Raw genomic sequence first — 57,671 nt, 5'->3', positions numbered from 1 at the left:
CACTCCAGACAGACAGGGAACTGTTCGCGAACGGCTGGCTGCGGTCACGAACCTTCAGTCACAGCGGTTCAAGACACAGATTCGCGACCTGTTCGATCTCGAACGGTTGTACGACCAGCCGCTCGGCTCGCTCTCGGGCGGTGAATTACAACGAGTCAGTATTGCACTCTGTCTCTCACGTGACGCAGACATGTACCTCCTCGACGAACCGTCCGCATTCCTCGACGTCGATCGTCGCGTCTCGATAGCCGACCACATTCGCCGATACAGCGACCGAACCGATCGGCCAGTCCTTGTCGTTGATCACGATCTCTTTGTCGTCGACCGCATCGCCGACCGCCTGATCGTTTACGAAGGCGTTCCCGGTGAACGCGGGCATGCAAACTCACCGCAGTCGATGCAGGAAGGAATGAATGCGTTTCTGTCGGCAATTGGCATTACGTTCCGTCGTGACCAGCAAACCGGTCGCCCGAGAGTCAATAATCCAGGAAGTCAACTTGATCGGGAGCAGAAGGCCAGCGGAGAATACTACTATCCCAAACGCTAAGCAGATACAACCCGGGGCAGATTCTCGGCTGGGTTCACAGTCAGCTACGGTTCAACGAATATTTCCAGTACTACTATTTTCGAAGAGTCGGTAGACAGTGCCTCCCACGGGTACCAACAGTACGTTTGCAACTGGTTACACATCAAATCGCACGACTGCGTGCGATTGAGTGAGCATTGACTTGCAAACGCTACTATAGCGGTTATTCGACCTTCTCAACCGAGAATGGTCCTCCATCGGAAGGTACTTCGAGGATACGCTGGACGCGGTCGTGCCATTGGTCGCGGAACGCGTCCGTTTCCGCGTCATCGGCAACACCGGAAACGACTTTCGAGAGTATTTGCATCGGTTTGCCACCGTTGGTGTCAGGGTCGACGCCGGTCGCAGACGGGTCGAACGAAATAACGACGGCAGCGCCGGTATCGCTCCGCTCGAACCGAAACGTTCGACCCGGTCCATCTACATTTCCAAATGTGAGGAGGTTCTCTCTCCCACCGAACCCACCGAAGCCGGCGAAGCCGGTCTCGTCAGCCGCGCCGGTGACATGTCGGATCACGTTCGCCATCAGACCGAGGCCGGGTTCACCCGGGTCACCGCCAACTGTCACTTCGACGTCCGACCGAACCGGGTATTCGTTCGGATAGATTCGGTCGAGTGCGAGTTGCGTACTTCGATATGCACCGGCGACTGCCGGACAGGCGTGCCCAGCCGCTTTGGCTACGTCGGCGAAGGTCACGACTAGCGGGTCGCCCTCCGGTACCATTCCGAGGACTTCCGCGATCGGATCACGGATCCGGATGGGATGGGTTCGACACTGGCAAGACGCTGCCAGGGGGTTTCGTGGTGTTTTCGTTCGATACTATCGGTCGGTCGAGATTCGTTATCACTCATGGTGAATCTCCAAATAGGTCGTGTACTCTTTACGGAGGAGACGCCCGCGCTTACTCTCGATAGCGAGTAGTTCGTGCGGTGTCTGTTCCGCCAGTTGCGGATACTCCTGTTTTGCTCGTCTGTCGGTACTCTTGATTACCAACACAGCACCATCTCGCAGGTCTTCGAGCGCACGCTGGACCTGGGCAATCCCACTCGCACAGCCACGGCCGCGGTTGTCGACGGTCATGTCCGGTTCGACGTCGGGAGCCGTGTCGGAGACTGTGGACTCAGTCATCACTCGTCACTCGTGGGCTCACCGGTTGGTTCGCTATCTATCGAACCGCTCTCTTGAGTACTGTCTCCGCCGATATCATCGAGTTCGCAGACGCCCTCGATTGGAGAACAGGCCCGCCACATCGGGCAGAGTTTGAAGATGACCACCAGCAGACCGATGAACCCGACCTTTGCGAGGACAGCTAACCCGACAGTGGACCCGAGATACGACGTGGCGTTCGTTCCGAGACCGTCTACAGCCTGATAGATGCCAGTCAGGAACAGTGTGGGGATGATGAAACGAACTGCCCACCGAAACCGTTCGAGTTGCTCACCTGCCGCTCGAACGACACCGAGCGTCGGTCGCTTCTGTCCCGTCGGAACGGCGACGAAGATGTTCCACACCGCGCCACCGACCCATACGGCGAACGAGAGGAGATGGAGTATACGGACGCCTGTGGCAACGAGGTCTGGGCCGCGCATCGCGACGTCAGCGACAGCCGTCGCGACGACGACTGCAAGCGCGAGTATCAATACGGCCAGCCCGACTGTACTCCGGAATTGGCGTTCGACGGCAGCGCTCCGACGCGTCGTCACGATGACGAGCGAGAGCCATACCGCCATCAACGCGGCGTATCCGAGAACCCACGTCGTTCGCCCGAACACAACCGAGTACTCCCAGAGGACAGCCGTGCCGCCGACTACGAGTACGGCGATTGCAGTGGTGGCGATACGGTCGAACCGGTCGTACATCTCGGCACAGTAGTCGGCGGCTTCGTCCCCGAGGTCAGCCGGACGAACGAAGAGGTGTTTCCAAACGAATCCACCCGTGAGGACGCCCAGCGCAACGAGATAGACCCACTTAGCCGCGACGAACAGGAGGTCTGCGGTTCCGCTGAGAGTCGTGGTGACCCACGTACCGACCAGCGAAGCAGCCAGAATAACCGCTAGCGCTATCTTTGGAAGCGTGTATCTGTCGAAGAGCGCGTCCGCCTGGTCCATAGTGACTTGGGTCTGAGATTCTGCCATGGCGACTGTGGTCTCCTCAACGAGAAATTAGGGTACCCAAAAGTAAGTTTCGTGCCGGAGATATTCGGCCGAACGTACTCGGTGGTTCGTCGGGAAAACCTCCGATATGGGCACGACATCTACCGACCGAGAGTACGACGGGGGTGTCAACTCGTCGTCAGTAGGGGGCTACCCCACCACGGAGAGGACACTCGACCCGCCATTCGATGAATTCGGGTCGCATCTCAACCAGAGCAAAGAGATGACAGCGTCCCAGACGGACCAAGAGGGTCCGGTAGGTGACTGATGAGTACACGAATCGCAGGACATCGACAGAAATGACAGAATCGACAGACAGTACTCGAACGACAGTCGAGTGGCGACGGATATCTCCCACCGATATCACCCCACCGATCGTTCGGCGGATTTCGCATCTCGAACTCAAACTCGAACACCCCGCCCTCGAGCCGAGCGGCCACAGCGACCGTTTCTTCCCTGATGCAATTCCGTACGAATCCGAGGGCACCTCGCGAGTGTTCTACTGGCGGCCGGCGTTGGCACCGTCAACCACCGACCCGATGGATTGGGAACTAGCCTGTGGGACGACTCACGAACTCGTCGGTTTCAACTCGCTTCCAGCCAGTGGGCCACCGCTCGTTACCGAAGGTGCGAGCGGAACGATACTCGTCGTCGAAGGGACGGTTGCCGGCGACGCGACGACGAGTCACGTGAGTTCGTACTCTACTCCCGACCTCTCCATCGATAGTCGGTCCGATACGGTGGTCGAACTGTCAGTAAACGGAACATCCCACACCGTCTCAGTCGGAGCGAGGCGTCGCATACGTCTCTCCGAGCAATGCATCCAACCGGTGGGGAGTGACAGTGAACCGACGACAGTTACACCGGAACTCGTCGTCCGCTATCCCGGACGTCGCGAACTGCATCATCCGGCCCGCAATGAAACGTATCGACTGTTTCCGTCTTTCGGCCTCGACCTCGACGAGATTCCGAATCCGCTCCCGGTTCCGACCACGGCTGGGGAACTCGACGATAGAGCCTTGGCGACGAAACTGGGCGTCGACCTCTCAAAACATGCCTATCCCGAACGAGTTCTCTGGCAGGCTTTCGCTCACACAGCATTCAATCTTCACACCGATGTGACCCCAGCGTTGACAACGCTAAATACGGGTCACATTGTGCTTCGGACGAGGGAGACCAGGTGACGCCGACGCTCGGGGTGTGAAAAGGTTCCGTCGGTCGGTGTGAACTCGAAGGATTCGGCTTTTTAACCGGTAAACGGGCCGTTAGACGACCCGATTGACGAGTTCTTCTCCAGCATCGATCTGGGTAAGGTTCTTTTGGACGAGATCGGTGACGTTCCGGTAGTAATCTTCGGTGAACCCCGCACAGTGCGGAGTGACGAGAACGTCCTCGGACTCCCAAAGTGGAGACTTCTCGGGGAGCGGTTCTGCCTCGAAGACGTCGAGTGCGGCCCCACCGAGCACCCCTGCATCGAGAGCATCAACGAGTGCCTCTTGGTCGACCACCGGTCCGCGAGCGACGTTGATCAAAATCGCATCGTCTCGCATTGCGGCGAACTCTTCGGTCGATATCAGGTGGTGAGTCTCGTCGACGAGCGGAACCGCGAGGACGACGAACTTCGAGTCCCGGATTGCTGTCTGGAGATCATCAGGAGTGTAGACTGTTTGGACCCCGTCGAGAGGCTCACCGGAGCGACGAACGCCGACGATGTCGAGTCCAAGCGCGGAAGCCCGGTCGGCGACACCTCGGCCGAGTGTCCCTAACCCGACGATACAACAGCGTTCTCCCGCCAGCGTATACGCCTCGTCCCATTCCGGTGGTGACCACTCTCGCTTAGTCTGCGATTTCACTCCTGGGAGCAGTCGACGAGCGAACGAGAGCATGTATCCCACGACTGTCTCGCCGACCGCAGGTCCGTGGATACCACTGCTGTTTGTGAGAACCACTCCGTGCTCGCGTAACTCGTCGAACGGAAAGCGGTCCACACCGGCCTGAATCGAGTGTATCCAGTTGACATCATCGAGATAGCTCTCGTGGTAGGCCATCGTAACGACCGCATCGTACGCTTCGAGTGAGTCGATACCGGCGTCGACGACAGCGGTATCGACCGTCTCTGCGAGAGCATCTCGCAACACCTCGGGGGGAAAGACGGTTGAGACGGATTCGTCAACCGCAATGCTAGAAACCTCCATACTCGCTTCGTTCGGTAGAGGGGGTATTCAAGACTACGGTGGACTAGGTCTTGACAACGCCTCATTCGAGATTAAATGACGTTTGTATTTGATTCTCTGTTTGACAGCTCACCGGTCTCAAGCGAACTTTCTCCGGAAACAGTGGGGTGTGAAGTTCGGATAGCAGCGGTAATTCTGAGCTCTGCTATTGGCTCAGTGGAAATTCTCAATCATGAACTTATCTTGCTTATTGTGCGGTCAATAAAGCGAGTACTCATACGGATTCTAATTATATGAATATTGATTGTTCTAACAAAGTAATTGAAATATGATAATAGAAGTCTTCCCTCTACTCAAGTAAGTCTACTCGTATTCGACTCTAATCGCGCACGGAACAGTAGAACAGTATTCTGAGATGTGCTAGGGGAGGCGATGAGGACACAGCCTATATAATTTCATGGCTGTAAACGGGACCATTGCCAAGCGTCCCGATAGAGCTTGATGTAGACTTCCTTGTCCATGTAGGCGGACATCTGAAATTAACAATCTGCTAGATAGAGTGGCAATGACAAAAATTTGACTATCAAATTCTATTAGAGTAATTTAATTTCTATGATATTCGTCTTCTCTGCGAGTATCTCCGGGAGCTCTGTTTCGTAGTACTCTCCAGAGATCCGGCTCGTCGGACCGGAAATACTTATAGCTCCAAGAACTCGGTTATCTACGTCCATAATTGGAGCACCGAGAGCGCGTATATTTGGTTGGGCCTCTTCGTCGTTAACTGCAAACCCATCCGCACGTATTTGTTCTAACTCGTCTCGGAGCGTCTCCCGGCTGGCGATAGTATGTTCGGTCAGTTTATCGAATTCAGCCGATTCAATGATTTTGTTTCTTTTATCCTGAGAGAGATTTGCGAGAATTGCCTTACCTGCTGCGCTACGGTACAGTTCTGCACGTTTACCTTCATAGAAGTAACCAGGCTCTAGTGCATCTTTACCCGAAACATTACACACCATCACGCCAGTCCCCTGCTCTTCAATCATCAGCCAGCAGTTCTCGCCAGTCTCTTGGGCTAACTCTTCAAGTGCAGTTCGTGCAGGTTCGTACACATCAAGCCATTGCCTGTTAATCTCGGAGCCAATCTCAAAGAACCGAAGGCTCGGCCGGTATAGGTGGTCGTCTTTCACAACGTACCCTCGGTCTTCGAGCGTCGCGAGATGCTTATATACCGAACTGACAGAGTAACCCAGGTGGGTTGCGACCTCGGAAACAGTTGGTTCTCGAAGTTCTCGCAACGACTCGATGATATCAATCGACTTAGCCACTGAACTCACGAGAACACCCTCAGGTCGACCCTCCCCACCGGGAGAACCCCCATCGTCTTTATCTGTTGGTTGGTTCGAGCCCATTTCGTAATAGGAAATGTCCTTTTTGTATATCAATGTGGCCATTATAGGTAACTCGGCCTGTGCCTCCTGTGAGAAACACCACACCCGCTCTTTCTACCTGGGTTACTCATTAACTATTACAATCGTACTACTGTAATTCTATATTCGTGATTTGCTCCAACTGATTTCGGTGGATGGTGATTCTAACATGATGTGGCTAGGCCTCGATCTCTGGCCGGATTCTATACCGTTCGGATTGAGAACTAGACTCCCCTTCAGCTTTCAGAACAATTCTCCAGCAAGTACGGTTGAAACGCAAGCAGGTTCGCGTTCAATAATAATTCGTATTGGGAACACACCGAAGTGCTTTGCACAACAGACACGGAAGAGCGAATGCGAGTGGAAAGTGCAAAAACGGGCAACATTATTCTGTAATTTCGAAATGGACGTACCTTTTTTCTAGCTTATCTCGGGACCACGATATGCTCTGATTGGTCCTGGGTCTTTGAACCAATTGTTTTTAGGATGACTACATTTCGTGACGATAAGAATCAAAACTTCGCCATTTTATATCTCGATTTATTAACGATTGGATACAGCAGCTCCAACAAAGAAACCGGACGTGGTCCGCTCTCTGAACCAACCTACAGTACCAAAAAGTGACAAGAGCGAGGACGGGTTCTCTTCGTGCTTCGTAGAGGCTCCAGACGATATTACGGAATCTGGACCTTGACGCTGACCTTGTGACGGATTGAGGGTTTTGTTGCTAACGCTAAGTTGCGACCACCCTAGAGAGATTGCTGGAAGATGTGTTCAACATCAACCTGTTCGACACGTCTCGGATTGCCGACGAGGAGACGTTGGATCTCCATGGTGTCTTCGGCGAAAGCAGCGATCTCGTCTTCTGTCACGCCGAGTTCGGTGAGATTCTCGGGAATCCCCACATCAGAAGCGAGTTTTGCGACTGCAGTTGCCGCTTTCTCAGCGGCCGCATCTCTACTCAACCCTTCGACGTCTTCGCCCATCAGGCGAGCAATTTCATCGTATCGGTCGAAGGCACCGGTGGCGTTAAACCGCATGACAGCCGGGAGAAGCGTTGCAATCGTCACTCCGTGAGGGGTGTGATGTTCGCCAGCGACCGGGTACGCCATCGCATGTGTCGCACCTAGCCCAGCATTGGTAAAGGCGATTCCAGCCATCAGGCTCGCTAATGACATGTTCCGTCGAGCTTCAAGATCTGAACCGTTGTTGACTGCACGACGAAGGTTGTCTGCGATTAGCTCGATTGCTTTCCGTGCGAGTTGGTCGGTTAGAATCGTGCGACCATTGTAATCAGGGCGATCTGCCGGGTCTTCAGGGCGTGGCTTTGTGTCGAATCGCCGTGTCGTGTACGATTCAATAGCGTGAGACAATGCGTCCATACCTGAGGAAGCTGTTGGCCCCGGTGGGAGTGACACGGTCAGTGACGGATCGACGAGTGCCAGATCGGGATATTGGTGTTTACTTGAGATACCAACTTTCAGCTTCCGATCAGGGAGCGAGATGACCGACACAGGTGATGTCTCAGATCCTGTGCCAGCGGTAGTCGGAATTGCAATGACTGGTAGCGTCGGCCCAGGAACGGGTTTTCCATCCCCAGTTGGTGGAGCAACGTAGTCTAAGATTTCACCACCGTATTTATAGACAACACCGGTCGTCTTTGCGACGTCGATTGAACTCCCACCGCCAACGCCGATTACCACGTCGGGCTCGATCTCGCGGGCGACTGAGATTGCGGCCTCGAAAATTTTGAGCGAGGGGTCTGGTTCGACACCGGCGAATACTTCCACGTCAATGTCTTCTTGCTGGCGCAGTGGGGCAGTGACCTGGTCGATAACACCCGCCTCCTTGACACCCTCGTCAGTAACGATAAGGGCAGTATCACCGTCTCGGCTCCGTATTTCAGTGGGCAGTTCCGAGACCGAACCTGTCCCGAATTTCACTCGATTCGCCATGCTAAACTCCCAGACTGTGTCTGGCTCGAACATACCATATCGGATTAACTTAGATACTTAAACTATTTGTTACCGGCATTAATTAGAGAATCTAGTTGGCAATTCCTGATCATGGAAAGGCAGATTATCGAACATACAGAGCCTGTCTAGCTGAATTGTGACCCTCGTGATAAATGAGGTACTATTCTTCACGGGAAGAATCGAGGGTGATTTATGAGGCAACAATTTCCATGAATGTCAAGATTTATTATGTAGCACTTATGTCTCTCTTGGTATGTCGAACAATGACATTGTTTCGCGGAGGACACTACTTCGTGGTATGGGTGCAGCAGGACTTTCCACTTCCCTGTCAGGATGTGCGCTACTCGGAAACTCAGACGATGCTTCGAAAGATGTCGGCAGTGGCGACAACAAGGGGCAGTCTGAGGCAGATACATCAGAACCAGTGAAAATTGCGTTCATCACCTTCACCTCCGGTGCGGCGTCAATCTTCGGTAAACCATCGGTGAACGCTGCCAAACTGTTGGTTGAGGACATTAACAAGAACGGCGGTATCCTTGGTCAACGTAAGATCGACGCGCAGTACATCGACGAGGCCGCCGGAACAGACCAGATGGTGAGTACTGTTCGCCGTCTCAAGACCAAAGATGACGTCGATGCTATCATCGGATTCGTCTCCAGCGGTGACGCCCTCGCTGTCGCTCCCGTCGTCGACGAACTTGAACAACTCACACTCATTTACGACGCAGGAACCCACCAACTCTTCGAAGAAGAGAGCTACGAGTACGTGTTCCGGACGTCAGCTCACCTCTCTGTCGGCGCAATTGGTGCTGCGCGTTACATCGACCAGTATATGCCTGACGTCGAGCGCGTTGCTGGAATTAACCAGGATTACTCGTGGGGTCACGACAACATGAATATTTTCAAAGCGGCTCTCAAGAAGCTCCGCCCTGACATCGAAATTGTGGCGGAACGGTTCCCTAAGCTGCTCGCAAAAGACCACACAACACACATCAGCAAGCTGAAAGACGCCGAACCTGATGTGATATTCTCGAGCTTCTGGGGTGGTGACACAGTCACGTTCACGAAACAGGCACAGTCGCAAGGGCTCCTCGACCAGACGCAGATGATCTTCGGCGGCGCAGAACACGAACTGCAGGACATGGGGAAGGACATGCCCGAAGACATCATCACAGGTGCTCGAGGGCCCCACGCATTCAATTACGCGAGTGCCAACCCAGTCCAACGGAAGTTTGTCGACGCGTACCACAACGAATACGACTCTTACCCAATCTACCCGTCGTATCACATGTGGCAAGCAATCAAGTTCTACGTCGGTGCCGTCGAAAAAGCGTACAACATCACGGGCTCGTACCCCACGCAGGACCAAATTGTTGCCGCGCTCGAAGGATCGTCCATTCAGGGCCCGACGGGAAGTGTTGCAATGCCGAACCACCAAGCGAAAGAACCTGCACTCTTCGGCCGCACAACGCACAAAGACGGCTATGATTTCGCAGTCATGGAGAACTTCAAGATGATTCCTGCCGGACTCGTCAACCCGCCGGACGGCGTGAAGACGATGGACTGGATCGAGCAGATGCCCTAATACGAAGCCCACATCACACTATCTAACCATGGCAGCTGGAGATATCCTCCTATACGTGTTCAATGGCCTCTACTATGCGGCGATCCTGTATCTCGTGTCGCTGGGCCTGAGCCTCACGTTTGGAGTCATGAACCTGATGAATATGTCCCACGCCGCGTTCCTCGGGCTTGGGGCCTACGTAGCGGCATCGCTCTCGAAAATGGCAGTCGGCATTGTCGACTCACCCGTCGTGCCGTTCCTCGTGATGTTGGTTGCTGCACCGGCCATCATCATCGTACTCGCGGCGGTGTTAGAGCGGACAGTGTTCTCACCGCTGTTCGAAATTGACGAAACTTACCAGCTACTCGGGACGTTCGGCGTCGTACTCATGTTAGAGGACGCTATGCAATTCGTTTGGGGCTCATCGCCGCTGAGCATCTCGGGACCGCTCGAACTTTTGGGAAGGGTCCCGATGTTCGGCAATACGTACCCGGTTTACAACTTACTTGTAATCGGTATCTTCGGGCTCGCAGCGGTTATCCCGTTTTTGCTGTTCAAACGGACAAAACTCGGGAAAATCGCGCAGGCGATTGCCGAAGACGAAGAGATGGTCGAAGCATTGGGCGTCGATGTGAGTCGTGTTAGACTCGTCGTGTTCTCGGTCGCCACCGGCTTTGCAGGGCTCGGCGGTGCGCTACTCATGCCACTTGCCTCCGCGACGCCGGGTCTATCGGTCGAGTATATCCTCCTCGCGTTCGCCGTCGTTGTCATCGGCGGTCTGGGGAGTCTTCGTGGCGCGATTGTTGGGTCGATCCTTATCGGACTCATTCGGAGTTTCGGCATCGCGTACATCCCAGAGCTCGAACTCGCCATTGTCTTCCTGATTATGGCTGGCATTATTCTCGTCAAGCCCGAAGGACTCTACGGTGGAAAAGGGGTGCTTGAGTGATGAGTGGAGAAGGCTTGTCAGCGATCACAGAGCGATTCAACGGCTCGACGATGTTCCTTTGGTACGGGGTGGCACTCGTTGCGTTCATCGTACTGTACGCACTCCCGTTCCTCGTCGACTCGCCGTACTATCTGAACCTCATCGCGTGGATTCAAATCCTCGGTATCGCCGTTCTCGGCTACAACATCATCTTTGGGTACGCTGGGTCGCTCTCGTTCGGTCACGCAGCGTTCTTCGGAACCGGTGCGTACACTGTTGCCCTCTTGATGAAATACACCGGGATCCGAGAGTTGTTCATCCTCGTCATCCTCGGTGCCGTGGCAGCGGTCGCAGTAGCAGCAGTTATCGGTGCAGTGACTCTCAACACGTCCGACATCTACTATTCACTGCTAACACTAGCACTCGCACAGATTCTGTACGTGCTTGCGGCAAAACTGTACAACATTACGAACGGGACCGACGGCATCGGTGTTGGACAACCGCACGTCTTCGGACAGGCGTTCGAGAGTCTGACCGTGATTACGTTCTTGACCGAGTTGTACTACTACATCGTCGTACTTGCATTCGGGCTTTCAATTGTGTTCGCGTGGCTCATCGTGAAATCGCCCTTCGGTTTAACGCTAAAGACGCTCCGAGAGAATCCCGAGCGCGCACGCGCAATGGGTATCCCAGTCAAGCGTTACCGGTGGTATGCAACGCTTCTTTCGGGACTCTTCGTTGGCTTCAGCGGGGCGCTGTACAGTGTCCTTTCTGGACACATAACGCCCGAAATCCTCGACTGGACGTACTCGGGCCAAATTGTCTTCATGACCCTCATTGGTGGCGCAAGCACGTTTGGAGGCCCACTCGTCGGGGCGACAATTTATGTGTTGCTCCGTGAGTACGCAGTCGCACTGGTGTCCAATTACTGGCAGTTCACAATGGGGTTCATCATGTTCGTGATCGTGGTGATTCTCCGGAGTGACGGGCTCTGGGGAGGAGCCAAACGATTAGTCCGACATTACGGAGGATCCGATAATGAGTAATCGCGCACCACTGTTAGAGACGAACGACCTTCGGAAAACATTCGACTCCGTCGTCGCGGCGGACGACGTCGACATCGAGTTCTACTCAGACGAGATTGTGGGTGTCATCGGTCCAAACGGGGCCGGAAAGACGACGTTCATCAATCTCGTTTCCGGGGCACTTTCGCCGACGAGTGGACAGATAACGTTTAAAGGAGAAGATATCTCAGAGCTCGCCGATTACAAGCGGGTGAAAGAAGGTATCGCACGTTCGTTCCAGCTTCCGCATCTTTACGATGACCTCACCATTATCGAGAACGTCAAAGCCGCGCTAGTCTCACGTGACGGTAAGACCTCAGACTTTGTTCGTCCACTCTCGAGGGACGAAGCGGTTCACGAAGAAGCGCTTGATGTGCTTGAGACGTTCGGGCTAACGAATATGCGGGAGATGAAAGCAGAGAACCTCCCGCACGGTAAGCGGAAGATTCTGGACATCGCGATGTCATTCGCGCTCGAACCGGACCTGCTGTTACTCGACGAACCAACGAGCGGTGTCGGATCTGAAGAAAAAGAAAACGTGATGGACATCGCAACGAATGCAGCCCGAGAGACTGGAACGTCGCTCATCTTCGTCGAACACGATATGCAACTCGTTCTTGATTACTCCGATCGAGTCGTAGCACTGCACAATGGCCGTATCCTGACCGAGGGCGAGCCTGAAGCCGTACTCAATTCGGATGAAGTGCTCGAACACATCCGCGAGGAGGGCGCCTGAGATGAGTTCCTTACTCGAAATCGACGACTTGCACGCCTCGATCGATAACGTTCCCGTACTTCGCGGTATTTCCCTGGCTGTCGATGAAGGCGAGACTGTCGCACTCATTGGCCGAAATGGCGCAGGCAAGACGACGACGTTCCGAAGTATTATGGGACTCATCACTCCTTCGTCTGGAACGATTAGCGTCCGAGGCACTGATGTGACAGCCGAGCCGCCGCACGAGCGTCCAGCCCTTGGACTCGGAATTGCCCCGGAGGACCGACGTTTGTTCGAACATCTAAGTGTCCGTGACAACCTCCAGATTGCAGCCTGGGGAACTGAAGAGCGATCTGACATGGAGTTCGATGATATCGTCGAGCGTGTCACGGGAATCTTCCCGGAGATGAACAACTTCCTCGATCGACCCGCTGCGCAACTGAGTGGCGGTCAACAAAAGATGGTCGCTATCGGTCGAGCCATCGCCGGAGACCCAGACCTCGTCCTCCTAGACGAACCGTTCGAGGGACTGGCACCTTCCGTCCGAGACCAGCTGATTCAGGGTATCAGCCGAATCCAAGACCTTGGCGTTTCAATTCTCGTCGCCGAGTCGAACATCCGATATGCTGAACGGACGGCAGAGCAGTTCTACGTCATCGAGCGCGGTGAAATTCAAGCCGACATCACGGACCCGGACAACCTGCTCGAACACGAAACCATTCGACGTATCTTCGAGGGCGCATAGTCGCCCTCACCGTTCGATTCGGAACGTTCTACGACGACAGGCCACATTGAGACCATGACAAACACGAAGAAATCTATCACGCTTCACAACGAAGGACCGTTACTGACAATTGATCTGCGCGCACTTGAGGCGCAGGAGTCAGATATCACTCCGGTGTTAGAGACCTTCATCGGTGGACGGGGAGTCGCCACACACCTCGCACACGAGCGGATTCCGTTCGATGCAGATCCACTCGGCTCCGAAAACCGACTCATCTTCACTTCGGGTCCGATGCAAGCATCCACGATGAGTTTCACCGGTCGAATGAATGCCACTGCAGTTTCCCCGCTTACTGATGGGCTCCTCTCATCGAATGCGGGTGGCTTCATGTCGCGGAATTTCGCAGACACTGGTTACAGTGCGGTCGAGTTTGTCGGTAATGCAGAGTCACTCGTAGCGGTCCACGTCCGTGACGATGGTGTCGAGTTCGAGGACGTAACCCATTTAGAAGGTGCGACAGTCCCCGAAACGGTCCAGTACTTTGACGCTGAGTACGGTATCGGAGCAGACCAGACGGCTGTTATCGGCCCGGCGGGCGAAAACGAAGTCCGCTTTGCGTCGATCATGACCTCCGAAGAACGTGCGTTTGGCCGTGGTGGGCTCGGCGCTGTCCTCGGGGCAAAAAATGTGAAAGCAGTCACATTCGGTGGTGACTCTTCAGCAGACATCAACGTCCCTGCATCACAGATGGAGATTCACCGCGAAGCAGCGACGGACGACCACATCATGAAACGTCAGGGGACAGTCGCCGTAATGGACCTCGCAAACGAGATGGATGGCCTTCCATCGTATTACTTCTCGGAGCAGCAGTACGAGGGAGTCAATGGTATCAACGGTGATGCTGTCGAGGCGAAAAAATACAAGAAAGGGACGTGTTCTGCGTGCGCGTTTGCGTGTAAGCTCCCAACGAGAGATGAGGAACGCGGCGTCGAAACCGAGGGCCCAGAGTTCGAAGTTGCGATGGCATTCGGCTCGAACGCAGGTGTCGACGACATCGTCGATGTGATGAAATCGAACGACCTGTGCGATGATTACGGCCTCGACGCAATCAGTACAGGCAATACGATTGCAGCATATCTCCAAGCAGAGGATGAATTTGGAAATCGTGAGCTCATCTGGTCACTCGTAGAGAAAATCGCCCACCGAGAGGGAATCGGTGATACGCTCGCGGAGGGAATCGACCGCGCACATGCAAAGTTAGGCGTGGAAAACTGGTCGGTCAAAGGGATGGACTTCGCTGCTCACGAAGGCCGGGTCTTGCAAGGCCAGGGCCTCTCATACGCGGTTGCAAACCGAGGTGCAGACCACATGTACGCGACGTTCTACTCCGTTGAGTACCCGCTCGTACCAGCCAAAGACGGGTTAGACCCGAACGGAACGCTTGGAAAGTCTGACCGCCTAGTGGAGCGTGAAAACCTGATGGCACTGTGCGATAGCGGTGTTGTCTGCAAATTTTCCCGGGACTACATGAGTCCACAGCGGTTCGAAGCTCTGTTCGGAGCCGACTTTGACGACCTTTTGTCAGTAGGCGAGCGAATCGTGACTCTTGAGCGCCACTTCAACAATCAACGTGGGTTCAACCGCGATGACGACTGTCTGCCGTATGATTTACCTGACTTCGAAGCAGCACTCGACGAGTACTACGAACATCGGGGATGGAGCAAAAGTGGTGTCGTTCCTGACTCCGCCGTGGAATCAGTAACACTCTGATTACGTTTCGGTTACGACTCCCTTTTTCTGAAGCTACAATGGGTTCATCTTCCAGAAATTTGGGCAGCAGCCGAAATTCAGTTTTGTATAGCGGTATATGATATATGATACGTAGTGGGAGAAACAGCCCAATTTTACTAATTACGGTTGTGTATGACCCACTCCTGCACAAGCCAAAGTATTAACTCATTGTGAGAAAGTCGGTGAGTAATGAAAATCTCACATTCAGAATTACCCCAACACGCAGCGAGAGGGTTACTCCCCGGTGAGCAGGCGTGAATCAACAGTCTGACTCCCAGGGTTCGAGCATTGAAGAGACAGTTTCAGACGAAGGGACGAGAGAGCGCCGCTACAAGTGGTCACAAATGAGCCTCGACGAACTCGTCGATGTCTACTGGCAAGACATCGCACCGAAGCGATATCGCGATGGATTCGACGAGGACCGCGACGTCCCAACCTACGACTGGCTCACCGAACACGGGTACAGCGGCATCGCGTACGCGTTACGCGAGCACCACGATTTGACGCCCAAGCAGTTCTTCGTCGACGTCGTCGGTCTCGAAGATAAGGAATCTGAGGAGTGGGAATGGGACGTCGATGACGAAGATACTGTCAACGCTCTAGAAGTGTACCTCAACTCGATACAAACTCGAGGTGGACGGGCAAAGAGTACTGTGGACCCATCGGACGAGGTTGGCCAAGTGGGTTCGAACGTATCGAGAACTACACGGGACGGATGCGTTGCTCGAACCGCTGTCTGAGTTAGATTCGCAGCCACGAGAGATAGAACGCTGTCTTGCCGTCCTCGACGTCTTCGACGAGGAACTCTCGACGGACCGGTCGAAACTCGAGTATCTCCACGTCGCAAGAGCGTGGTACGCCTTCGTGAAACGCCGGAAATACTCAAAGTACAATCCACTCTCTGAGGCTGGCGAAGAGTTCGGATGGGGAGCCAGCGAACCGGACCCACAGGCATTGTCGGCGTCGCAGGTCCGTCGGATCTACAGTGAGGTGGATTCACCCGAAGCGGAGTTGCTCGTCGTCGCGCTTGCTGGGTGGGGGTTACGACCTTCAGAGGTTGCCGCGTTGCACGTAGACCAGGTGGTCTTGGACGCAGAGGATCCGCATCTGTCGTTCGGTGATGGAGAGCGGAAGAACGGCCCCGGTGAGGTGACGCTGCTGTATGGCGTCGACGTCGTCGCTGATCGGATTGATACGCTCTCTGACCGTGAGACGTGGAACGGGTATCTGTTCCCGTCTCGGTCATCGTCGACGGGACACGTGTCAGTTAGCACGATACGTCGTCGGTTCAAACAACTTGCTGACACTGCTGGTGTCGTTGTCGATGGGGGTACGCCGACGCCGAAGATGGGACGGCGGTTCTGGTACTCGGCGTATCAGGAGGCTGTTGGAGAGGTGCTTGAAGGATTGGAGGGAGCTGCTGAAGACCAGGGGAGTTCGTCGACGGAAGTTGTACTCCGGAACTATTTGTCGAGGGAGCAAGAGCGGAAGGCCCGGCGAAGAAGGATGTATGAGAAACTGGAAGAGGCCTTTGATCGATAGAGTAGCATGCTGTGAAGCTATACGGCATCCTCGATGTATGCACCTTCTCAGTGTTTGCAGTCATCGCAGGTGATAGGGTTCAACTGATGTAGCTCCAGCTTACGACGTTAAAGTCACTTCCTCTGGACCACTTCCCCAATACTGATTGAGCAGGTAGTATATTCTTGCGACTCTGTAACAACTGTGAGCCTCAGAAAAATGGGGTGTACGCCGCTTGCCCTCTAGTGGAGGTACGCGGCGACGGCCTCTGTGAAGTAGTAACGATACGCCACGTGCCGGAATGTGATTCGTCCGTACGTATCACGTCTGTCGGCCTCATCGTGGTTCTCAATTCCATCGATCGCACCGTTGATTCGGTCGACTTGGTCACCTAGTTCACCGGCTCGTAGGTGGTCAACGACACCATCAGGGTCAACATCGAGCGCCTCGCTTACTACCGAACGGACGGTTACTCCACCGTCGGCGACGGCTCGCTCGTCACCCGAGTCGGGCGCATCGTCGTCTTGGATGTGGTCGACAAGGGCTTCTCGGTCATCGACGACGGTTTCTTCGAACTCGCCGTTGACGACGTCGTCAAGCCGTTCGCTGATGACGTACGTCTCGGGACCGGGAGGGAACCACCGAGTTAAGACGTTGGTCTCGCCCTCACCGTCCGTCTGTGGGACCGAAGTCGAGCAGAGGTTTGTGAGCGCAGTCTTGAGTTCGCAGTCGAAAACGGACCCGTCCTCGTCTGCTAGCTCCTTGAGTTCACGTTCGGTGAACCCGTCTCGACCGTCTGGAAGAACTGCATCGTCGATGAGTTTGATGACCCTCACCTGGTCTTCCAAGCTCGGCTGTCCGCTGTTTGTAAGTCTAACGTCCGCTATCAGATCTCTGATTGAGATTGTTGTCTCCTGTGGGTTGGGTAAAGCATCTCACCAGCGGCAGATTTATCAACGCCCGAGAGAAGCGTTTGATTGGAAACGTTCTTGCGGGCTCGTGCCGCCGGGGGAACCCGGCACCCGTTGGCGCGGGTATCGGGCCCTCGGTTCCACTTTCGTGAGCTTCTGGTAACCTATCTTGTGGCTAGTTCTGAGCCACTGGTTCGTAATAAAGATTCGGGTGCCAATGTCGGGAATGAGTAAGATAGAAGAACATGTCTTTCAAAACATTCCTAATACAGTCTACTTAGGGGTTCTAGTGGGAAATTTACGGCGATAGGGAGATGCAATAGATTTACACAATACCTGTTCACCCACACGACAACATATCGAAAATATGAGTAATAAGAAACGAATGTCTGCTAAGGAATTAAATACCAGATTTTTGAACTTTAATATAGTATCCCCCATATAAGTGCTAAGGCGAGTCGATTTGGTACCAGAGTCATTCTAGCTTGTTGAGCAATTTTAGCGTACGGGACTAAAGTGGTCGATAACTAGTTAGAATTATGCCATACTGATGAGTCACAAAACAAATTATTGTAAAATAAAGTTTCGGTCAATTAATCGCAGTTGCAACAACTGATCCTGATCTTACCGTTCTACAGTGGCGTTTCTAACGTCGTCGAACTCAACTCGGCGGCCCTGGTGAATCACTAGACTACGTCGGTTTCGACCGGTAGAACTTGGAAGATGAAGCGGGAAACCGGCGATGTCTATGTCGAAGGTATCCCGCTTCACGAGCAAAGCGGTCACGGGCCTCAGTACCGTCAAAGATCGATGTGTGAGACCTCTTCTCGTCGATAAAGCGCACGCACGGCGACGCTGTACGTACGCGAACGTGGTACCGAGAATTTCGTGTACCCGTGTTGAAATTCACCATAATATCAAGCGTGCTGCAATATAGCCAAATCAACCGCAATATGGCAATTCAACAGATCCTCACTGACCAGGACTTTGCCGTCAATCCCGTTGGTCGCGACAGTAGGACGGGAGTCGTCAGCAGTTCTTTCGACGAACTCTGTATCTATGAGTCCCTTCGCTGCACGGCGAGCGAGAATGGCGCGGAGTTGGTTAGCGTTGTGGGGTGAGAACTCGATCGTCTTCTCCGAGTGAAGAACGGACGTCTGCGTTCAGGTTCTCCGGACCTGTAGGTCAGTTCTAACCTACCTGAAGACATTTATGATTTGATTGACAATAATATGTCTGCTGGGAACAACTTCGCTCGATAGAGAACGAATTTACGTCCCAATTCTTCGAGATGGGCGAAACGAGCGTCACGTCATGAAGAAATTTGGGGGGTTGAGCCGGTACGAAAAACTTCGAGAAGGTAAGGCACTGTGTCCATTACTCGAAATCACGAGTCCGAAGGATTTCGATAATCTCAGCCCATACCGTCAGGCTAGTGATCGACTGTTTCTCGAGTTGCCTGAGTACCTGTCCGAGAAAAGCAATGGACTGAAAGAGGACGTGGATTCACTCCTCGAAGTCCACAGCAGTCAGAACGAGTTCTACCGAGAGTACGAGGACAAAATCGACATACCAGTGATTTCTGGGCGTCCCGTTCCAGAAACGCTCGAAGCGTATCGTACAGCAAGAGAGCGTTTCGGTGAAGTCGCAGTTCGTCTGTTCCTCTCCCGAGAATTAGACGACGGCGAACTAGCGGAGATGAACCGACTCGGTCACGAACTGAGAGAAACAGATTACGCGATATTCGATTTGGTCGATACCGTGGACATGGACAGAGGTGATTATGGCTATCTTGAGGCTCTCGCAGACATTTTCTCAGCGAGTCGAACGATAGTCGCAAACGCGATGAACGTCTACTCGGGTGAACCCTACAATTGGGGGCCTGAAACGGCGGCGGAACACGGGTTCAATGGCTTCGGAGACTTTGCCGTAGGTGGTCGGTATCCACCCGTTGCTATTCCGAATTTCCACGAAGCGACCAAGATAGTTCGACACTACGGAGTAGGCGACTTCGAGATTAACGAATTTGAAGGGGACTCATACGAGGAGGCCGCACAGAGTCTCGAAGCATGGAAGCCGTGGAGAAAGTCTCACTGTCCTTTCTGCCGACAGTTAGGCAGACGGGAGGATGACTGTACCAGCCATATGGCCAAGCAAGTTCGAGTTGGGCATTACATCCACTCTGTACTCGAAAACGACCTCGAATTGATGGACGAGCAGACGTAACTGAACAGTGAATCAGAACACTTCGAGGTAGTCTTCGATAACCTGTCGTTCGTCGTCGGTCAAGTCGAACAGGTCGTACACCACGTCGTCGATCTCGGCTTCGAGGTCGTCGATGCTCGTCTCCTCGACGGTCTGCCTGTCGGCTTCCAGCGCCTCGATGAGTTGTTCCACGTCTTCGGTACGCTTCGGGATGGGAATCGTCTGTTCCTCTCCCTTCTTCATCTTCCGACCGTCAACGGCGGCGTGGACGTACTTCGCTCTGAGTTTCCGGTCGTCTCGATCGCCCTTGTCCATCTGTGGTGCGGTAATCTCGTCCGAGCGACCTGCTTGTACTGCAAATCGACCGTCTGCGAGTTCCTGGATACTCGCGTTCACCGGGTAGCGACGGGTCTGCCACTCGTAGTCGATGTAGCCGAGTTCGGCATCGAAGTCTCCGAGGTAGGCTTCGGGGAAGCGCTCAGTTCGACTCTCCAAGTCGATGGTGTCTGTGATCTCACCGGCCTTCTTTCGGAGAGTATCGAACTCTCCATCTCGTTCAGCAGTAATGCAGGGTAGTTTCTCGACGTACTGGGAACGGTATTCGTAGTAGCCACCGGCTTTGACCGTTGTGATGTGTTTGAAGTAGAAGTCGAGTGCGTTCGAGTTCAGTTCACAGGCAATTTCCTGTGTTAATTTTCTGAATTTCGGGGTGAGGAGGACACCATAAGCAGTAGTAAAGTACCACGTTCCCGGCTCGTCGATCATGAACGTGGCATCTTCAGAGATATGGGCTTGGATGATTTTCGGGATTTCAAATTTGTCGAGGTTCTTCGGGTAGATGTACCCATACCAGTCCTCTTGTCCTTCCATTCGACCGCTCTCTCGTGCTTCAAGAGCCTCTTTATGACTGATGAAGAACTGCCAAGTGAGAGGAAGGTTATCTCGGAGGTATTGTTCTGAGTATAGGCCTGAGTCAAATTCGCCATCATCAGTCTGTTCTGTGTAGTAGGGGTGGACAACGTGTAATCCAGACCAATCTCCACGCCATCGTTTCACCTCATCGCCCTGAAGGAATGGCCGTAGCAAGTCAGACTCGATTTCGTACTCTTTCGATTCACCGATTGGTACGACAGTGACTTTCTCTCCTGTATCGTCTGACTCTATCCTGTCGGCATCGAGTACGTCCACAATGTAGATTTTGTTCGCACTCGTCCGAATCCCCTGAAACACTGCATCAGTAACCGACTCGATGCGGTCGTCACCTTTGCTTTCGAGTTTCCGGAACACCTGCAACTCCTCCGGTGGCATCATCGACCAGTATCCATCGCCCAACTCGCTCTGTGGGAAGTCGAACACGTCGATGTAGTCGTCAGAGTAACCCGGTTCTCCACGGTGGTCACGGACTGCTGTAATGATTGCCTCGTCTAAGGCCCGTCCAGAATCATCGTCGACGTTCGCCTTCACACGGACGCACCGTATCTCATTCTTATCCCGGGAATCTTTGTCCGGCGCGTCCTCTGCGATGATGATAGCCGGGTAATTCGTCGCGTCCTCGAATACGCCGGAATCACGGAAATCGTACACCTCATCGAGCCGGGAATCTCGACGGAGTACACGGCGGATGCCCTCACCGTAGTCCGTGACCATGAACTGATTCGGCGTGATGTATCCGAGTTTTCCGCTCCCTTCTTTCAGCCAATCGAGGCCACGTTCATAGAATGGACAGTAAAGGTCGTAGTTCCCTGTTGTGGACTCGTAGAGTTGCGAGAGCATCGACTTCTGCCGGTCGGGGAGGTGCTGAATCCGGACATACGGAGGATTCCCGACGACGTACCCGTAGTCCATGTAATTCTTGACGACGAGCGAGAGAACCGTATCCTCGAAAATTTTGAACAGTCGACCATCACCGTGTTCGAGTCGAAGGTAGCGCACGGTTTCGAGGATTTCCTGCAGATACGGCTCGAAGAACTCCTCGATGCCGTCGTATTCTCTCGTCGTGTACCGCTCGATGCCTTGCTTCAGGCCACCGCTGTATTCCCACTCACCTTCGTGGAGATACCATTTCGCAACGTCGAGGACGCCCTGAAGCGCCGCATAGTATTCTCCGAAATTCCGAACACCCGTGTTCAGTCGGATGTTATCGAACAGTGGCATCCGAACCCTCTGCACCAAGAAGCCGTCCTCGTACTCGGATTCATCGACTTCATCCTCATCAACTTCGACTGGAAGCGGAACCGGGATACGTACGTCCTGACTGTCCTCAGTCATCGAGTCGAACGTCAGTTGCGCAGTTCCATCGTCGCCGAGGTCAACGCCACTCAGTTCGCGCTCGTTTCGAAGCGAGTCAGTACGGAAGATCGGGAGCCGACGAATCGTGAAGTCGCCGTTGCTCTGCTTCGCCTCCTTGTACTTCGGCAAGATAGCGACCATAAAGCGAATCTGTGCCATCAGGACGGCGAACGGGTGAATGTCCAGTCCGACGATGTGGGGACGAGTACACAGTTTCGTCAGGTGTTCCTCCCAGTCTGGGTCGTCGTTGTAGCGTTCCACGTCCTTGATGTATCGTTCCACGGCTTCGACGAGGAACGTCCCTGAGCCACAGGACGGGTCGATGAGGCGTTCATCGTGAATCCCCATGTCGTAGCCGACGCCGTCCATGATGTAGTCCACGACCTCCTGCGGCGTGTAGAACTCACCGAGGGCTTTGCGCGTTTCTGGGTCGAAGTACCGCTGGTACAGGTCTCCAAGCGGGTCGCCTTCGACGGCAGAGAAGTCGAACTTCAGGACGGAGAAGATGACGTGAGCAACAGCCCGGCTAAACCGTTCACGGGTTGCAGGAGAGACACGGGTAACGTCAGTCCCTTCCTTCGCAACGTCGCGGAAGCGGTTGTACGGGTTCTTGTGGAGGCTTGCTGTTTCCTCTGCGTAGCCGTCTGTCCACCAGATGAAAATGTCGTCCTCGAACAGGCTCTCGACGAGTTGGTTCCGCATATCGTCGATCATCCCGTTCGCCGCGACCGGGTAGGCGTCGAGGCTGATAGTCCCGCTGAAGCCTCCGAGTTCCCTGAAGTAGCGTTCGAGGCCACGATCGTCAGGGAAGAACTCGTGGTCGAGAGACGCCTTGGCGAGGAGCAGGCGAGCGAGAAGGGCGTGTCCACTTTCGAGGGCGAACATGAAGTCCCGAAGTTCCTGTTTCCCCCCGTCGATGAGGCCATCCCACGAGTCTGGAATCTCGTCAGGCTCTGATGCGTAACTCGCTTCCCAGAAGTCGTACGCTCCTTTCACGAACTTCGCTTCTTCCTCATCACGGAGTTCCTGAAGGAGGTCGACCATCGAAGTGACGAGGTCTGCGAACGGGCTGTCTTCCTCTAAGCGGAAGGTCTCGAAGAAGTGTTCCCGACCGAGTTCACCGGAGAGTTCCACCGCATCGAGGCCGTCCAGATACTCATTGACATTTGTTGGGGCGGTAATGTCCCACTCTGGTTTCGAGAGTGCCGCACCGAGGTCTGCGGCGTGGCTCGACGTTGCTTCCGTGAGGTAGACGGTGAGCATTTCGTCGTGTCCTTCCCGAGAGTAAAGCCGAATCTCCTCACCGTTGGTCAGCACCCCGTAATCAGCTTTGAGTTCGTCGACGTAGTGGAACAGTTGGTCTTCTTGTTCCGTGCCGAGTTGCTTGCCGGAGGTCTTGAACTCGTAGATAGCAGTTACTGACTCGTTTGCGTCGAGAGTGACGTAGTCCGGTCGTCGGTTGTCCGGGAGTGTCCACTCGCTTCGGAGGTCGTGGCCCGCGCCCGAATATCCCAGTACCTCGTAGAAATTCTCGTTTAGGAAGGCGTTCTCAACGTCCTTTTCGCTCATCCCATCGTCGATGCGTTCCCCAATCCCGTGGAGGGCTTCGAGGAGAGACGACGTGTCTGTCATACATCCCCTGTCACGAGTGGGGGTGATAATATTTCATATCGCATACTGTTAGTGAATCAGTCTTTCCAGGCTTAATCCAGATATCTATTCGAGGTGAAGTCAGTTGCGAGTGGAAATCGCGTCCTGCTCACAGAGAATCAACCGGAGATGATGGCAACCGTCAGGGACACGTTCGATCACGTTTCACCAAGTAATCGTGATTATAGACCTTGGTAGACGTCCAAAGTCAGAGAAATCACAGTCGAGATGTATCAGGAGTCCGTATGGGCCGACGAACAGACCCCAAAGACCATCTAGCCAGTGGATATTAGACACGGTCAAAACGGCTCCGTGTGAACCATATAGACGTTCACTTACGGAAGTTGGAGGGCGTCAGCGGACGACCGAACCGTGGACTCGCTTGGGAGGGGGGCCTCTGACAACAGCAGTTTCCAATTGGTCAACTTACTAATCAACCTGTCTATTGTCTGGAACGTGTCTGGCGGAATTACGGCAGCCCACACCTCATGCGTCGAATGTAAAATCAGGCGACAGGGACGCTTTCAGGGAATCAATGGTTGCCCACCAAGCGGCTCGAATCGTGAATCCCGGAGGATGACCGCCTGGACGATATCTGAGTCTTCGAGTAGGTGGTAGAGGTAGGGAGTGACGCCTCGTCTCCGACCCCTCCCGACAACGCGTTCGGTCCGTCCAAGAATATCGAGAAACACGGCTTCGTTAAGCAGGTCATTCATTCGGCGCTGCGAGAGTGTATCCATGTCCAGTTGGTTTGTGATGTACCTGTTGACCTCGTAAATCTCGTTGCTCGAAAACTCGGCCTCGTTCTTGGACTCAACTAGTGCCGCGAGCGCGAGAATTGGCGCGTTTGCCTGAGTTGGTTGGTCTTTGAGTAAGGCTGCAAAGCGGTCCATATCTGCCCTTGTCACAAGCGTCCTTGACGCCCAATTCTTACGAGCCTTCACCTCCCTTCAGGCCACGTGCCTCTCCTGTTTGGTCCATGTAGAGATCCGCAAGTGCATATTGAATGAATAATTTGTTGAATTTCTTCTTGCGGTTGTTGAAAACCAGGGCAAAAACTGCACTGCCCAATACGAGTGCCGATAGAATTGGAATGGAGCGAGCCTCAACTAGACCACATGAATCGAGCAATAATGACGCTGGAACCATGGCAATTACCAAGACCCAAGCCGCCGACATACTTCGGTGGAAAGAATGTATTGCTTGGAATCTGAGAGATCTGGTAGCGGGCGTTGTCTCGATGTAACTGAGCAAGAGTCGGAACAGTGTCCCATTGTCTTCGAAATCAGACGGTAGACAGAATCGTCGCTGCAACAATGGCCACGCCATTCTTTCTACGTGGGAAACTCGGATAGATATCTCCTCTGGGCCACCGAACCGGACACTGTCAATGACGTCCCCAAACAAGCGCGGGGTACCGTTTAACCAACTCGCAAATGCTTGAATTACGTGGCCGAATGTAAATGCTAAAACTGCAAAAATTGCTGCAGCAACAGCTATATTAGACAATTCGAAATATCTTTCAATCTCAATTACCACACCAACCGAGAGAAGCAGTATCGAACCAGGAATAAGATTTGCCAAGACGTCGTAAAGCTCTAATGAACGAAGAGTACGGGCAACAGCCATTATGCGTCCCCGGGTAGATCGAAGATTCCGTCAGGATATTCCTTAAATACGTTTAGAGAACCGCGCTCTCCACACGTCACTCTAATTCTCCCGTACTGCCGCGTCGAAATCACGTCACAATCGTCACTGCAGACTCGACGATAGTCTTGATGGGCGTCGGTCGAAGGCTTGTTTCCGACACTCAAGATAACATACTCTGGGTCCATTGCCTCTACTGCTGGTGCGTGAAATCCGTCCTTTCGTCCGTGGTGTGATGCCTTGAGGACGGCTACGTCTTCTAAGACGTCTTCGTTATGGTACTTGAGAATTTCTTCCCATGCTTCTTCTTCAGCATCTCCAGGGAGCAGAATACCACCAGCTCTCGTGTTGATCTTCAATACCAGACTGATATTGTTGAACTCGTTCTGTTCCTGGCCCTCGTTCTCTTGGTTGACTTGTTCGACAAACTCTGGGGTTGGATGGAGTATATCAATATTATCGTCTTCCCAGTACTGCCTTTTATCTCCACGAGTTGGTTGCATATGGAAGTGGTCTGTATCCCCCGAGCAGATCTCTTGATACTTAGCCCAGTCACTGGAGTCGTACTGGGGTGGCCAGTATCCGTCTAGGTCAAGAGATTTGTCGTGTTTTGTGTCCCAGATTCCAGAGATACCAACTTCATCGCAGAGCCGTTCAAAGCCCGATAAGTGGTCCATATCTGGATGGGTTGAAATGAACCTCCAGACGTCTTGATCTCGTTCGTCAACTTCGTTTTGGAAGTATTCAATTGGATCGTTGAGATATTCCTGTGCGTACTCTTCCTCGGAGATTGGCGATTTCGTTAGAGATCCGAAAGCATTGGTAAGAAGTGCGGATAGTCCTGCAACATCTTTTTCTTTCTTGTCTTTCCAATCGTTGATATCTACAAAAGAGATTCTCCCTTTAGACCTGTGTTGGTCACCAGGATGACGGATGATCGTACAATCTCCATGGTCCACATTTAAAAAGTGGATATCTAATCGAGTATTTGGAATCATTCTTTGAAATGCATCTTTCACAGACACAAATAAGGGTGACCGAACCATGGTGAAAGTGAAAACACATATTGTCCATGTGATTGATTCACTCTGATTGAATTACATACAACTAAGTGACAAAAGTCGATCTAGTAAATATAATGATAACAGGAAATAGATTAGAGGTGCACTTTCTCAATGTGGATCACGGTGACTGTACCATCATCCGTCATCCGGACGATAATGAATCTCCACACGGACGTATCTCTGTTATTGACATCAACGATTGGAAAGACCGAAACGAGTCTGTTGCAGGATTACAGTACTATCTCCGGAGATTCCTCAGTTCAGAGACGCAAATTTCTGATGAAGACTACGCTAGAAAATATCTCAACGACCCTGTAGAGTATCTGCAGAATGAGGTTCTGAAGAGGAACGAAGAGGTTTGGCGTTTTATTTCTACTCACCCGGATATGGACCACCTTTCCGGTATTGAGCGACTGGGGACTGAGGTCGGGTTCAAAGTTCTCTTGGACACTTTCCATAATAAGTCACTAAGTTATAACGACGAGTGGCCCACAAGGTTTGACCCAGAAGATTGGATGTACTACCAGTCTATTCGCGACGGAGAGACTGACCATAAAAATATCCACCCAACCCGAGGCACGAATGTTAGCCATTGGGGAAAAGATAATATCGAAATCATCCATCCATCTCCAGCGTTTGTCATGCAGAAAAATCAAGAAGCATCGGATAAGTCGAATCCCGATTACAACAATCTTAGCTACGTACTAAAGGTGAAAACTGAAGCAGGGTCGGTATTGCTCCCTGGAGATATCAAAGAAGAAGGATGGAAAGATGTTCTTGAATACTGTAAAGACGATTTGAGCGACGTTAGAGTCCTCAAAGCCCCACACCACGGAAGGCAGAGTAGCTTCTACGAACCCGCCGTAGAGGCTATCGACCCGGATTACGTGATAATAAGCGTCGGCAAGAAGCCGGATACCGACGCTCATTCAGATTACCGTCGCGTATGTGCAGATAGCACTGAGGTATACTCCACTCGACAGCATGGCCGTGTGAAAGTGACTGTGGAGGATGGTTCACTCAATGTGGACCTTGAAGTACCAAACGGGATCTTCACGCCGAAAAATTGGTGATGGACATGTCCCCGGGAAAATTCTCACAGACTTTTTGCTGTCTTCCGCTCTCTATAGATATCGGCGATTACAGATATCCGATTTCTTCCTGAATCCGGTATTCAATATGGTCTATCCGTTCTTTGAGGCTCTCGGATTCGTTATTGATCTTGTTTTCCAGTTCATCGAATTTTCTCGGAATCTTGTCCTCAAGATCCGCAATGGGGTAATGGCCACCACTAGTAGACGTATAGTACAGATCACCGTCGATAGAACGGACTTCGGCGTGGTTGTACCAGACCTTCTTCTCTAACCGGCTTGTGACTAAGGCAAGCCGAGCCCATTCTGCATTATCAGATGAGGCAAGCAACTTCTGCGGGAAAACCTGGGGCGTCTCTTCTAACAGCCATTTCGTGATTTCTGACGCAGTAAACGCTTTGTCCAAGTTGTTTCGGAACAGGTTGTCTATTTCTATTTCAATGAAATCAATGCTTGATCCGTTCGACCAAGCATCCGAATCGATATCTATAGGCATTGTTCAAGTGCTCTAATTACGGCAATATATGTTTTCTGCACAGAAATTCCTGGAATTGGATAGTATGACCAAAATTGAGCGGACTACCTCTCCCCATTCGTTTGAGTGCGTCTTTCCGCTCTTCTGGAGATGCCTGGATATAGCGATGGGGGATAATCAATTTGAACAAACTTCAATGTGGGACGCAATACTACTAAACCAAGTTTAGAACACACCATTCTCAAAATAATGCTGGTACTGGTTTCGAGCGCGTCGGTACCCATAGGTCGTGTATTCCGCAAATTAATTTAGACTTGTCAGAGCAGACTGAAAACCACACCCTCACTTTTCTACTAAGCGAGGGTATCAAAATAAAGTGTGTTTCCCACACCGTATTCGAAATGAAATCCACCCAAATTGAGGCCTATTAGTTGTACCCTCAGACACCGTATTCGAAATGAATTTTCGCGTCATCACTATGTTCAATGCCGTCTTAACTTGGTTTTCAGTCGATTCAAGTCTCGGTAGAGAGAATTCATTTCGAATGTGGTGTGCAAAATCTCGATCTTCGATTCACAGGTTGCCATCTAAACCGAAAATAGAGAGTATCATTGCTTGACCCAGCACAGATCATTTCGAATACGGTGTGAGTGACAACCTCCAGATCATCTGATCGCGACCTCAGTCGAGGTTCATTCCGAATACGGTACATTCATTTCGAACCAGCCCCTTTCATTTCGACAAAGGTTATTACAGTCCAGTCCAGACATGCTGAAAAGAATGAATCCAAACGACCCTACGACGGGGGATGAGGGTGGTGGAGACCAAATTCAAAACTCAGGGACCTCGATCGTCGACGACATCCTTGACGGCGAAAGCAAGACGGTCTTCCAGAACAAGCAGCTGGTCGACCCGAATACAATCGTGGACCACGACCGCATCTATGGCCGTGATGAGCAATTGGCTGCTGAAGCTCGTGCATTCCGAGACACCCTTGATGGCGAACGCCCACCAGATCTTCTTCTCTATGGGCCAAGTGGAACCGGAAAGAGCCTCACCGTGAAAGCCGTCGCGGAGAAGGTCAAAGATCGAGCGGAGCAGAATGGAATTAATTTCGATTTCGTTTCTGTGAATTTCAAAACGATGGAGTCGCACACGCTTGATCGCGCTGTCTGGAAACTTGGCCACCAGACCGCGAAGAAAGCAGGAGTTGCGTGGGAGATTCCACGCAAAGGTGTGTCCACGGACGCGAAGTACGTGCGTCTCTACGAAATCGTCGACGAACACTTCGAGTCGCTCGTGTTCATTCTCGATGAGATCGATGCTCTCACCGGGCGTAACGCCGATACAGAACCTGCGTATTCTCGCCTTCTGTATAGCTTGAGTCGCGTTATGGCCGAACAGCACGTCGATACGCTCATCTCTACGGTCGTTATCACCAATCATCCGAAGTTCCGCGAGAACGTCGACAGCCGAACGGACAGCTCGTACAATCCGACTGGCATCCACTTCTCTGATTACGACGCAGACGAACTCATCGAGATTCTCACGCGACGCCGTGATGCATTCAAAGAAGACGCACTCGACGAAGGCGTTATCGAGCTTGTCGCCGCGTATGGAGCCAAGAATGAGGGTGACGCACGCCGCTCGATTGACCTCCTCAGAGACGCAGGAGAACTCGCAAATCAAAATGGAGACTCAGTCGTCACAGCCGAGCATGTTCACCGTGCCAACGACTCCGTGCTAAAGAATCGTGTACTCGAGATTGTGGACGGAATGACCGTCCAAAAGAAGCTCTCTCTGTATGCCGCAGCGATTGTTGCCGACGTCAACGGTGGTGCTGCCCCGAGTCCTGCAATCTACAAGATCTACCAAGCCCTCTGTAACCACTCTTCGCGAGACGTCTATACGCAGGAAACAGTCAACAGTCACATCAACAAAGCAGGCACGTATGGCGTGCTCGAAAGTGACCGAACCAGTGGAGGGTTTAAACGCGGTGTCTATCTCCAATTCACGTTTACTGAACCTGTTGAGGCCGTAATCGAGACGTTGGAGGAGGACAGCGCATTCGACGAAATGGACTCATCAAAGCTTCGGTCAGCTGCCAAGCGATTTCTCGCTAACTCTTCACGGTGACCGCGATCTGGAGACACACTCTCCCCTCGTAACGAGTGACAAGATGGCTTATCGAGTGCTCTCAGCCACGTATGGACGGATTATGAGAACGCGACTGGTTAATATCAGCACTTTCAGTTTTGAATTTGGTAGGACCGCAGTCACCCCACTACAGGTTTAATTCACTCTCTCACAAGAACGTCGGAAATGCGGGGGTAGGAGTGTGGAAACCGTGCAGTCACACCCCACCTGTCGAAAGTAACTGTATCGACCTGCAAATCCGAAACACACCACACCTACTGCCTCTGCTATATGGAATTTAGATATTGTTCTAGTGCGTTTGACTAATCTCCCCGCTACAAATGACGTCAATCAACTAGTGTAGCACAACCAACACGGCCGCAGACGATTTTAACCGATAGTTTGAGTACCCTCAAAGCAGCATATTCCAAGTTTTTACAATCGACACCCGGGGGTGTGGATATCGTAGTAATAATATTGATAGGTCATTATCCGCCTGTGTTTCTGAGATAGATATTACAGACCATCGGCTCTATGTATCGCTGTTTGTTGGCTATGAAGCACGACATTCACTGCTATGTGACAATAACAACTGATTACGACGGAGAGTCACATGGCTGCTCGAATTGGGTATGGCCTCCAGCGGTTCTCCTTCTGGTTACGTAGTTTTGCTACTGGAGATGGTAATTGTCACATCGACGTCGTCGACAGAGAGTTCCTCTACCGTCTCAATCGCTAACTCGCTGACCAGCTCGTACGCCCTCCGTCCCAATCCACTGTACAGTAGAGCGAAGGATTTCATGAGGATCACTGCCTCTGTGAGTTCGTCATCTGTTGATCCATCTTTGCTGCGAGCCATCGATTTGAACGCAGATGAGGGATCGAAGTCTTCCCAGTGGTAGAGTATGGCAAAGTCAGTCAGCGAATGTCGTATCTTCTCGTCAAGCCGGGTGTGGTACCGTTCCGGTGGTGCACCCCGCTCGCCATTGATGCACTCCACGATACACACCCAGTCTGCACGGCTGAGGAAGCCATTTCCTATCCCTCGAATAAACTGTTCGTCCTCGTCGACGAGTTCGCTCCCACACTCGTGGCAGTACCTGGCCGATTCGGTTGCTCCTGTTGACCCGCACTTACGACACTTCTTCATGTGTCGCATTCTACCCCGCAAGACTTAGAACCGTACACGTCACTTCGGGCTTCGATTCACAACACCACCATAATTTATTTAGCCACGTCTGACACCCCGCGAACTGTTCGGTGTCGAATCGATCGTCGCGTGAATGTTCTCGGTGACCTTCGACTGTTCGCGTCCAGGGTAGACTCCCTCCCACAGTACTATAATCTCCCACCCTCTGTGAGGTGTTAGATGCCGTCAAGGGAATCAGAGCTACGGGCTGACTCCGCATTGGAAAGCCCGAACCACGACCAGCTCGGTTACGGCGACTTCGCAGAGAATCTTGCAAACACTATCCATTCACGTATCCCCTCCAACGAATTCATCATCGGGATATACGGTCAATGGGGGTCTGGTAAGAGCACTATCCTCAATTTCGTGGAACACGAATTAAATCAGAAAGAGAACCCACCTCTCGTCACCCGCTTCAACCCATGGTGGTTCTCCGGCCAGTCTGATCTCATTGAGAAATTCTTCTCTCAGCTCGGTGCAGGCTTAGATACGGGTGGCGAATACGATGAAATACGCGATAACCTTTCGAAACTAGCTGACGGTCTCTCCCGAGTTCCCCTTTCCACAATAACTGGGATACCATCTGGTAAATTCCTTGCATGGTTCTCGGATACAATTCAGTCCGAAACTCCGGATTTAGAGGGACTGAAAGATGAGATCTCGGACGCCCTCAGAGACCTAGACCAACAAATCGTCGTATTTATCGACGACATCGATCGCCTAACTGAATCTGAGATTCGACAGATGTTCCGTCTTGTGAAGGCTGTCGCCGATTTCCCGAACATCACCTACATACTGGCATTCGATCAAGAAGTAGTGATTGAGGCGCTGGACAGAGAGCAAGGTGTTGGAAACGGGCGAGAGTATCTGAATAAGATTATTCAGTTGCCACAGCGTGTTCCAATCCCTGCAGAGGATTCGTTGAATCACTTCTTTACTGAACGATTGGAGAGCATCGTTCAAGACGACGATGTGATCTTCGACGAAAGCACTTGGCAGACAGTCTACACGCGAGGGATCCAACCGCTAATTCAGACACCGAGAGACGTGATCAGGTTGGCCAACGCAGTAGACACCTCGTATCAAGCATTGGGGCGCGACGCAAACTTCATCGACATTGTCGGCTTAGAAGCGCTTCAAATCTTCCACACACCGGCCTTTGAGAAGATTCGTAGCGATCCAGTTCGATATACAGCCGACATCTATTCTAGCGGGAACGCAGAGGATGAAGATTACTCTGAACTCTGGGAGCACCTAAACGAAGACGACCATAATAGTGAGCCGCTGCAAGTCCTCCTCAGATATCTATTTCCGAAAGTAAAAACTGGGAGCCTCACACTTGGTCTCGCGTTTTCCAGAACCAACGCCACATATCGAAAACGAAGACGAGTCTGCCATCCTGACGTGTTCCCGTACTACTTTCGACAAACAATTCCGAAAGGCGAGCTCCCTATCGGGGAAATTGAAGCTACTCTCGAACTTACCGACGATGCAGATGAGTTTGGGGATAGACTTCACGAGCTTACGACCCGGGAAACAGACTCTGACCGGTCTCTGGCTCATACATTTCTGAGCCAGTTTTCTAACTATATGGACACGGTCAGAAATGAGGAGGAGGTTGTGAAGAGTTTCCACCTAGTGGGAGACGAACTGATTGATACAGACCCGGCTCGGAATACTTTCGACGACGGAAATCGAGGTCATCTTCTCCGCCTTACATTCGAACTACTTGACGACCGATCCAAAGAGAGAAATTTCGAACTACTGCGCCACTCGATTCAACAGGGAGACTCTCCATACTTTGCCACGTACCTGCTTGGAATACTACTTCAGGAACATGGGGAGTACGGCAGCGATGCAATCAAAACGGAAAGCAGGAAACTGGATAGAGACCAACTCGAGGTGCTGAAACAAGACGTCGTCTCTCTGATTGAGGAAAGAACGTCTGAAAATACTCTTCTGGAAACCCCAAACCTATCCTTGGTTCTCACTCGTTGGGTTGAGTGGGCGGGCTCGGAGACGCCTACCCAGTGGGCTGAAGAACTCATAGAAGACAAAAAGGGTCTATTTACTCTGATCCGTATCTTTGTCAAGGAAGGCCGACATGGTACGGTCGGTGCACCTAAACAGACCGTAAAGTATCTTGACCCAACGGATATTGATCCCTTTATTGACATTGCAGAGGTAGAGCACCGGCTTGAAAGTCTCGACCGTCAAGAACTGGACGAAGACGAACACGCACTGGTTACGCTTTTCGAGAAGGGTCAAGAGCTTATTGAGGAAGGAAAAGACCCTGGTTCACTCGAGGTTTGGCTCTTCGGAGAACGTAGCTAACAGTTCGTCCTTATGAACCAACTTCAACTCTATCTTAGTCGTGAGCGACCACCCTCTTCGCGCAACAATTGTTAGGCAGGCGGTCTTTTTGGCGGGGAAAAGAGCAAAATCCAGTACTTATGTAAAGTCAGTTAGGATGTCACTATGAGAACAAGTGTATGAATGACCGGAGTTGGTGGAAATTGTCCCGAGAGTGGACCCGTAATCTAATCGTTCGATATACTGCCCTCACAGTTGCTACAGCTGCGGTGTTTGCGACGTTGGCGGTGTTCCTCAATCTGCCTGTCGAAAACGAGAACATCAGGGCACTGCTGACGACATTGACAACGGCCGAAGCTTCGGTCTTGGCAATCGTCTTCTCGGTTACAGTTGTCGCCTTGCAGCTTGTTGTGACGAGGTATTCCGCCCGTCTCACTTCACTATTCGTCAAGGAGCCGCTTTTCCGGACGACATTTGCTCTGTTTGTCGGCGCGATTGCGTTCAACTTGCTCGTTGTCTATCTGCTCCCTGCACAGAACACCCGCCTGACGAACGCAGCAGTCGGTATAGCATTTGCACTTGCCGCTGTCTCGACGCTTGCGCTCTATCGATTTATTCTATTGATGATACAGCGCAGCTCGCCCGACGAACTCATCGCCGTGTTGGTCGAACGGGAACTTGCACCCAATGAATACCTTCCAGCGACCGTTACGGAGTTCCAAAAGATCGGGGTGCACCCGATTCATCCGCTTTACCGAACTATTGCTCGGGCGATCGAGTTGGGCGAATACCAAACAGCAGAACAGGGGATCAACGGACTTCGAACGGTACTTATTCGGAGCTTCGGGTACCTTGAGAACAAGTATTCTGACGAGGACGCCGCCCAGTATGCAACGGTCGTTTCGACCGAGATACTCACGGAGTATGTCTCACCGATTCTGGAGCAAGCATACACACACGAGCAATACGATTTAATTTCGGATGCGATTGGCGACGTCGAGGCAATCGCTCTCGATGGACTCGATCGGGGCTTTACGAACGTCACCGAAGACGCCGCTGAGGGACTTGGAGACGCGTTTGATGCAGCCCCCTTAACGTGGGAGGGGAATCGGCTTCGCAGCCCAGCCAAAGAGTCGCTACTCGAACTGACAAAAGCCACAGCCGGCGATGCTGAATATACGACGTTCTTGGCGGTATCGCATCATCTGGATCATCAAATGGTAGTTCTCCTCCGACGGCGGCCGGACGCTAACGTCACGCATCGACTCGTCGGGGACTATTATAGCCGGGAGACTGCTGAGATATTCGAAGTCCTCGTTGATAGATACGCCGACGACGTACGAGACCAGGATATCAATTGGATCTCGCCTACAGAGGGTCGAAAGTGGACGCTTCCCGATGAAGCGGAGCCACTTCGACACTTCTGGCGGGAATATGCTAGCTTCACAGAGACGGTTCTGCGGTATCGGGTCTCAGAAGATGAATATCCGTTTGTTGAAGGCTCGATCGACGATGGCTGGAAGCGGATTACAGAAATTGCTGCTGACGCTGGAATCGATGACCTTGCCACGTTGTGCTGTGTTACGACGCTCCAACTTGCCTATCGTGTCGACAAGCTCGAAAATGGTCGCCTAGGTATGTGGACGAACAACCTTGGTCGTCTCAGACTGGACTACGATCCGGCCATCGTTGATAGGGCCTTCGAACTCTTGAAAGCAGACGAACGACCAGAGGGACAAAATATCTCTGTTCGGACCATTGACCCTACTTCGGCTGACACCGATAAGGGATTCTTTTCACAGTTCCTCAACAGTGATCAGGAGGATGTGCCGTTCGAGGAGTGGCTCGTCGACTTCGAGCGGAAAGTTCACGAACGGACCGAGTATCTCCAGGAGCGACAATAACGCAATACCGTTTCAAACGGTTAACTCAGTGATTGGTAAGCCATCGGTCAAAAACCCAGAACCGATGAGAGAGAGTTACGAATCTTCATCCCCCGTAGTATCCTGCTTATTTGAATCAATTCCATCCTCAAGTATTTCTGCGAACTCAGACTTATCGACAAATCCTCCACCAAGACCTGCTGCCAAAACATCCTGACGGTGACTGAGCCAGTCCTCGAATGACTCATCTGAATCGATATCAAATTCGTATCGATATCCGGTCTGGGGTATCTCAATCGGGTCAACTGTCTGTCTGAAATTGATCCACTGAGTGGGGTCAATCTCCTGCGCTAGGAGCTGTTCAATCACGGCGATGACCTCACTGTCTGAAGTCTCGTTGCGTAACATTGGATTGAAATCCTCCATGATGCCATCCGGAGTCTCGTTCGAGAGGTATTCGAGATAGAGAATGGTGGCAATCCACATCTGTCTGAACGAGTCCAATTCACTATCAGCGAGCTCCGAAACAGCCTTGACCCAACCGTATCCGATATATCCCCAGTCAGGGAAATTCACGCCAGTTCTCAATTCATAGCGGAGAAATGAAGCTGTGAGTTCGGCTACCGAAATATAGACTGCTTGAATAGACCGAGCCTCCGAATATGAATCATGAGCACCCCCCGGGTAGGATGATCCCCAATTCGTGCTATCGTCGTTAATCGCATCAGCCGTTGAGTCGACGAGTTCACGCAAAACCCCAGGTAAGTAGTTGATGACTGCGCTCGTGTACCTACGGTCATAGTTTTGATTCTCATCCCGAACGTGGACTGAGTTCGCCATCTGCCACCCCAGGAAACGTGTCGCTTTTCCAGTTCCCTCCCACAAACCGGCCTCAGCAGCACTTTCTAACACATCTTTCGATGACTCAATCGCTTCCCCCCGCACTCGTTCATCAATACCGTCGAAGTTCAAATCAAGAACAAGATTCGAGAGCCCTTGCACAGTGAGGAGAACTGGTCGATCCAACGATTCATCAACACCAGCCTGGCCAATAGTCTTCAGTGTTTTAATGATCTCATTCGACCCCTCCTCTAATTCAGTCGCAACAGCGGTCTCGCAAGTGTTCGTGAGTCGATTAGTACAGAGTTCCTCAAACGAGTCGCCAACAGGCGTATCCTCTTTGAGCATATCTCCAGAGCAGTCTTCTAGAAGTTCGCTCACCCGCCGGCTGATGATATCCAATCCCAGATAGACAGCTGCAGCGTCGCGCTCATTGATTTGCGAATTGATGACGGACATTAGGACAAGAAACGGGTCCGGCTCACTGTGGTCATCACTTGCCGCTTCTGCCTGTTCGATAATCTGGGGTGCATTCAGATCATCATCAAGCCGATTCAGAATGCCCTCTGGAGTACTCTGCTCAAGCGTTCGGTCGACAAAGTCGAAGAGCGAAACGAATGCGACGATGGCCAAAATACCGGATAGGTACGTCCAGAGCTCAATCAAAAAATCACCTACATGCCCAGAAAGAAACAAACCGAGAAGACTAACGCCGATCGAAACTGCGAATATTCCGACTGTTCGCTGGTAGACCTTATCCGAGCGAAAAAGGTCAGGGAGACGAGGTGAATATTGAGAGGTAGACAACTGAACACCCAGAATAACCACCGAAAAGACGATTGCAAAGATTGAAGCCTGAATCGCAGACAAGGTCGAGAAAATCGATGTCCCGACCACTGAGAGGTCCATGTCCAGACAGTAGGCATATGCAGGCGGGATTAGTAATAGCAAAGCTAGAGTATAGCGGAATTCATAGAGAGTTTCGTTACGCATTCGGTTTAACTGTTAATAGCGGGTACAAGACATTATTGGATGACAGGCGCCAACCTAGTTAAGTCAGTGTGAGAAGAGGGACGTCGGGATTTGATATAATAAGAAGCGAGCCGAGCACGTCAACCGAACTTTCGAGGGAGAGGAGTTATTGAATGTGGAAAGATTGTACTACTCATTATGTTGAAGGATGTGTGACCTAGCATTCAGAAGTGGAAATTCACTAGCAGTATATGCCCTCACATATCAGGATAAGCGAGGCTACCCGGACAAGTTCAACTAAGCATACTACTTGAACAGATACTCTATTTTTATATAAAGTATAAGTAAGTGGACGAGCTTACTCTTTAGTATGCAAAGTAGCACGAATACTCCCCATAGAGAGGGGACAAGTATATCACTCGATATTCCAGCACAAGACGCGAATTTATTCAAAAGCCAAGCAGTCCACGAAGTGCTTCTGTTTTTATCACGTTATCACGCTGACTCGTTTTCTATCACTGAATTAGCTGACGCTGTAGATTACTCCCAGCCAAGTATTTCCAAGGCGGTGGACGTATTGACTGCAAACAACCTTGTAATCGACCGCCGTGAAGGAAACACGCGGCTTGTACACGTCAACCGAGCCCGGTTGTCACGACCGGACGACTTGTTTCTTCAGATTCCCCAATCAGAATTCCAGCCACCTGTCCGCACTGCAACCAACGAATTAGTCGAGAATCTCGACGGTGTCATTGGCATCCTCCTCTACGGGAGTGTCGCACGAGGAAACGCAGACCGGCTAAGTGATATTGACCTATGGGTACTCGTTGAGGAAGATCGAATGGCGAACCAGCGAACGGCAAACCGTGTACGACAGGATCTCGAAGAGCGGCAATTCGAAACAGGCCGGTACGCATACGATATCGACGTCGAGTCCTTGCCTGCGATTCCGAACTATACTGAGGAACTGCGAGAAGTACTTCGTGGTGGGCTTGTTGTCTACGACTCCGAGAAGTTTGAAACAGTCCGAAAGATGGTCTTCCACGGTGAGCTCGATGAGTAAAAGATCCGATCCACGAGCCATAACCGACGCACTCAACGCGGCAACTGACGCGTTCAACGAGGAGGGGTTTGGTGTCCCAGCACGCGAAGACGGGATCGACCCGGACGACGATTGGAAAACACAGCTCACGAAGGCCTGCCGATTGCTTGCAGCTGTTGATCAAATCGCTGATCAAGGGTTCTACACTGCGACGATTGAGTTGTGTTTCGGTGCAACCGAACGGTCTATCGAAGCGTTTGCATTAGCCGAAGGAACGAGCGAGCTCAATGACTTCCACGACCATACCACCTGCTACGATCGTGCATCTGATCTAGGGCTTCTGTCTCGGGACACAACACGCGACCTTCGGCACTTGTACGATACTAACCGAACTGACAGTTACTACGGCGGACGTCGCCCAACGCAGCGACAAGCAGAAGCGATGCAACAACTTGCCAAGAGTGTCCACAAGCACGTCACCAACCAGATAAGAGTAGGCGGCGTTTGCACGTGCGAGACCGGAACTAATCCATAAGAGATAGTCGTTCGACGAGAGAGATGCATCGAAACCTAAGGTTCGAGGCCGTTCTGAATTCAAGTCGCATCACGACTTCACCACGTGTCTCATATTCGATGCAGTTGGATAATACAGGTACATCCAAATTGAGACAGCTCGCTCGTCAGCCACGGAGTCCCTCCTCCGCAATGTGGTCGATTACCGCGTGCCGCTGACGCCGAAGGTCGTCCCGCTGTTCGGCGAACTGTGCTTCAGTCTCTGTCTTGAACTGTTCGAACACCTGCTCATCACCGCAGACGAACGAACCGCTGACTGCATCGTGTGCAACATCTAGCGGGAGCGTCTCAATATCCGAGAGATCAACGAACGGCGCATCCTCCCACTGAAGATCACCCGATAAGAAACACTACTTCTCAAATCGGTCGCGGGCAGAAAGGCTGTCCGCAAACTTGACTGCGATGTCGAGATCAGACGTCGTCGTCGCCTCACCCGTAGTCTGTGAGCCGAATGTGACCACGAATTCGAGATCCGAGTCAGAACAGACTGCCTCTCTGAGGGCAGAAAGCGCCTCTGAACGTCCATCGCTCAAATCCATGGTGTATCGGTCACAATAGAATTCCGTCGGACTGAGACAAGTTATGGAGTGTGTCACAGAAAGACACCTGGCTTGAACTCTGTCGAGGGTGGAGTAGACGGCTCACCGCTTACACATTGACAGGCGTTACAGCACCTGGTGACAGGGAGACAACTAATTAATAGGTACAGTACGTCTGGTTGTCAAGTGAAATTCTCATGCCACTCTTAGACGATTTCTCCGGATTCGAATTTGAAGACCTGATGGAGGATGTTTTTCGGAATCTCGGGTACGAAAACGTCCATCAGGCACGCAAAACCGCCGACGAAGGACGAGATATCCTCATGGAGGAGGTCGTCGACGGGACACGCCGTGGAGTTGTCGTCGAGTGCAAACACACAGGCTCTGTCGGACGGCCTGTTGTCCAGAAACTCCACTCAGCCATCGCGACGTACGACTACGACGGCCCAAAGCGTGGTATCGTCGTCACGACAGGACAATTTTCTGCACCCGCTGAAGAGTACGCGACTCGCCTTAGACAGAACGGCGATCCATATCCAATCGAGCTCATCGACGGAACCGACCTGAGAGACATCGCCGACGAAGTCGGCTTGGATCTCTACAACGGTCGTATCGAGATTCTCTGTGACGAAACGCTCCGACCGTTCGATCCAGCAAGCGGCGTTGATGCACCAGTACGTGAAGCAGCCCGTGACATCCAAAATCTCGACGCAGACGCACTCCCAGAACCACGCAAGCTCGTTGATTTCCAGCCCTATCTTACCATTAGTGCACGAATAGACGCTGTCTTCGAAACCTCAGTCGGTGTCATCCATCGCGTCAACGAATCAAACCGCTTCGTCGTCCATGCGACGCGAGGAGAACCCAGCGTCGCAGACAGTAGACTCGCAGACCTCATCGCGAACAACGGCCAGCAAGCAGTCGAACTCGATTCCAACCGCTTCAGCACGATGTTCGACGACGTCGACGTCACTCGCTACGGGCAGACAGAAACCGACTACAAAGAGTGGGCAGTCTCTCGTCTCCAGCAACATCACACGACGACTGTCAGCTACACAGGTGGCAACAATGTCACCTACGAGAAGACGTGTGAGCCGAAGCAGTCGGACATCTCTATCCAGGCGATTTCACCGCTCTACGTCCCACGGGTTCGACAGACACTACAACTCGAGCAGTACACCTATCCGTACTCGTACTACGCTGCGGGGCCCTCCCGAGTCGCGATCGAAGACGGAATCCATCGGTGCGTCCACTGTGAGAAAGAAACAGCGAAATCGTACACGTACTGTGCAAATTGTGGGAGCATCAACTGTGACTCGCACATCAAAACAGAACGGCTCGAGGGGACACCAGTATGTACAGGCTGTGCAGTTACCGAGCGATTTGTGCTGAAAACGAAGTACTTCTACGACGAATCTAACCTCGAAGAGTTCCGCTCAGAGTACGAACAGATGGCCCTCCACGAGAAAGCAATGGAGAATACACCACTCGTCGGTGGCCTTCTCATCAGTATCGTACTCTTACTTGGGTTCATTCTCACGTCCGGGGTCGTCTAGTACTTTGGAGGTACCTCACCCGACGAAAGTGATTGCCATTTTGAGAGTACGATGACCTCGATGAAGCGTACAACAGGCAGTAAAGTGAACACCATAGCGGGTGGGTCAGCCTTCCCAGAATGCACGCTGCCTGGCTTCAATCTCGACAAGAGCCATTGAGAGGACATCGCGCCAATCGCTGGGATGCGGTGAATCATCTCCAGGTGTCGGTGCATCTGGACCGGGATGGATGTGGTCGCGAGCGTTGTGCTCCGACGGGTGGCGGTCCCATCGATGATCGAACGTCCCCTCAACGTGATCCTCGTGGTAATGGAGCGAGAAGTCCCCGTTCTCGAACCAGACAATCTCTACCCGGGCACTGTGAACACTCGATGGGTAAAACCGCGTATCGTACACACAGACCAGCCGCTCAGGGGCGAATTCAGGTCGGTCGACTATCTGCGTGAACCGCTCGTCGGAAGCAAATCGATCTCGGATGACGCCCAAGCGGTCGAAATCAATTGGAGCACCAGAAACTGAATGCGACCCACTACTCTCATCTTGTCCTGTCATACCGCCGTTTGCTGATCAGCAGCGTCACCCGATTCGGTTGCTAGTGCCCGTTCGAGGAGCTCAACCCGACGGCGAGCGGTCTTCCACGCAGAAACGGCCTCCCAAACATCCTCTATCGATTGATCAGTAGTCGATGCGTGCTTTGAGAGAGAGACCGCTTCCGGCGACGCGACATCGAACTCCTCGGACAACTCTTCTGCCCGTGCTGCTTCGTCTTTCAAGAAGTCAAGGAGCTCCGCCGTTGAGTATTCATCTTGGAGCGCTTGGACTCGTCGCCAGTTCAAGTATGATTGGTTGCGTACATACGTGGCCGGCGACTCGGTAACCTGCTTCACGATACCCATCTGTTCGAACCACTCAAGGTACTCTCTCGCGGCGTCGACGCCGTGGCCTGCGAGGTCAGCAACTTCGCTGGCGGTCGCTGGTTTGCTGAGCCCAAGCACAGCGTCAAAAAAATCGTCTCGCGTCCGCTCTCCACGGACAAGTTCCTCTGGCGAGGTCAGGACGTCGAAATCTGGCGCTTTAGTTCGCTCCTCGGCATTGGCCTGGAGTTCAGAGCGCGGTTCTTCCATACTCACACTACGTGAGTGACAGGAATAAATCTTGCTGGCACGGATTATTCCGTTTGCATGATTCGAGAGGCTGTATTAACCAACAGGCCGGCTAGATACGCCCAGTTGTTGGTTAACATAGTTGTCGATGTCTCATATCTGGTGTAGTGCTTTATTACAAGTACATCGAAAATGAGACATCTGGACGTTGAGATTGAGTAGCGTTAGTTCGCCACCCAAGACAGGATCTCGCCGCAGGAAGTAGGTTTGGGCAACGAACCATTTGGCACACTCAACCCGACGACTGACGTGTTCATCGAGGTCGAGATTGAAGGCCCTCTCCCCCCGTCATCGATGTGTAAATCGAACATTTCCTGCAGCTCTCAACTGGAACTCTCCCAGACATATCGCACCCCTCATCACCGATGTGTGAAAGTCGATTTCTGCAACAAAGAAAAGAGGTCACTCCGGTCGAACAACGTCATCACACGAGTAGCATTCCGCGAACACGCCGGTTGTACCGTCTGCTTCTTCAAACTCAATCAGCGATTGATGCGGTGCAAGTTCGTCACCGCAGTCAGGACACCGGCCAAGTATCGTTGAATCAGTCGTCATGGGGGAGTTGTGGAGACGTGTGTGACACAGATTGTCTCCAGTAGTAGCTACGTGGTGTCACAGCAAAGATGTTTGGCCAAGAGTATTATTCAGCCCATACAATCATGAATTGTGTTCATTAACTTTGTTCACTAAATCTCAAGATTACTCCGCAGACCGCTGCAATAATGGATGAGCATAGCCTCACCCAGCCATGGCGTTCGTTGTGTTTGTTCACCAGATGAATTCAGCCTGTTTATTCATTGTGTACATTCATTGCTGAACACAACGAATGGATGTCTCTATTGAACACAATGAGTGCATGCACAGAAGATTCAAGGTGATGGTTCATCATGAACACAGTATGCTCACATATTCGACCTACAGCGAGGCAGGCGGGGTCGGGAAGACGACCACCGCAGCAAACCTGGCGGTTGCGCACGCTCGGGCAGGGTTGAAACCGCTCGTCGTTCCACTTGACCCACAAGACGGCGATCTTTCACGTCTCTTCGGGGTTGACGACCAGCGGACGGATTCAGTCGATAACATTGTCCGGCATATGATTCGACGCCCCAACGGCGACTTTGAGGATCTCATTCGGACCGTCGAAGGTGTCGACATCGTTCCGGAGCACAATATGCTCTCAGATTTAGCCGATTTTCTCCAGCGAGAGAAAGACCAGGCAGAGGCCATGGGCGAAGCATTCGGGATGCACGCACAGTTACTCCGTGTGCTCCGCGAGGCCGGCGTCCCAGAGGAGTACGATGTACTGATCTGTGACCCACCAGCAACTGAAGGGCCACACCTCTACAACGCGATTCACGCGACGCGGTCGCTTGTCATCCCCGTCGAACCAAGCGCAAAGGGCCGTGCAGCAGTTGAAGGGCTTGAGGCTCTCGTCGCCGGGTTTGAAGACCAACTCGAGATTGACGTTGGTGTGCTCGCCGCCGTGCCAACCGGATTCAAAAACACACGTGACCAACGGCAGGTACTAGCTGAAATCGACTATCCGATCCCAGAGATCATCAGCGAGCGTGCCTCCCTGATGGAGGGGTGCTGGATGGAGCAATGTTCGGCGTTCAAATACGTCCGTGAACATCGTGATCGTCGCCGTGACTACGAAATTGAAACGCTTGCTCAGTTCGACCGCATCGCGAGACATCTCGAAGAACAGGTCGGAATTGAAGCGCCAAACCCCCCGGAACCGGGTGACGTCGATCACGAGGTGGTGACGGTATGACTGGCATGAAGAAAGGAGCTGGTGAAGATCCGTTTGCAGATGACTCGTCGACCGAGTCGGCAACTGATACAGCACCCGAGGCTGAGGAACCAGAGCCTGAGCAAGCCGAAGAAACGGATTCGAACCAAGCCGAGGACGAAGACACCCAACAGTCTCGCCAGCAGATTCAGATTCCATACAAGTTCCGTCGCGATGGCGTCCAAGACGGTCGTGACCGCGTCCCGCTGTTTTTGCAAAAGGAGACAAAAGTCGCAGAGCGTGACGCCCTCCGGGAGTTCGAAGACCGGTTCGAAGAGAACGTCTCGCTAACAGACCTCCGTGAAGCGCTCATGAAGGTCGGCTTGCAGCACCTCGATGAAACAGAAGAATGCCTCGAAGACTGGGGCTACGGGATGACGTTCGACTAGCGAATCGGAAGCAACGCGAAATACAACATCGAGACCTCGCCCCGCATCGGCAACACAGTCGAGCACCAGATGTTCTCCGCCCCCGTAGCCGTTCGCGACGTTGGAGACGCGACCCACGTCACGATTCTTTGGGATGCGAATCGAACGCGTCCGTCCCGACCGGCGAAGCGCACAACACGCACCCATCATCGAGAATCCGCTCACGGATGCCCGCGTCGACGAACACCTCGACGCTGCACTCCGGGCAGTCGAAGACTAACTGGCCTGGCACGGCGACCACTACCCGAAGTACAGACGCTGTCAGTATCTAGCACGCCCCATCATAGGGCGGGAATACATACGCCAGGTCCTAACTACACGTCGAGAATCGCGTCGAGAAGCTTCGACTGGGCGGCGGAGAGATGCTCGGTGAACGTCGACCGGTTGATATCGAGCGCCGCGGCGACTTCCGTCGCGTTTGCCTCGCGGGGATGTTCGAAGTACCCCATCTCGTGGGCCGTCTCAAGGACCTCCCGCTGTCTCGCCGTCAGTTTGTCGCGGTCAACGAACACGAGCGAGCTGGAGACGGAATCCGGTTCCGACTGCGTGAGTCGCCGAAGTGAGATGCCGTCGAACTCCGATTTGAGGTTGACGACGATGTCGCGGAACGATGTGAGGTCCGCGGCGACGAACGACAGAACGACGGTGCCGCACTCCGCTTCGAGGTGCCGGACCGGACAGCCGTGACACTCGACGAGTTCGCAGGCGCACCGTGGCCCCTCGGCGGGGCCGCTGGTCACGCGATAAATCGTCTTTTGCTCGTGGTGAAACACCTCGTCTGCGTCGTCGATAGCGGCTGACGAGGGGGCGGTAAACTCGACCGCGGCGGTGTCGTTGTCGGCGGCCACCGACCGCGAGACGGATTCGACGGAGGTCTCCGCCGACGCTTCCGACACCCGGCAGACAGACGGGTCAGTCACGTGGATTTCACCGTGCACGCCCTCGGTCATGGGTCGGCGTACGACGGAGGCTCTGAAATAATCTTCGCCGAATCTGTTTGCCGTCTCGTGGTTTCGCTCCGTGTTCGGGCGGATTCCCAACGAGAGCCGTATAAAGTCCCCGCGCCCTATGGTTCGGGTGTTACTGGCCTCGGTGCAGATTTTCCAACGAATCGAAGTATGACATATATGAGCTTGCTCGGGGCCAAACGGGCGAACGGAGTGTCGCTCGTTTGGAGTGTGCGGCAGCGAGTCGGAACGCGAGGTGAGTCACCGTGAGACGCGGGACGGTCGTCGTGTTGCTGCTCGTCGTCGCAGTACTGCTCCCGACGTGGTACGTGGCGCTGCACGGCGAGCCACCGAGCGAACAGATAGAAATCGACCAGAGCGTCACCGAGATGCGACCGCTGCAGGAGATCGTCGACACGCCGGAGAAACTCGCGCCGAGCCAGGTGGGCGTCATCGTGTGGGTTGCGCTCTTCGCGCTCGTTGGCGTCCTCGCCGCCGTCCATCGGTTCATGGACACGGCGGTCAGGAGTGACCCGGGCGACGAATCAACGATGGCGGATGGTGGTCAGGTCGGACTCCCGTGGTTCTGGACCGCCGACCGCTGGGTCGTCGAGTACGACGACGCCTCCGACGCCATCGAGGGAATCGTGGCGATGGGCGGACTGACCATCCTCGCCATCGTCTTTGCGGCGCTGTTCACCGGCGAGTACCTGACGCTCGCGCGAACCCAGTACTTCGGCGTCTACGCCGCGGGGATGTTCACCGCGCTCGCTTTGCTCACCGTGTCGTACTACGCGTGGTTCCTCCCCCACGTTGAGGTCGCAGAACGGAGGGGACACTAATGAGATTCGACAATCAGCACGCATCGGAAGACTGCGACGAGGAATGCGCCGACTGCGAACACGACAGCGACTACCAGCCGAGCATCTTCTCCGACGACCGCGCCTCGCTCGCCCGCCGCGACTACGCGAAACTGCTTGCCAGCGTCGGTGGACTGACCGCCGTTGCGAGCCTCACGGCTCCGTTGACCGGACTGACTCGCGTCTTCGAGCGCTCGTACACTGGGCCAGTGTACTCGGACGGCATCTACCTCGTTGACGGTGAGGGCGAACGTGTCAGCGAGAACGCCCTGAGCGAAGGTGAGAAGATGACCGTGTTCCCAGAGCCCCGACCGGGCATCGAACGGGCACCGACGCTGCTCGTGAGACACGCTGAAGACGCCTACGGTGGAGCAACGAATCTTGAGTACACGGTGTCGGGCTACGCCGCCTACTCGAAGGTCTGTACTCACGCGGGCTGTATGGTGTCGAACGAGGAAGGAGAGACCCTCGTCTGCCCGTGTCACTTCGGGAAGTTCGACCCGACCGCCGGCGCTGAGGTGGTCGGTGGACCGCCTTCGAGAGCACTCCCGCAACTCCCAATCACACTCTCGAGTGACGGCAATCTCATCGCTACGGGCGACTTCAACGGGCCGGTCGGCCCGGGAGGCGAGTGATGTCGCGGCTCGACCACCTCGCCGACCGCGCCGGCGACGCCGGCGACGAGGCCTACGACTGGTTAGACGACCGGTTCGATCTCGACAGCGGCCGCGAGTTCCTCGGGAAGGCGTTTCCCGCCGAAGATTCGTTTCTCCTCGGCGAGGTTGCGCTGTTCTGCTTCCTGCTTCTCGTCCTCACCGGGATGTTCCTCGGTATGTTCTTCGAGCCGTCGACGAGCGGCGTCGAATACGAGGGAAGCGTCGCGAAGTTCCAGGGAGAGGAGGTCCCTGAGGCGTTCGCGAGCGTCCTGCACATCACCTACGACATCCCCTTCGGGATGTTCATCCGGCGGATGCACCACTGGGCGGCCCACCTGTTCGTCGCGTCCATCGGACTCCACATGCTCCGGGTGTTTTTCACCGGGGCGTACCGCAATCCCCGCGAACCCAACTGGGTCGTCGGCACGGGCCTCGCGGGGCTCTCGATGGGCGCGGCCTACACGGGTTACGCTCTCCCATTCGACGAGTTCGCCGCGACAGCCACCGGCATCGGTTACAACCTCGCCACGTCGATTCCGCTCGTCGGCGGGGTGGTCGGGAAAGCGTTCTTCGGGGGAGAATTCCCGTCGAGCGCGACGATTCCCCGGCTCTACTTCCTCCACGTCCTCGTTATTCCGGTGGCCATCGGGGGGCTGCTGGCAGTGCATATGGCGATTCTCGTCCGCCAGAAGCACACGGAAGCCCCCCGCGATGACGACGTTCGTGGACTCGAAAACCGGGACCGACGACCCGTGGAAGGGTCGCCATCGAGCGATGGCGGCACCGAACAGACCGTCCCGAGAGACGACGACAGCGTCGTCGTCGGCCTTCCGGCGTTCCCCAACCAGGCGGCCGTGAGCGCAGTCGTGTTCTTCCTCACGCTGGCTACGCTGGCGATGTTGGCCGGGTTCCTTCCGGTCCACAACATCGCGGAGTACGGACCGAACAACCCCGCCGGGACGCCGGAACTCATCATGCCCGACTGGTTCCTGATGTGGGTCTATGGCCTGCTAAAACTGCTCCCGTCGTGGATGGGATTCACTGTCCCGTTCACCGACATTCACGTCTCGACAGAGTTCGTCGGCGGCGTCCTCCTGCCGACGCTCGTGTTCGGTGCGGTGGCGGTGTGGCCGTTCGTCGACTACTACGACGAGTCGGTCCACTTCACGGCCGACCCCCTCGACCGACCGTGGCAGACCGCGGTCGGCGTCGCCGCGATTCAGTTCATCATGATCGCTTCCATCGCGGGCATGAACAACCTTCTCGCCCGGGCGCTCGGCGTCGGCACCGGCATCGTCAATCCGATTCTAACCGTCGCACTGTTCGTCGTTCCCATCGGCTCTGCAGCCCTCGTCTACCGAGTGTTGGGCGACGATGCGGAAGAAACCCGAACCGGACGCGTTCCGGGGGAGGCCGACGATGACTGACGCGAACACCGGCGGGACTCCGCGGCGACAGATAGAGCTCTCGCCCCGGGTGTACCGACACCTCGACCGAGCGAGTAAACTCCTCGGCGTCGCGCTCGTTGCCGCCGGCCTCGACGCAGGTGGTGACACGCTCGTAGGGATTTCCCTCGGCGTTCTGGGCGCCGGACTGGCACTAACGACCGTCTTTTTACAGATAGATTCATGAACCGAACGAACACCTCGACCCCCGACGACCAGTCGGAAACGGACGAATCGCCACCCGAACAGACGGACGGACAACCCGCGGTCGGCGACCCGCCGGGAGAGCCGGCGACCGAGGGGACGAACGTCTCTCGTCGCCGATTCCTCGAAGGCATCGGAATCGCTTCGCTGCTGGGAATCGGTCAGTCGGCGGCCGACGACGACCCGCTGTTCCAGATGGGAGGGCTGAACCCTGTCGATGACCCCATCGGAAACTACCCGTATCGAGACTGGGAAGACCTGTACCGCGAGCAGTGGGATTGGGACTCTGTCTCTCGGTCGACCCACAGCGTCAACTGCACCGGCAGTTGCTCGTGGAACGTCTACGTCAAAAACGGGCAGGTGTGGCGCGAAGAGCAGGCCGGTGACTATCCGCGCTTCGACGAGAGCCTGCCCGACCCGAACCCCCGCGGCTGTCAGAAGGGCGCGTGCTACACCGATTACGTCAACGCAGACGAACGAATCAAACACCCGCTGAAGCGCGTCGGAGAGCGCGGTGAGGGGAAGTGGCAGCGGATTTCGTGGGACGAAGCGCTCACCGAAATCGCCGAGCACGTCGTCGACGAAGTACAGGCGGGGCGATACGACGCAATCAGCGGCTTCACGCCGATTCCGGCGATGAGTCCCATCTCGTTCGCCAGCGGGTCGCGGCTCATCAACCTCCTCGGCGGCGTCAGCCACTCGTTTTACGATTGGTATTCCGACCTGCCACCGGGCCAGCCCATCACGTGGGGAACCCAGACCGACAACGCCGAAAGCGCCGACTGGTACAACGCCGACTACATCATCGCGTGGGGCTCGAACATCAACGTCACCCGCATCCCCGACGCGAAGTACTTCCTCGAATCGGGCTACAACGGGACCAAGCGCGTTGGCGTCTTCACCGACTACTCGCAGACGGCAATCCACACCGACGAGTGGCTCAGCCCCGATTCGGGCACCGACACCGCGCTCGCACTCGGGATGTCACAGACCATCGTCGACGAGGGACTGTACGACGAAGCGCACCTCAAAGAGCAGACCGACATGCCGCTTTTGGTCCGACAGGACACCGGAAAGTTCCTCCGCGCGAGCGAGGTCCCCTCGGTTTCCACTGATGCCGACCGGCCTGAGTGGATGCTCCTCATGCTCGATTCGAACGGCCGCCTCCACGAAGCACCGGGGTCACTCGGCGAGCGTGACGGGCAGAAAGACTACTCCAAGAGCATCGAACTCGACTTCGACCCACAACTAGACGGCGAAACCACGGTCCGAACCGAAGACGGACGCGTTCGCGTCCGGACCGTGTGGGCGGAGTTGCGGGACGAACTCAGCACGTGGGACCCCGAGACGGTTCACGAGGAGACCGCCGTCGGCAAAGAGACCTACCAGCGCGTCGCCCGCGAGTTCGCCGAGGCAGACAAGGCGAAGATAATCCAGGGGAAGGGTGTCAACGACTGGTATCACAACGACCTCGGGAACCGCGCGCTCCAGTTACTCGTCACGCTGACGGGCAACCTCGGCGAGCAGGGAACCGGCCTCGACCACTACGTCGGCCAAGAGAAGATATGGACGTTCCACGGTTGGAAGTCCCTGTCGTTCCCGACGGGCAACGTCCGCGGGGTGCCGACGACGCTGTGGACCTACTACCACGCGGGCATCCTCGACAACACCGACGCCGATACGGCCGCGAAGATACGGGAGTCCATCGACAAGGGGTGGATGCCGGTCTACCCCGAAGAACGCGACGATGGGTCTCGTCCCGACCCTTCGACGATGTTCGTCTGGCGCGGCAACTACTTCAACCAGGCAAAGGGGAACGTCGCCGTCGAGGAGGAGCTGTGGCCGAAGCTCGACCTCGTCGTCGACATCAATTTCCGAATGGACTCCACGGCGCTGTATTCGGATATCGTGTTGCCGACCGCGAGCCACTACGAGAAACACGACCTCTCGATGACGGACATGCACACCTACGTGCATCCGTTCACGCCCGCAGTCGAACCGCTCGGGGAGTCGAAGACCGACTGGCAGATATTCCGCGAACTCGCCGCGAAGATTCAGGAGGTCGCCACCGAGCGCGGCGTCGGACCGATTTCGGACCGGAAGTTCGACCGCGACATCGACCTCCAGTCAGTGTACGACGACTTCGTCCGCGACTGGGAGACCGGTGAGGCCGACGCGCTCGCCGAGGACCGCGCCGCCTGCGAGTACATCCTCGAACACTCCGAGGAGTCGAACCCGTCCGAAAGCGACCACCAGATAACGTTCGCCGACACGGTCGAACAGCCCCAGAGGCTCTTGGCCGCCGGCGACCACTGGACCTCCGACATCGAGGACGGAGCGGCGTACACGCCGTGGAAAGACTTCGTCCAAGACAAGAACCCGTGGCCGACCGTCACCGGGAGACAACAGTACTACATCGACCACGATTGGTTCCTCGAACTCGGCGAGCAGTTGCCGACCCACAAGGAGGGGCCGACGCAGACGGGCGGCGATTACCCAATGGAGTACAACACGCCCCACGGACGGTGGTCTATCCACTCGACCTGGCGGGACAACGAGAAACTGCTCCGCCTCCAGCGCGGGGAGCCGATAGTCTATCTCCATCCCGAGGACGCCGCCGAGCGCGGCATCGAAGACGGCGACACCGTCGAAGTGTTCAACGACCTCGCGTCGGTCGAACTGCAGGCGAAGATTTACCCGAGCAGCCAGCGCGGCACGGCGCGGATGTACTTCGCGTGGGAACGGTTCCAGTTCGACGGCGACACCAACTTCAACTCGCTCGTCCCGATGTACATGAAACCGACGCAGTTGGTCCAGTACCCGGAAGATTCGGGTGAACACCTCTACTTCTTCCCCAACTACTGGGGGCCGACGGGGGTCAACAGCGACGTCCGTGTCGACGTGCGGAAAGGCGGGGGTGAGTCCGAATGAGCACCGACGACGGGCCAGCGGCACAGGCCGACGGTGACGGGGTCGACCTCGCCGACGGCGTCGACCATCAGGTCGCCATGGTGATGGACCTGAACAAGTGCATCGGCTGCCAGACCTGTACGGTCGCGTGCAAATCGCTCTGGACGGAAGGCGGTGGCCGCGACTACATGTACTGGAACAACGTCGAGACGAAGCCCGGGAAGGGCTACCCGCGCGACTGGGAGGACTCCGGTGGCGGCTGGAAGGACGCCGAACACACCGAGCGAAAGCCCGGCGACATCCCCGAGCAAGCGGACTACGGCGACGCGTGGTCGTTCAACCACGAGGAAGTCATGTACAACGGCGGCGACCAGCCGCTGCGTCCCGACAGCGACCCCGAGTGGGGGCCGAACTGGGACGAAGACCAAGGCGCGGGCGAGTATCCGAACTCGTATTACTTCTACCTCCCGCGCATCTGCAATCACTGCACGCATCCGTCCTGCGTGGAAGCGTGCCCGCGGAAGGCCATCTACAAGCGCGAGGAAGACGGTATCGTCCTCATCGACCAGGAGCGCTGCCGCGGCTACCGCTACTGCGTCGAGGGCTGTCCGTACAAGAAGGTGTACTACAACGCGACCCAGAAGACGTCCGAGAAGTGCATCTTCTGTTACCCGCGCATCGAAGGTGAGGGACCCGACGGTGAGACGTTCGCCCCAGCCTGCGCGGAGGACTGTCCGCCTCAGTTGCGACTCGTCGGGTTCCTCGACGACGAACAGGGACCGATTCACAAGCTCGTCGAGGAGTACGAAGTCGCGCTCCCATTGCATCCGGAGTACCAGACCCAACCGAACGTCTACTACATCCCACCGTTCGCGCCGCCACAGCACTCCGAGGACGGCGAGACAGTGGACGTGGACCGCATCCCGCGGAACTACCTCGAAGAGCTGTTCGGCGAGCGCGTCCACGACGCGCTCGATACCATCGAGAAGGAACGCGACAAGGTCAACCGCGGCGGGGACAGCGAACTCCTCGACATGCTGACCGACACCAACCCGGCCCGGAAGTACCGGTTGGAGGTGTTCGACGATGAGTGAGCGTCGAGCGGCCGCCGTCGGCGCGGTCGTCGTCGTTGCCCTGCTCTTGGCCGCCGCAGTCGCCGGCCCCACGGCGGTGTCCGCGCGACCCGCGAACGAGATTCCCGTCCAATCGGTCGCTGCGGACGAACAGCCCCAGCGACCGACGAGCGAGACTTGGGACACCGTGCCGTCAGTAAGCGTTCCGCTGACGAGCGCACCCAGCGGTGTCCCGAACGCGAGCGATACGTCGGTTGAATCCGTTCGGGTCCAATCGGCGCAAACGGACGAGCGGCTGTACCTCCGGCTCTCGTGGGCCGACGGAACCGCCGACCGCAACGCTTCAAGCCCGCGAGCGTTCCTCGATGCGGCCGCGGTGCAGGTGCCGGTCAACACCTCCGTTCGCCCCCCGATTTCGATGGGGAGCACGCGGAATCTGGTGAACGTCTGGTACTGGAGCGCCGACGGCGAGACAGAGGAACTGCTCGCCGGCGGACCGGGGTCGACGACCGAGTTCGACCAGGCGGCCGTCGAGACGACGGCGAGATACGATGACGGACGCTGGACGGTCGTCATGTCGCGGCCGCTCGACTCGGACGCCGCGAACCGGACCTCGTTCGCCGTCGACAACAACGTGGACGTGGCGTTCGCGGTGTGGAACGGCTCTGAGATGGAGCGTTCCGGCCGGAAGTCGGTCAGCGAGTGGTATTACTTCCCGTTCGGCCCCGGACCGCAGGGGCCGCCGTACGAGTCGATACTGTGGGCTGTCGCCGGCCTCGCCATCGTCGGCGTCGCGCTCGTGACTATCGAAGCGGTGCGGAAGAACTGAGGACACAACGATGGACGCGAACACTACGAACGGAGAGACGCGAACCGCCGACACGAACCGCGAAACCGACCGACTCGACCCGAAGACGGTCGACCGGCCCGCAGCGGCCCGGGCGGGAATCTATACGGCGCTCGCAACGCTGCTCGACGAGCCCGACGAGCGACTCCACGAGCGACTCGCCAACGGCGACGTGGACGAGACCGTCCGGGGACTACTCGGTGGGACCGGGCTGTCAGTCGACCCGCCGGAACTGACCGTCGACGACGACTACGAGACGGCGTGTGCCCGTTTCAACGACCTGTTCACGGTCGGCTACGCCGAGTACACAGACCGGACTGATGGCTCGCTCGACAGCGAGGGGCCGCGAATCTCGCTGTACGAGTCGTCGTACCGCCCCGACGCGGCGTGGAACGACGTGAACCTCGACCTCGCACGCGCGTACGACTACTTCGGGCTCGAAATCGACCAGGGGACCCGCGACAACCACGACTACCTTCCGTACGAACTCGAGTTCGCGGGCTACCTCGCGCGGCTGGAAGCCGCGGCCGGCCCTGACGGAACGCAGGCCGACGACGTCGCGAGAGCACGTCTCGACTTCCACGACCGCCACCTCCACGTCGCCGCCGGTGGGCTCGCAGAGCGAGCGGCCGACACACCCGGTTCGGGTCTGTACGGCGAAGTTGCAGACTTCCTCGACCGGTTCGTCGCAGCCGACCAACGCGCACTCGCCGCGCGGTTCGAAGGAGGTGACGAGGTATGAGCGGTCGCGGAGTCGAAGATGCGGTCGGCTCGACCTCTCTGTTGGCCGACGTCGCTGCACTTCGGTCTCGAACGCCCGGTCGAACGCTTCGAGTACTGGCCGGGGTACTGGCGCTGGGCCCCGTCGCCGCGATGACGGCATATCGCGTCGGCCACAACGTTCCCGGTGGTCTCCCGTCGAAGGTCGTGACACTCGCAGCAGACTGGTCGGCTCTCGCAGTCGTCGGTCCTGCGCTCGCGGCGCTGCTTCTCGCGGCGACCGCCGACTATGGAGCCGAACGCGTGGGGCTCGCCTTCGTCGGCGGGTTCGGAGTACTGGCGCTCGGGGCGACCGCCGCAGCGTGGCACCCAGCCGTCGCCGGCGTCGCGGTGGGCAGCGCGCTCGTCGCGGCAGACCGGTTCGTCGGCCTTCGACAGCAGTACGATTGGAATGGAGTCCGACGAGCCGCACCGGTCGGCCTCGCTGCAGTCGGTGTGATGACTTCGCTTGCGGCGGCCGCCAACGTGATGCCGGCGACGCTCCGACCGCTCGGGTCGGGGGCCGCGCTCGCCGCAGTCAGTCTCATCCCCCTCGCTACCGGTTGGGGCCGAACCAGCACGTTCGCCGGCATCGCCGCGGGGGTTCTGACGTTTGCAGCCGTCGCAAGCGCACCGTACGTCGCAGGTGCGGTCCTGCTCGTCGGCGGCGGCGTCGTCGGCGTCCCGGCGAGTCTCGTTGCCTTCGCTGTGGCCGGTGGAACGACCGGGGTCGTCCATGCAGTCCTGGACGGGCGACCCGCCGTCGCACTCGGAGCCGCGTTGTTCTGCGTGGCCGGTGTGCCCGCGACAGTACTCCAAGCGGCCGGAGTCCTCGTCGCGGCTGCGTTGGTCGCCCACGACGGGGGTGAGCGAGCGTGAGAGACGAAGAAGAGGCGACCGACGGACCGCCGGACCCACAACTACACCCCGAACAGAGCCCCGGATTCGGTGTCGACCCCACGGGCCTCGAAGACATCGAAGTCGACCGCGACGTGACCATCGGCGAGGCGACACTCGCCGACCTCGGTGCAAGCGACACGGAGCCCGTCGAGGACCACCCGGTCTCCGACCTGCTTGCGTCGCTCGCCGGCGACGACCCGGTCGAGCGCCGACGGGCCGCACTCGCACTCGCCGAACGGGAGGGCGACACGGTCGTCGTCGAGGCGCTGTCCCGCGCGGCAACGACAGACGAAGACGCCGAAGTACGGCAGTTCGCCGTGGAAGCACTGGCGAAACACGGCGGCGACCTCGCGGCCGAGACCGCACGGGCGCTGACCGACGACCCCGAGCCGTGGGTTCGAGCGGAAGCCGTCGTCGCACTCGACCGCTTGGACCGAGCTGAACACGAAGCGGTCATCGAAGCCGCGCTCACTGACGAGCACCACGCCGCGCGCCGAAACGCGCTCGTCTCGCTTTTCAAACTCCGCGGGGAGGACGCGTGTGACGCGCTCGTCGCTGCTGCCGACGACCCGAGCGAGCGGGTGCGAGAGTGGGCGGCACACCTGCTCGGCGGGGTCGAAAACGACCGGGCGGCCGAGGCGCTCGACAGACTGGCCGACGACGAACGAAGTGTCGTCCGAGAGACGGCGGTCCGGGCCCGAGAAGTCGATTCGGGGAGTTTCCGTCGCCAGTTCACGGGCGTCCTCGACGAGACCGACCGCACCCTCCCCGGCGAAGACGACCTCAACCGAACCCCGAACCTCTGACCATGAGCGAACACGAACCGACGACCCACGACCCGACGAATAGCGAGCCAACCACCGAGTCCGAGCTTCGAGACCGCGTCGAATCCGCGCTCCGAGCCGTCCGAGACCCCGATGCCGACCTCGACGTTTTCGAGGCCGGACTGGTCGAATCGATAACCGTCGACGGGGCGAGCGTGACCGTCCGCGCGGCCGTGACGGAGTTCGACGACGCGAACGCGACGCAGGTCATGCGCGCGATGGCGCAGGCGGTCCGCGACGTACCCGCGGTCGAGAGTGCGCACGTCGAACCCGTCTCGCCGTCGTCCGGCGGCGGTGCGACGGGCGTGGACGCGTTCGATACCGTCATCGCCGTCGCCAGTGCCAAGGGCGGCGTCGGGAAGTCGACCGTCTCGACCGGCTTGGCGTGCGCACTCGCCGGCGAGCACTCAGCCGGGCTGTTCGACGCGGACATCCACGGCCCGAACGTCCCGTCATTGCTCGACGTCGAAGGTCCCGTCCACTCGGACGACGAGGGCCACCCGCTTCCCGTCTCGGTGGCGGGGCCCGACGCCTCGCTCGACGTGATGAGCGTCGGATTGATGGAGTCGGGCGCGCCGCTGGCGTGGCGGGGCGCGATGGCGCACGACGCGCTGACCGAACTGTTCGCGGACACCGCTTGGAGCGCCGACGACACGCTCGTCTTGGACCTTCCGCCGGGGACCGGCGACGTGGTTCTGACGACGCTTCAAGAGATTTCCGTCGACGGCGTCGTCGTGGTGACGACGCCCTTCGAGTCGAGCCTGGACGACACGGCGCGAAGCATCGAGCTCTTCCGCGACAACGGGGTTCCGGTTCTCGGAGCGGTAGTCAACATGGGCGAGTTCGCTTGCCCCTCCTGCGGCGACACCCACGAACTCTTTCCCGGCGAAACCGCCAGCAAACACCTCGATGCGCCAGTACTCGCCGAGCTCCCGTTCGCGCCGCGATTTCAGGAAACCCCCACGCCCGGCGACACACCGCCGGCGTTTGGGCGGCTCGCCCAGTCGGTTTCCGAGGCGGCCGCCACCGCGTGGGATGTCGACGCTCCCGACGACGCGCTCGACATTCGCGGCGACCCCCCGGAACGACGGAAGGAGCGAGTCGCAGAACGGTTCACCGCGCTCGCAAGCGACGAGATGTTCACGCTTATCAGCGACCGCGACCCGACGCCAGTCCGGCGGTTCCTCGGCGGACTGACCGACCGCGACCCCGCCGAAATCGACGGGTTCAGCGTCGAACGCCGAACACCGAACGACTGGGTCCTGACAGCGAAGAAGCCGTAGCCGACGGTCGGATGGAAGGACAGCCATCGGTGACCGGCATCGTACTCGCCGGCGGGCGAAGCGAGCGATTCGGCGAGGAGTTCAAGGCGGGAGCCACTCTTGACGGGCATTCACTCATCGAACGTGTTGTCCGCAGCGTTCGAGCGTCGACAGGGAACCGACCCGTCGTTGCCGCGGGACCGCACGATAAGCGCACAGTTGTGGAAAACGCACTCGTTAGTGCGGGGCCAGTGCGATTCGTCACGGATGCGGACTGGTGCAGCGGACCCGTCGCCGGCCTCTGCGCCGCGGTCGACGTGATATCGACCGACCACGTCTTCGTCTGCGGCTGCGATATGCCTCTGTTGTCGCCCGCAGCCGTCTCGTGGCTCCTCAGTTTGCACTCCGACTCAGACGTCGATGCGACGATACCGGTCGATTCGACGGGGTGTCGACAGCCCCTTCACGGAGTCTATCGAAGGTCGACGCTGGCGGCGCAGTGTGACCGACAGCACGGTTCGAACAGCCTCCACGCATTCGTTTCGGGTCTCTCGGTCAGGTGCGTCGAACCGTCGTCAGTTCCCGACTGTCTCTCACTTGAG

The 57,671-nt window shown here is 55.4% G+C and carries 49 protein-coding genes and 3 pseudogenes (2 of these 52 cut by a window edge); 32 read left to right on the top strand and 20 right to left on the bottom strand.

Going from position 1 to position 57,671, the window contains the following annotated elements:
- A protein-coding gene (locus C438_RS02635; protein ID WP_004967696.1) for a ribosome biogenesis/translation initiation ATPase RLI crosses the window boundary here: on the top strand, nucleotides 1-547 show its final stretch. Its footprint begins 1,244 nt before the window's first position; the window shows 547 of its 1,791 coding nt (coding positions 1,245-1,791); its start codon lies off the left edge, out of view; it ends in the stop codon at nucleotides 545-547.
- A 202-nt stretch (nucleotides 548-749) separates the two neighbouring features.
- Here the strand turns inward: C438_RS02635 and C438_RS02630 are convergent, their stop codons facing one another.
- The 3 genes from C438_RS02630 to C438_RS02620 form a co-directional block, all read right to left on the bottom strand.
- Nucleotides 750-1,310, bottom strand: coding sequence for a hypothetical protein (locus tag C438_RS02630; protein ID WP_004967695.1), 561 nt, complete (start codon nucleotides 1,308-1,310; stop codon nucleotides 750-752).
- Between the two features lie 120 nt (nucleotides 1,311-1,430).
- Entirely contained in the window at nucleotides 1,431-1,715 is a 285-nt protein-coding gene (locus C438_RS02625) for a sulfurtransferase TusA family protein (RefSeq protein WP_004967694.1), read from the bottom strand.
- Nucleotides 1,715-2,722, bottom strand: coding sequence for a hypothetical protein (locus tag C438_RS02620; protein WP_004967693.1), 1,008 nt, complete (start codon nucleotides 2,720-2,722; stop codon nucleotides 1,715-1,717). Before C438_RS02620 ends, C438_RS02625 begins: the two co-directional genes overlap by 1 nt.
- Before the next feature lie 317 nt (nucleotides 2,723-3,039).
- Here C438_RS02620 and C438_RS18845 point away from each other — a divergent pair, with 317 nt between their 5' ends.
- A complete protein-coding gene (locus tag C438_RS18845) occupies nucleotides 3,040-3,924 on the top strand; it encodes a hypothetical protein (protein ID WP_082677780.1) in 885 nt (294 codons plus the stop codon).
- Nucleotides 3,925-4,005: 81 nt separating this feature from the next.
- On the opposite strand, the gene ddh is transcribed toward C438_RS18845, so the two are convergent.
- The 3 genes from ddh to C438_RS02605 form a co-directional block, all read right to left on the bottom strand.
- Nucleotides 4,006-4,935: a D-2-hydroxyacid dehydrogenase gene (gene ddh / locus C438_RS02610; RefSeq protein WP_004967692.1), complete on the bottom strand. Its 930-nt coding sequence runs from the start codon at nucleotides 4,933-4,935 to the stop codon at nucleotides 4,006-4,008.
- A gap of 572 nt (nucleotides 4,936-5,507) precedes the next feature.
- Nucleotides 5,508-6,365 (bottom strand): IclR family transcriptional regulator, encoded by an 858-nt coding sequence (locus C438_RS18840; RefSeq protein ID WP_083899922.1) that lies wholly within the window; start codon nucleotides 6,363-6,365, stop codon nucleotides 5,508-5,510.
- A gap of 725 nt (nucleotides 6,366-7,090) precedes the next feature.
- Nucleotides 7,091-8,329 (bottom strand): hydroxyacid-oxoacid transhydrogenase, encoded by a 1,239-nt coding sequence (locus tag C438_RS02605; RefSeq protein WP_049917679.1) that lies wholly within the window; start codon nucleotides 8,327-8,329, stop codon nucleotides 7,091-7,093.
- A 241-nt stretch (nucleotides 8,330-8,570) separates the two neighbouring features.
- Here C438_RS02605 and C438_RS02600 point away from each other — a divergent pair, with 241 nt between their 5' ends.
- The 7 genes and pseudogenes from C438_RS02600 (at nucleotide 8,571) to C438_RS02570 (ending at nucleotide 16,645) form a co-directional block, all read left to right on the top strand.
- Complete coding sequence (locus tag C438_RS02600) at nucleotides 8,571-9,902, top strand: ABC transporter substrate-binding protein (protein ID WP_082677712.1); 1,332 nt, start codon at nucleotides 8,571-8,573, stop codon at nucleotides 9,900-9,902.
- 28 nt (nucleotides 9,903-9,930) lie between these two features.
- Entirely contained in the window at nucleotides 9,931-10,830 is a 900-nt protein-coding gene (locus C438_RS02595) for a branched-chain amino acid ABC transporter permease (RefSeq protein WP_004967688.1), read from the top strand.
- A complete protein-coding gene (locus tag C438_RS02590; RefSeq protein ID WP_152421734.1) occupies nucleotides 10,830-11,855 on the top strand; it encodes a branched-chain amino acid ABC transporter permease in 1,026 nt (341 codons plus the stop codon). The genes C438_RS02595 and C438_RS02590 overlap by 1 nt, the downstream gene beginning before the upstream one ends.
- Nucleotides 11,848-12,609 (top strand): ABC transporter ATP-binding protein, encoded by a 762-nt coding sequence (locus C438_RS02585; RefSeq protein WP_004967686.1) that lies wholly within the window; start codon nucleotides 11,848-11,850, stop codon nucleotides 12,607-12,609. Before C438_RS02590 ends, C438_RS02585 begins: the two co-directional genes overlap by 8 nt.
- A 1-nt stretch (nucleotide 12,610) precedes the next feature.
- On the top strand, nucleotides 12,611-13,333 hold the full coding sequence (locus tag C438_RS02580) for an ABC transporter ATP-binding protein (RefSeq protein ID WP_049917678.1): 723 nt from the start codon (nucleotides 12,611-12,613) through the stop codon (nucleotides 13,331-13,333).
- 54 nt (nucleotides 13,334-13,387) lie between these two features.
- The gene (locus tag C438_RS02575) at nucleotides 13,388-15,082 is read left to right on the top strand and encodes an aldehyde ferredoxin oxidoreductase family protein (protein ID WP_049917677.1); all 1,695 of its coding nucleotides are present in this window, start codon (nucleotides 13,388-13,390) and stop codon (nucleotides 15,080-15,082) included.
- Between the two features lie 365 nt (nucleotides 15,083-15,447).
- Nucleotides 15,448-16,645, top strand: a pseudogene (locus tag C438_RS02570) (tyrosine-type recombinase/integrase).
- A gap of 221 nt (nucleotides 16,646-16,866) precedes the next feature.
- Here the strand turns inward: C438_RS02570 and C438_RS02565 are convergent.
- Complete coding sequence (locus C438_RS02565) at nucleotides 16,867-17,472, bottom strand: hypothetical protein (RefSeq protein WP_049917676.1); 606 nt, start codon at nucleotides 17,470-17,472, stop codon at nucleotides 16,867-16,869.
- A gap of 849 nt (nucleotides 17,473-18,321) precedes the next feature.
- Between C438_RS02565 and C438_RS18835 the strand changes: the two are divergent.
- Both C438_RS18835 and C438_RS02555 read left to right on the top strand, forming a co-directional pair.
- Nucleotides 18,322-18,472 (top strand): annotated as a pseudogene (locus C438_RS18835) (IS5/IS1182 family transposase); the annotation flags it as partial.
- 377 nt (nucleotides 18,473-18,849) lie between these two features.
- Nucleotides 18,850-19,761 carry a hypothetical protein gene (locus C438_RS02555; RefSeq protein ID WP_004967681.1) on the top strand — a complete coding sequence of 304 codons (912 nt, stop codon included), beginning with the start codon at nucleotides 18,850-18,852 and terminating at the stop codon, nucleotides 19,759-19,761.
- 12 nt (nucleotides 19,762-19,773) lie between these two features.
- On the opposite strand, the gene C438_RS02550 is transcribed toward C438_RS02555, so the two are convergent.
- From C438_RS02550 to C438_RS18830, 4 genes are all read right to left on the bottom strand, one after another.
- The gene (locus C438_RS02550; protein ID WP_004967680.1) at nucleotides 19,774-23,661 is read right to left on the bottom strand and encodes an Eco57I restriction-modification methylase domain-containing protein; all 3,888 of its coding nucleotides are present in this window, start codon (nucleotides 23,659-23,661) and stop codon (nucleotides 19,774-19,776) included.
- Between the two features lie 542 nt (nucleotides 23,662-24,203).
- Entirely contained in the window at nucleotides 24,204-24,572 is a 369-nt protein-coding gene (locus tag C438_RS02545) for an orc1/cdc6 family replication initiation protein (RefSeq protein WP_004967679.1), read from the bottom strand.
- Between the two features lie 37 nt (nucleotides 24,573-24,609).
- Entirely contained in the window at nucleotides 24,610-25,308 is a 699-nt protein-coding gene (locus C438_RS19265; protein ID WP_152421733.1) for a hypothetical protein, read from the bottom strand.
- Nucleotides 25,308-26,324: a ComEC/Rec2 family competence protein gene (locus C438_RS18830; RefSeq protein ID WP_083899921.1), complete on the bottom strand. Its 1,017-nt coding sequence runs from the start codon at nucleotides 26,322-26,324 to the stop codon at nucleotides 25,308-25,310. The genes C438_RS19265 and C438_RS18830 overlap by 1 nt, the downstream gene beginning before the upstream one ends.
- Before the next feature lie 140 nt (nucleotides 26,325-26,464).
- Here C438_RS18830 and C438_RS18825 point away from each other — a divergent pair, with 140 nt between their 5' ends.
- The gene (locus tag C438_RS18825; RefSeq protein ID WP_004967677.1) at nucleotides 26,465-27,463 is read left to right on the top strand and encodes a ComEC/Rec2 family competence protein; all 999 of its coding nucleotides are present in this window, start codon (nucleotides 26,465-26,467) and stop codon (nucleotides 27,461-27,463) included.
- A gap of 67 nt (nucleotides 27,464-27,530) precedes the next feature.
- Here C438_RS18825 and C438_RS02525 read toward each other — a convergent pair whose 3' ends face one another.
- The gene (locus tag C438_RS02525; RefSeq protein ID WP_004967676.1) at nucleotides 27,531-27,977 is read right to left on the bottom strand and encodes a hypothetical protein; all 447 of its coding nucleotides are present in this window, start codon (nucleotides 27,975-27,977) and stop codon (nucleotides 27,531-27,533) included.
- A 759-nt stretch (nucleotides 27,978-28,736) separates the two neighbouring features.
- Here C438_RS02525 and C438_RS02520 point away from each other — a divergent pair.
- Nucleotides 28,737-30,092, top strand: coding sequence for a Cdc6/Cdc18 family protein (locus C438_RS02520; protein ID WP_004967675.1), 1,356 nt, complete (start codon nucleotides 28,737-28,739; stop codon nucleotides 30,090-30,092).
- 658 nt (nucleotides 30,093-30,750) lie between these two features.
- Here C438_RS02520 and C438_RS02515 read toward each other — a convergent pair.
- Nucleotides 30,751-31,242 carry a hypothetical protein gene (locus tag C438_RS02515; protein WP_004967674.1) on the bottom strand — a complete coding sequence of 164 codons (492 nt, stop codon included), beginning with the start codon at nucleotides 31,240-31,242 and terminating at the stop codon, nucleotides 30,751-30,753.
- Between the two features lie 219 nt (nucleotides 31,243-31,461).
- Between C438_RS02515 and C438_RS02510 the strand changes: the two genes are divergently transcribed.
- Both C438_RS02510 and C438_RS02505 read left to right on the top strand, forming a co-directional pair.
- Entirely contained in the window at nucleotides 31,462-33,615 is a 2,154-nt protein-coding gene (locus C438_RS02510; protein WP_004967673.1) for a KAP family P-loop NTPase fold protein, read from the top strand.
- A 158-nt stretch (nucleotides 33,616-33,773) separates the two neighbouring features.
- Entirely contained in the window at nucleotides 33,774-35,498 is a 1,725-nt protein-coding gene (locus C438_RS02505) for a DUF2254 family protein (RefSeq protein ID WP_275039872.1), read from the top strand.
- A 75-nt stretch (nucleotides 35,499-35,573) separates the two neighbouring features.
- Here C438_RS02505 and C438_RS02500 read toward each other — a convergent pair whose 3' ends face one another.
- Nucleotides 35,574-37,310 (bottom strand): DUF2254 family protein, encoded by a 1,737-nt coding sequence (locus C438_RS02500; RefSeq protein ID WP_239640630.1) that lies wholly within the window; start codon nucleotides 37,308-37,310, stop codon nucleotides 35,574-35,576.
- Nucleotides 37,311-37,659: 349 nt separating this feature from the next.
- On the opposite strand from C438_RS02500, the gene C438_RS19900 reads away from it, so the two are divergent.
- Nucleotides 37,660-38,352 carry a nucleotidyltransferase domain-containing protein gene (locus C438_RS19900; protein WP_004967670.1) on the top strand — a complete coding sequence of 231 codons (693 nt, stop codon included), beginning with the start codon at nucleotides 37,660-37,662 and terminating at the stop codon, nucleotides 38,350-38,352.
- Nucleotides 38,345-38,866, top strand: a complete 522-nt coding sequence (locus tag C438_RS20215) for a DNA-binding protein (protein WP_083899928.1) — start codon at nucleotides 38,345-38,347, stop codon at nucleotides 38,864-38,866. Before C438_RS19900 ends, C438_RS20215 begins: the two co-directional genes overlap by 8 nt.
- Nucleotides 38,867-39,011: 145 nt before the next feature.
- On the opposite strand, the pseudogene C438_RS20210 reads toward C438_RS20215, so the two are convergent.
- Nucleotides 39,012-39,443 (bottom strand): annotated as a pseudogene (locus C438_RS20210) (nucleotidyltransferase domain-containing protein).
- A 197-nt stretch (nucleotides 39,444-39,640) separates the two neighbouring features.
- Between C438_RS20210 and C438_RS02485 the strand changes: the two are divergent.
- Entirely contained in the window at nucleotides 39,641-40,999 is a 1,359-nt protein-coding gene (locus C438_RS02485) for a restriction endonuclease (protein ID WP_049917670.1), read from the top strand.
- Between the two features lie 105 nt (nucleotides 41,000-41,104).
- Here C438_RS02485 and C438_RS18810 read toward each other — a convergent pair whose 3' ends face one another.
- The 3 genes from C438_RS18810 to C438_RS20295 all read right to left on the bottom strand — a co-directional run bounded on the left by C438_RS18810 (nucleotide 41,105) and on the right by C438_RS20295 (nucleotide 42,717).
- On the bottom strand, nucleotides 41,105-41,551 hold the full coding sequence (locus tag C438_RS18810; protein ID WP_083899920.1) for a hypothetical protein: 447 nt from the start codon (nucleotides 41,549-41,551) through the stop codon (nucleotides 41,105-41,107).
- Nucleotides 41,548-42,123 (bottom strand): DUF7342 family protein, encoded by a 576-nt coding sequence (locus tag C438_RS02475; protein ID WP_004967665.1) that lies wholly within the window; start codon nucleotides 42,121-42,123, stop codon nucleotides 41,548-41,550. The genes C438_RS18810 and C438_RS02475 overlap by 4 nt, the downstream gene beginning before the upstream one ends.
- A 441-nt stretch (nucleotides 42,124-42,564) precedes the next feature.
- Nucleotides 42,565-42,717 (bottom strand): DUF7837 family putative zinc-binding protein, encoded by a 153-nt coding sequence (locus tag C438_RS20295; RefSeq protein WP_449271561.1) that lies wholly within the window; start codon nucleotides 42,715-42,717, stop codon nucleotides 42,565-42,567.
- 343 nt (nucleotides 42,718-43,060) lie between these two features.
- On the opposite strand from C438_RS20295, the gene C438_RS02470 reads away from it, so the two are divergent.
- Both C438_RS02470 and C438_RS02465 read left to right on the top strand, forming a co-directional pair.
- Nucleotides 43,061-43,936: a ParA family protein gene (locus C438_RS02470; RefSeq protein WP_004967663.1), complete on the top strand. Its 876-nt coding sequence runs from the start codon at nucleotides 43,061-43,063 to the stop codon at nucleotides 43,934-43,936.
- Nucleotides 43,933-44,343 carry a hypothetical protein gene (locus C438_RS02465; protein WP_004967662.1) on the top strand — a complete coding sequence of 137 codons (411 nt, stop codon included), beginning with the start codon at nucleotides 43,933-43,935 and terminating at the stop codon, nucleotides 44,341-44,343. The genes C438_RS02470 and C438_RS02465 overlap by 4 nt, the downstream gene beginning before the upstream one ends.
- A 118-nt stretch (nucleotides 44,344-44,461) precedes the next feature.
- Here the strand turns inward: C438_RS02465 and C438_RS20290 are convergent, their stop codons facing one another.
- Nucleotides 44,462-44,614 (bottom strand): DUF7560 family zinc ribbon protein, encoded by a 153-nt coding sequence (locus C438_RS20290; protein ID WP_449271562.1) that lies wholly within the window; start codon nucleotides 44,612-44,614, stop codon nucleotides 44,462-44,464.
- An 82-nt stretch (nucleotides 44,615-44,696) separates the two neighbouring features.
- Nucleotides 44,697-45,332 carry a transcriptional regulator NarO gene (gene narO, locus C438_RS02460; protein WP_004967661.1) on the bottom strand — a complete coding sequence of 212 codons (636 nt, stop codon included), beginning with the start codon at nucleotides 45,330-45,332 and terminating at the stop codon, nucleotides 44,697-44,699.
- Between the two features lie 263 nt (nucleotides 45,333-45,595).
- On the opposite strand from narO, the gene C438_RS02455 reads away from it, so the two are divergent.
- The 12 genes in view from C438_RS02455 to mobA are tightly spaced (at most 29 nt apart) and all read left to right on the top strand, a layout consistent with a single transcriptional unit that may run on beyond the window.
- Nucleotides 45,596-46,171, top strand: a complete 576-nt coding sequence (locus C438_RS02455; protein ID WP_004967660.1) for a hypothetical protein — start codon at nucleotides 45,596-45,598, stop codon at nucleotides 46,169-46,171.
- Nucleotides 46,171-46,824, top strand: a complete 654-nt coding sequence (locus C438_RS02450) for a QcrA and Rieske domain-containing protein (protein ID WP_004967659.1) — start codon at nucleotides 46,171-46,173, stop codon at nucleotides 46,822-46,824. The genes C438_RS02455 and C438_RS02450 overlap by 1 nt, the downstream gene beginning before the upstream one ends.
- A complete protein-coding gene (locus tag C438_RS02445; protein WP_004967658.1) occupies nucleotides 46,824-48,272 on the top strand; it encodes a cytochrome b in 1,449 nt (482 codons plus the stop codon). Before C438_RS02450 ends, C438_RS02445 begins: the two co-directional genes overlap by 1 nt.
- A complete protein-coding gene (locus tag C438_RS02440; RefSeq protein ID WP_004967657.1) occupies nucleotides 48,265-48,477 on the top strand; it encodes a hypothetical protein in 213 nt (70 codons plus the stop codon). Before C438_RS02445 ends, C438_RS02440 begins: the two co-directional genes overlap by 8 nt.
- On the top strand, nucleotides 48,474-51,425 hold the full coding sequence (locus C438_RS02435) for a nitrate reductase subunit alpha (RefSeq protein ID WP_004967656.1): 2,952 nt from the start codon (nucleotides 48,474-48,476) through the stop codon (nucleotides 51,423-51,425). The genes C438_RS02440 and C438_RS02435 overlap by 4 nt, the downstream gene beginning before the upstream one ends.
- Nucleotides 51,422-52,498: a nitrate reductase subunit beta gene (narH, locus tag C438_RS02430; protein WP_004967655.1), complete on the top strand. Its 1,077-nt coding sequence runs from the start codon at nucleotides 51,422-51,424 to the stop codon at nucleotides 52,496-52,498. Before C438_RS02435 ends, narH begins: the two co-directional genes overlap by 4 nt.
- Nucleotides 52,491-53,306 (top strand): ethylbenzene dehydrogenase-related protein, encoded by an 816-nt coding sequence (locus tag C438_RS02425; protein WP_004967654.1) that lies wholly within the window; start codon nucleotides 52,491-52,493, stop codon nucleotides 53,304-53,306. The genes narH and C438_RS02425 overlap by 8 nt, the downstream gene beginning before the upstream one ends.
- Nucleotides 53,307-53,316: 10 nt before the next feature.
- Nucleotides 53,317-54,066, top strand: coding sequence for a molecular chaperone TorD family protein (locus C438_RS02420; RefSeq protein ID WP_004967653.1), 750 nt, complete (start codon nucleotides 53,317-53,319; stop codon nucleotides 54,064-54,066).
- Complete coding sequence (locus C438_RS02415) at nucleotides 54,063-54,962, top strand: hypothetical protein (protein ID WP_004967652.1); 900 nt, start codon at nucleotides 54,063-54,065, stop codon at nucleotides 54,960-54,962. Before C438_RS02420 ends, C438_RS02415 begins: the two co-directional genes overlap by 4 nt.
- Entirely contained in the window at nucleotides 54,959-55,789 is an 831-nt protein-coding gene (locus tag C438_RS02410; RefSeq protein ID WP_004967651.1) for a HEAT repeat domain-containing protein, read from the top strand. Before C438_RS02415 ends, C438_RS02410 begins: the two co-directional genes overlap by 4 nt.
- Nucleotides 55,790-55,791: 2 nt before the next feature.
- Nucleotides 55,792-57,090, top strand: coding sequence for a P-loop NTPase (locus C438_RS02405; protein WP_004967650.1), 1,299 nt, complete (start codon nucleotides 55,792-55,794; stop codon nucleotides 57,088-57,090).
- 29 nt (nucleotides 57,091-57,119) lie between these two features.
- Nucleotides 57,120-57,671 carry the 5' portion of a molybdenum cofactor guanylyltransferase gene (gene mobA, locus C438_RS18805; RefSeq protein ID WP_004967649.1) on the top strand. It continues 66 nt past the right edge of the window, so 552 of the gene's 618 nt are visible here — the first part of the coding sequence; its start codon is at nucleotides 57,120-57,122; its stop codon lies off the right edge, out of view.

This window comes from Haloferax denitrificans ATCC 35960, from assembly GCF_000337795.1.
Classification (GTDB): Archaea; Halobacteriota; Halobacteria; order Halobacteriales; family Haloferacaceae; genus Haloferax; species Haloferax denitrificans.
Note: the sequence above shows the minus strand (reverse complement) of the source record. Positions and strands in the feature narration are given on the sequence as shown.

Coding starts and splice junctions, on each gene's coding strand:
- C438_RS02630 (WP_004967695.1), bottom strand. CDS start 1,310: ATGGTACCGGAGGGCGACCCGCTAGTCGTGACCTTCGCCGACGTAGCC.
- C438_RS02625 (WP_004967694.1), bottom strand. CDS start 1,715: ATGACTGAGTCCACAGTCTCCGACACGGCTCCCGACGTCGAACCGGAC.
- C438_RS02620 (WP_004967693.1), bottom strand. CDS start 2,722: ATGGCAGAATCTCAGACCCAAGTCACTATGGACCAGGCGGACGCGCTC.
- C438_RS18845 (WP_082677780.1), top strand. CDS start 3,040: ATGACAGAATCGACAGACAGTACTCGAACGACAGTCGAGTGGCGACGG.
- ddh (WP_004967692.1), bottom strand. CDS start 4,935: ATGGAGGTTTCTAGCATTGCGGTTGACGAATCCGTCTCAACCGTCTTT.
- C438_RS18840 (WP_083899922.1), bottom strand. CDS start 6,365: ATGGCCACATTGATATACAAAAAGGACATTTCCTATTACGAAATGGGC.
- C438_RS02605 (WP_049917679.1), bottom strand. CDS start 8,329: ATGTTCGAGCCAGACACAGTCTGGGAGTTTAGCATGGCGAATCGAGTG.
- C438_RS02600 (WP_082677712.1), top strand. CDS start 8,571: ATGTCGAACAATGACATTGTTTCGCGGAGGACACTACTTCGTGGTATG.
- C438_RS02595 (WP_004967688.1), top strand. CDS start 9,931: ATGGCAGCTGGAGATATCCTCCTATACGTGTTCAATGGCCTCTACTAT.
- C438_RS02590 (WP_152421734.1), top strand. CDS start 10,830: ATGAGTGGAGAAGGCTTGTCAGCGATCACAGAGCGATTCAACGGCTCG.
- C438_RS02585 (WP_004967686.1), top strand. CDS start 11,848: ATGAGTAATCGCGCACCACTGTTAGAGACGAACGACCTTCGGAAAACA.
- C438_RS02580 (WP_049917678.1), top strand. CDS start 12,611: ATGAGTTCCTTACTCGAAATCGACGACTTGCACGCCTCGATCGATAAC.
- C438_RS02575 (WP_049917677.1), top strand. CDS start 13,388: ATGACAAACACGAAGAAATCTATCACGCTTCACAACGAAGGACCGTTA.
- C438_RS02555 (WP_004967681.1), top strand. CDS start 18,850: ATGAAGAAATTTGGGGGGTTGAGCCGGTACGAAAAACTTCGAGAAGGT.
- C438_RS02550 (WP_004967680.1), bottom strand. CDS start 23,661: ATGACAGACACGTCGTCTCTCCTCGAAGCCCTCCACGGGATTGGGGAA.
- C438_RS02545 (WP_004967679.1), bottom strand. CDS start 24,572: ATGGACCGCTTTGCAGCCTTACTCAAAGACCAACCAACTCAGGCAAAC.
- C438_RS19265 (WP_152421733.1), bottom strand. CDS start 25,308: ATGGCTGTTGCCCGTACTCTTCGTTCATTAGAGCTTTACGACGTCTTG.
- C438_RS18830 (WP_083899921.1), bottom strand. CDS start 26,324: ATGATTCCAAATACTCGATTAGATATCCACTTTTTAAATGTGGACCAT.
- C438_RS18825 (WP_004967677.1), top strand. CDS start 26,465: ATGATAACAGGAAATAGATTAGAGGTGCACTTTCTCAATGTGGATCAC.
- C438_RS02525 (WP_004967676.1), bottom strand. CDS start 27,977: ATGCCTATAGATATCGATTCGGATGCTTGGTCGAACGGATCAAGCATT.
- C438_RS02520 (WP_004967675.1), top strand. CDS start 28,737: ATGAATCCAAACGACCCTACGACGGGGGATGAGGGTGGTGGAGACCAA.
- C438_RS02515 (WP_004967674.1), bottom strand. CDS start 31,242: ATGAAGAAGTGTCGTAAGTGCGGGTCAACAGGAGCAACCGAATCGGCC.
- C438_RS02510 (WP_004967673.1), top strand. CDS start 31,462: ATGCCGTCAAGGGAATCAGAGCTACGGGCTGACTCCGCATTGGAAAGC.
- C438_RS02505 (WP_275039872.1), top strand. CDS start 33,774: ATGAATGACCGGAGTTGGTGGAAATTGTCCCGAGAGTGGACCCGTAAT.
- C438_RS02500 (WP_239640630.1), bottom strand. CDS start 37,310: ATGCGTAACGAAACTCTCTATGAATTCCGCTATACTCTAGCTTTGCTA.
- C438_RS19900 (WP_004967670.1), top strand. CDS start 37,660: ATGCAAAGTAGCACGAATACTCCCCATAGAGAGGGGACAAGTATATCA.
- C438_RS20215 (WP_083899928.1), top strand. CDS start 38,345: ATGAGTAAAAGATCCGATCCACGAGCCATAACCGACGCACTCAACGCG.
- C438_RS02485 (WP_049917670.1), top strand. CDS start 39,641: ATGCCACTCTTAGACGATTTCTCCGGATTCGAATTTGAAGACCTGATG.
- C438_RS18810 (WP_083899920.1), bottom strand. CDS start 41,551: ATGACAGGACAAGATGAGAGTAGTGGGTCGCATTCAGTTTCTGGTGCT.
- C438_RS02475 (WP_004967665.1), bottom strand. CDS start 42,123: ATGGAAGAACCGCGCTCTGAACTCCAGGCCAATGCCGAGGAGCGAACT.
- C438_RS20295 (WP_449271561.1), bottom strand. CDS start 42,717: ATGACGACTGATTCAACGATACTTGGCCGGTGTCCTGACTGCGGTGAC.
- C438_RS02470 (WP_004967663.1), top strand. CDS start 43,061: ATGCTCACATATTCGACCTACAGCGAGGCAGGCGGGGTCGGGAAGACG.
- C438_RS02465 (WP_004967662.1), top strand. CDS start 43,933: ATGACTGGCATGAAGAAAGGAGCTGGTGAAGATCCGTTTGCAGATGAC.
- narO (WP_004967661.1), bottom strand. CDS start 45,332: ATGACCGAGGGCGTGCACGGTGAAATCCACGTGACTGACCCGTCTGTC.
- C438_RS02450 (WP_004967659.1), top strand. CDS start 46,171: ATGAGATTCGACAATCAGCACGCATCGGAAGACTGCGACGAGGAATGC.
- C438_RS02445 (WP_004967658.1), top strand. CDS start 46,824: ATGTCGCGGCTCGACCACCTCGCCGACCGCGCCGGCGACGCCGGCGAC.
- C438_RS02440 (WP_004967657.1), top strand. CDS start 48,265: ATGACTGACGCGAACACCGGCGGGACTCCGCGGCGACAGATAGAGCTC.
- C438_RS02435 (WP_004967656.1), top strand. CDS start 48,474: ATGAACCGAACGAACACCTCGACCCCCGACGACCAGTCGGAAACGGAC.
- narH (WP_004967655.1), top strand. CDS start 51,422: ATGAGCACCGACGACGGGCCAGCGGCACAGGCCGACGGTGACGGGGTC.
- C438_RS02425 (WP_004967654.1), top strand. CDS start 52,491: ATGAGTGAGCGTCGAGCGGCCGCCGTCGGCGCGGTCGTCGTCGTTGCC.
- C438_RS02420 (WP_004967653.1), top strand. CDS start 53,317: ATGGACGCGAACACTACGAACGGAGAGACGCGAACCGCCGACACGAAC.
- C438_RS02415 (WP_004967652.1), top strand. CDS start 54,063: ATGAGCGGTCGCGGAGTCGAAGATGCGGTCGGCTCGACCTCTCTGTTG.
- C438_RS02405 (WP_004967650.1), top strand. CDS start 55,792: ATGAGCGAACACGAACCGACGACCCACGACCCGACGAATAGCGAGCCA.